This is a genomic window from Yoonia sp. JB2-21 (assembly GCF_055693545.1).
Window position 1 is genome coordinate 1 of record NZ_JBVFUC010000005.1, and the last position, 56,746, is coordinate 56,746.

Sequence of the window (56,746 nt, forward strand, 5' to 3'; positions counted from 1 at the left end):
GATGGTGCGGACAATCAGAACTGGGTCAAGGTGATGGATGCCTACGGGCAAGCCGATGATCGCCGCGATACGTTCAGCCAGTCCGGCTACATCTCGGCCAAGTTCTTTGTCGAGGCGCTGCTGGAGCTGGACGCCGGCAGTATCGACCGCGCAACGGTCAGCGACGCAATCCGCGCGATCAATGGGGCTCAATCCGATCTGCTGTGCGCGCCTTACTACGTCGGCGATGCAGACCGGCATATGCCAAACCACTCGGGCCGCATGGTGTCCTATACGGGCGGCGCTTTTGAAGTTGTGCGCGACTGCTATGACATCGAAAGCAGCTACTTAGAGCCGATCCGCGCGCAAGAAGCTGCACTCGGCATCTCTCAGTAACCTCCCTGATCGGTGGGCAGGCCAGTCCTGCCCGCCGGTTTTTTCCAAAGGATCAAAACGATGGTTTACGGGCTTTTTCTTGTCTCAGGTCTTGCAGTTGGATCGCTTTATGCGCTTGGCGGTATTGGCCTTGTGATCCTGCGCAACTCGACCGGCGTGTTGAATTTCGCCTACGGAGCCATCGCCGCCTTCAGTGCCATGTTCGCATGGCAGATTGCGGATTGGGGGCTGCCCGGCGTGATCTCTTGGATCGCCGCCGTTGCCACGGGCATCGCCCTGTCTGTCGCCTATGGCCGTCTGATCGCCCCGTCACTGGCGTGGCGCGAACCTGCGGTCAAAGCCATCGCGACCCTTGGCTATATGCTGATCCTGCTGGGCCTGATCGGCTTCATCTGGGAGGACGCGTTGCGCAAGATAGAACTGCCCAGCGACAAAGCCGCTATCAGTATTCTGGGCGTGCGGGTCACGATGACCCGGATCATCGCCTTCACCGTTAGCATCGCCGCGGTCATCATCATGGTGCAATATCTGCGCCGGTCCCACACGGGCCTGAACATGCGCGCGCTCGCCGACAATCGGGACCATGCTGCATTACTGGGCATTCCGATTGTCAAAACAGAAACGCTGGCTTGGGGCATTTCAGGCGCTTTGGCTGGGTTCACAGGCCTGATCTTTGGCAGCCTTGTGCGGCTGGAACCCACAGTCATCACCTTCATGGTCATCCCGGCCACGGCTGCGGCCATCTGCGGACGCTTGAATTCTCTGCCGATGACGCTGGCGGGTGGGCTGTTCATCGGTGTCGCTGAGTCCATGCTGACGCTCTACAAACCCGCTGCGCCGCTGCGCACAATGGCCCCCTTCGTCATTGCAGCGCTTGTGATCCTGTGGATGCAGCGCGGTCAGAAACTCACCTTTGCGAAGGAGGTCTGAGATGTCGAAATCACTCGTCCCCCCATTGTTCTTTCTCGCGCTTTGCCTGTTGGGGTTGCCGCTGGTGCTGTCAGCGCTCTGGGTCAAGGTTGTGACCTCCTCTGCGATCTTTGCCTTGGCGGCTGCCGGTATCTCCGTCCTGTTTGCCCAGCTTGGGCTGATCAACCTTGCACAAATCGCCCTTGTCGGCGTGGGCGGCTGGATCGCGCTACGCCTGAACTACGGCACTGAACTGCCTGTCACGCTGATCGTCGCAATCGCGGGCGTCGCAACAGCGATCATCGGCGCGATCCTCGCATTGCCGGCCTTGCGTATGCGCGGGCTTTATCTGGCGCTTGTCACGTTGATGGCCGCGGGGGCGTTTCAAATTCTGTTCAACGCGTTCCAGTTCCCGAACGGCGGGGAAGGGTTCTGGGGTGTTGCCCGGCAATCAGCTGCAGACATTCGCCCACCCATGATGGTGCAATCAGACGCGGGCTATCTGCGCTACACCATCGTCATCGTCGCGCTATGTTTTGGCCTTGTCGCACTGCACCGCATCACCGCGCCGGGGCGGGCTTGGGCGATGATCCGGCAGTCCGAGGCCAACGCGATGGCCGCAGGAGTAAATGTGACTTTCTACAAAATCTGGGCCTTCGCGCTATCCGGCCTTTTGGCAGGTGTCGCGGGCGCATTGCTCAGCAACGCGCTTGGCCAACTGGACGCGCGGTCGTTCCTTGCCTCTGAGGGCATATTGCTGTTCGCCCTGGCGGTTGTCGGCGGGGCCTATTCATGGGTTGGCGCAGTGATCGCGGGCATTCTTTATAAACTGCTGCCTGCACTGCTGAATGACTTCGGGGTGAGCGCGGACATCGCCTTGATCGTCTTTGGCGCAGCGCTGCTGCACGCCATCATGACAGCCCCGCGCGGGATCGCCGGGCAACTTTTGGGCGCTTTGCAAAGGAAACCGGCATGATCAATATCGAAAACCTGACCGTGAAATACGGCGGCGTGGTCGCGCTTGATCACCTGACACTAAGTGTGGCGGATGACGTTGTGGGGCTGATCGGGCCGAACGGTGCGGGCAAGACCACCATGACCAATGCGTTCTCGGGCTTTGCACCGATTGCAGAAGGCAACATCGTTGTGGACGGCGTGAACCTCTTGGCAATGGCACCGCACAAACGGGCGTGTTGGGGACTCGCCAGGTCCTTTCAAAAGGTGCAGATCGCGGGTGATTTGACGGTTGCCGATCACCTCAAGGCGGTGTGCGATGCCAAGGGGATCGCGAAAAAGGACCGGGCCGCACAGATTAACAAAGCGCTTGATTTCGTCGGGATCACCGATTGCGCAGATGTGCTGGGTGAGGATTTGAACCCCTACCAGAAACGGATGACCGAGATTGCGAAATGTCTCATTGGAAACCCCAAGATCGTGTTGCTTGATGAGCCGGGCGGAGGGTTGTCCGAAAGCGAAATGCAGGATTTGCGGCGCATTATCACGCAGGTGAAGTCACGCTTTGGTGCACAGATCATCATGGTTGATCATGATGTCGACCTGATCCGCGACGTCTGCACCTCCACCGCCGTCCTTGATTTCGGCAAGCTGATCGCCTTTGGGCCAACACGGGACGTGCTGCAGGATGAGGCTGTGAAAACAGCTTACCTTGGCCGGTAAAAGGGGTGAAAGACATGCTGAAAGTGAGCAATATCACAATCAAATCAAGTTCGCGGACGGTGGTCAGAGACGTATCTCTCGAAGTCGGCAAAGGCGAGATCGTCGCGCTGCTTGGCCCGAACGGGGCCGGAAAATCCGAACTGGTGCTGGGGATCGCAGGCGTTATGCCGCTGGCTTCGGGCGCTGTCGCGATCAATGAATCCTTTATCAACGGGGCAGGGGTGCAGGCGATCCGCGCAGCGGGCGTCGCCGCCGTGCCGGAAGGGCATCAGGTGCTGGGCGGCCTGAGTGTCATCGACAATCTGCGCGCCGCCGGGCCGACCCTGACCGCGTCAGAGCGGGAGGCCGAAGTTGAAAGCGCGTTCGACATTTTCCCAGAACTGTGCGCGATCAAGGATCAAGCGGCGGGGTCATTGTCTGGCGGCCAACAGCAGATGGTCGCCATTGGGCAGGCCTTGGTGTCGCGCCCACAGTTCTTGCTGATTGACGAAATGTCGCTTGGCCTTGCGCCGGTGATTATCGACCGGCTGATCGGGGTCGTGCAGGATCTGCGTAGCAAAGGCATGGGCATCCTCCTCATTGAGCAATTCACCCAACTGGCCCTGGACATTGCCGACCGCTGCTATGTGCTTTCACAAGGGCAGATCAGATTCGAAGGCAGTCCCGCGCAGTTGAAGAACGACCGCCAAATTTTGGAGCGGGCCTACTTGGGCGCTTAAAGCCCCGCGATCTTGGTTAGGAATTTGCGCAGCTCAGCCTGCTCACTTTGTGTGAATTCCGACATCATTTCTGCATCGAACCGTGCGGCCTCATGGTAGAGGTCTTGAAAAACCCGCTTGCCAGAGGCGGTCAGGCCCAAAACCTCATGACGGCGATCATCGGGGGATTGGGCGCGTTTAAGATGCTTTTTGGTTTCCAACGCATGCACCGCACGGCTGACCTTGGTTTTGTGAATGCGGGCGCGGGTGCAAATCTCTTTCGCGGTCATCTCGCCGTAGCGGCCCAGGTGAAAAACCACGCGCCATTCGGCGCGCAACATGCCGTATTTGGATTTGTAATACCCCTCAAACCGGCGGCTGGCCGTGTCGGCTGCCTGATTCAAAAGATAGGGGATGAAATCGACCAGATCGAATGCGTTTTTAGTGTCCATAAAGGAAAATTAGCCCTTGTTAGTTACAAAAGCAACTACTATTAATGTCGTTAGTTACGAAAAGGACTATCTGATGAACAAAGATATTTCACCGTCCCAATTGCGCTCTGCCGCAACCCCAGTTGGCACCGCCCCGGGCTATATGCCCGGCTTTGGCAATGATTTCGAAACCGAGGCGCTGCCGGGTGCTTTGCCCCAAGGCATGAACTCGCCCCAAAAAGTGAACTACGGCCTTTATGGCGAACAACTGTCGGGCACTGCCTTCACAGCCCCAAGTCATCAGAACGAGCGGACATGGTGCTATCGCATCTGTCCATCGGTCAAGCACACGCATCGCTTTGAAAAGATCGACCTGCCACATTGGAAATCGGCCCCGCATGTTGACCCTGATGTGGTCTCGCTGGGTCAATACCGCTGGGATCCCGTGCCCCATAGCAGCGAAAGCCTGACATGGCTGACGGGTATGCGCACGATGACGACGGCAGGGGATGTGAACACGCAAGTTGGGATGGCGTCGCACATCTATCTGGTTACAGACAGTATGGTGGATTCCTACTTCTACTCCGCCGATTCAGAACTGTTGGTCGTGCCACAGGAAGGGCGCTTGCGGTTCTGCACCGAACTTGGCGTGATCGACATTGAGCCCCAGGAAATCGCCATCATTCCACGTGGCCTTGTCTACCGCGTCGAAGTGCTCGAAGGCCCGGCCCGCGGTTTTGTCTGCGAAAACTACGGTCAGAAATTCGAACTGCCCGGACGCGGCCCCATCGGGGCGAACTGCATGGCCAATCCGCGTGATTTCAAAACGCCGGTGGCGGCCTTTGAGGACCGCGAGGTCCCCTCGACCGTCACCATCAAATGGGCGGGCCAGTTCCACGAAACCCACATCGGGCATTCGCCCTTGGACGTGGTCGCGTGGCACGGCAACTATGCGCCCTGTAAATACGACCTGCGGACCTACTGCCCGGTTGGCGCGATCCTGTTTGACCACCCGGACCCCTCCATTTTCACAGTCCTTACGGCGCCGTCTGGGGTTGAGGGCACGGCAAACATCGACTTCGTGCTCTTCCGGGACCGCTGGATGGTGGCCGAGGATACCTTCCGCCCACCGTGGTATCATAAGAACGTCATGTCCGAACTGATGGGCAACATTTACGGGATCTATGATGCCAAGCCCAAAGGGTTCATCCCGGGCGGCATGTCGCTTCACAACATGATGTTGCCCCACGGTCCGGACAAGAGCGCGTTTGAGGGGGCATCCAACGCCGACCTCAAGGCCGAGAAGCTGGAAAACACCATGTCCTTCATGTTCGAAACACGCTTCCCGCAGCACCTTACCGCCTTTGCGGCGCATGAGGCCCCTTTGCAGGACGACTACATCGACTGCTGGGCGGATATCGAAAAGAAGTTCGACGGAACGCCGGGGAAGAAATGAAACTATATTCCTACTGGCGCTCGACCACATCCTATCGGGTGCGGGCCGCGCTGAACCTCAAAGGGCTGGCTTATGAGATTGTCCCGGTCGATCTGGTCGCTGGCGATCAGCGCGACGCAAGCTACGCGGCTTTGAACCCCGGTCTTGGGGTGCCGACGCTGGTGCTGGATGACGGCACGGTGCTGACGCAGTCGCTTGCGATCCTTGACTATCTGGATGCCATCGCCACCCCCCGGCTGCTGCCCGAAGACCCCGTCGCGCGGGCCAAAGTCATGGCAGCTGCCCACGCCATCGCGCTTGATGTCCATCCCGTCAACAACCTGCGCGTCGTGCAGCATTTTCGGGGCAACCACGGGGCCAGCGCAGAGGATGCGCAAGCGTGGATGCAGCACTGGATGCACGCAGGATTTACAGCGACCGAGGCGATGGTGTCCGACACCAGCCCCTTCGCTTTCGGCGACACTCCCGATCTTGCCGACATCTGCATCGCCGCGCAGCTTTTCAACGCCCACCGCTGGGGCGTCGACCTGACGGCCTACCCAAAACTGCAACGGATCGAGGCCGCATGCCTCGCCGTTCCAGAAATCGCCGCCGCCCATCCTGATCAACAACCAGATGCGAAAGTCACCACATGAGCCTGATGAAATCATGGGTCGCAAGCGCCAACAGCGCCGACACACCCTTTCCTTTGAACAACCTTCCATACGGCGTCTTTTCTGTCGGGGCAGATGACCCTCGTTGCGGGGTGGCAATCGGGGACATGATCCTTGATCTGGCCGCGACCGAGGCGGCGGGGCTGCTGGATCTCTCCGATGATCTGCTGTTCGACGTGCCATTCTGGAACGACGTGATGGAGCAGGGGCCAGACCTCTGGGACGCCCTGCGCACGCGACTGACCGAACTGCTGGGCGAGGGCGCCTCTGAAGAACCTCTCCTTACCCCGCACCTTGTCGCGCAGGCGGATGCGCAGATGCACTTGTCGTTTCTCGTGGCCGAATACACGGACTTCTACGCAGGCAAGCACCACGCCATGAACGTGGGCACCATGTTCCGGGGGCCCGAAAACGCATTGCCCCCCAACTGGTTGCACATCCCGATTGGCTATAACGGACGGGCCTCGTCCGTGGTGATTTCAGGCACAGACGTCATGCGCCCCAACGGTCAGACCAAAGCGCCCGATGCGGATATGCCAAGCTTTGGCCCCTGCAAGCGCCTGGACATCGAACTGGAAATGGGGGCGGTCGTCGGCACCTCAACGCAACTTGGACAACCCATCACCGTGGCCGAGGCGGACGCGATGATCTTTGGCTATGTGCTTCTGAACGACTGGTCCGCGCGCGATATTCAGGCTTGGGAATACCAGCCGCTCGGGCCATTTCAGGCCAAGGCCTTTGCGACCTCCATCAGCCCGTGGATCGTGACGACTGCAGCACTTGAACCGTTCCGCACATCAACGCCTGCACGCGAAAAGGACCTGTTGCCCTACTTGCAGGAACCATCCCCGATGCTATTCGACATCGACTTGTCGGTGACAATGGCCCCTGCGGGCAAAGCGCCCACAACCATTGCGCAGACGAACTACAACCAGATGTATTACTCGGCCGCGCAACAACTTGCGCACCACGCCTCATCGGGTTGTGCGGTGACTGCGGGCGACCTTCTTGGGTCCGGCACGATCTCTGGTCCCGAAAAATCCGAACGTGGCTCGCTCCTCGAACTGACATGGGGGGGCAAGGAACCCATGACGCTCGACTCCGGTGAGACGCGGACTTTCATCGAGGACGGGGACACGCTCACACTGCAAGGTGCCGCCAAAGGTGACGGGTATCAAATTGGCTTTGGCACCTGCACCGGCACAATCAAGCCTGCAATCAAGTACCCTTAATCCCTCGCTTTTTTCAAAATATTCCCGCCGGAGGCTCCGGTCGGCACAAAAAGGACGAACCTCACAATGGCAAAAGCATTCGCATCACAAGGCGACATGAGCGAAAAGAAAATCACCTTTGATGAGGTGGGGCGCGACCTTTACGCCTTCACCGCCGAAGGCGATCCAAACTCAGGCATTATCATCGGTGACGACTCTGTGATGATCGTTGAAGCCCAAGCCACCCCGCGTCTTGCTGAGAAAGTCATCGAGCGGGTCCGCAGTGTGACAGACAAGCCCATCAGCCACGTTGTCCTGACCCATTACCACGCCGTCCGCGTCCTTGGGGCCTCTGCCTATAACGCCGATCAGATCATCATGTCCGACGTCGCACGCGGCATGGTCGAAGAGCGCGGTCAGGAAGACTGGGACAGCGAATTCCAACGCTTCCCGCGCCTCTTTGAAGGGCACGAAAGTATCCCCGGCCTGACCTATCCAACGACAACATTCAGCGACTCCATGACCGTCTACCTTGGCAAGCGCCGGGTTGATATCAAACACATCGGGCGCGCGCATACGGCAGGGGACGCAGTGATCCATGTACCGGATGAGAACGTGATGTTCACCGGCGACATCGTCGAGGATCATTCTGCCTGCTATTGTGGCGACGGCTACTTCGGTGACTGGGGCGCGACGCTTGATAAAGTCGTGGCCTATGACGTCGATGCGATTGCGCCGGGGCGTGGTGACGCGCTGGTTGGCAAAGACGCTGTCGCGCGCGCCATCGAAAGCACACGCGATTTTGTTGACAGCACCTACGCGCCCGCCGCGAAGGTTGCAGCCCGGGGCGGCAGCCTGAAAGAAGCATGGGACGCGGTCCGCGCGGCCTGTGATCCCAAATTCGCGGACTACGCGATCTACGAGCATTGCCTGCCGTTCAACGTCGCCCGAGCCTATGACGAGGCGCGCGGCATCGCCCACCCACGCATCTGGACCGCACAGCGCGATCTGGACATGTGGGCCGCCCTGCAAGGGTAACTGTCTTTTAGGGGAGGAAACCCAATGGTCGCCGTCAGATACGAAACCGCGTTCAAGCTTTACCCTTATGAAAAAGTGCCCGCGCAATCCGGTCCGGTCCAGCGCCACCCGGTGGTCATCATTGGGGGCGGGCCTGTGGGGCTGGCCCTTGCACTTGATCTTGGCAAGAAGGGCTCGCCCGCGCTGGTGCTCGACGATCATGACGGGGCGGGGCTGGGCAGCAAGGCCATCTGCTTTGCCAAACGCACGCTCGATATCGCGAACCGGCTGGGGGCCAGCGGCCCCATGGTCGACAAAGGCGTCGTGTGGAATGTGGGCCGCGTATTTCACGGTGATGGGCAGTTGTTTGAATTTAACCTGCTCCCCGAAGACGGACACCGCAACCCGGCCTTCATCAACCTGCAACAACCTTATTTCGAACGCTTCCTTGTGGATGAAATCCGTGCTGCGCGAGCGGATGGTGCGCCCATCGAAATCCGCGGGCGCAATAAGGTGACAGGCGTCACTGTGCAGGGCGATTACGTAACCGTGGATGTGGACACGCCCGACGGCCCTTACCAGCTTGAGGCTGATTATCTGATAGCCTGCGACGGGGCCCGTTCACCCACCCGCGACATGCTTGGGCTGACGTTTGACGGGCGTGAGTTCGAGGACAACTTCCTGATTGCCGACGTCAAAATGAAGGCTGATTTCCCAACCGAGCGCTGGTTCTGGTTTGAACCACCGTTTGAAGGTGCTGGCCAATCGGCGCTGCTGCACAAGCAACCCGATGACATCTGGCGCATCGACTTCCAGCTGGGCTGGGACATCGACCGCGTCAAGGAAATGAACCCAGACCGTATCCGCGCGCGAGTTGATGCGATGCTGTCGAGCCAAACCGGCACCGTGCCTGACTACGAACTGGAATGGACGTCGATTTATACGTTCCAATGCCGGCGCATGGAAAGCTTCCGACATGGCCCTGTGTTCTTTGCAGGCGACAGCGCGCATCAGGTCTCGCCCTTCGGAGCGCGTGGGGCCAATTCGGGGGTGCAGGATGCCGACAACTTGGCGTGGAAGCTTGATCTTGTGCTCAAGGGGCATGCCGATGATGCTTTGCTTGATACTTATGCGGCCGAGCGCGAGTTCGGAGCGGACGAAAACATCCTGAATTCATCCCGTGCGACCGATTTCATGACACCAAAGTCCGACATCAGCAAAACCTTCCGCAATGCGGTCTTGACCTTAGCGAACACCCACGCATTCGCGCGCCCAATCGTGAACTCTGGCCGGTTGTCCATGCCATGCAGTTACGATGGGTTCGCAGGTTTTGGGCCAGATGAGTTGAGAGGTCCGCAGGTCACGCGACCGGGTTCACCAAGCGCCGATGCCCCTGTAGACAACGGCTTCCTGCTGGATCAACTGGAAGGGGCATTCACGATCCTCGCGCTCGGCGGGGTGGCCCCGGCACCTGTCAAAGCATGCGGGATGACGACCAAAGTTGTGCATATCGCTGACCCAAGCGACGCCCTTTCAGCGCGCTATCTGGGTGATGCAGACCAAGCCGTCTATCTGATCCGCCCGGACCAGCATGTGGTGGCGCGGTGGGCAAGCTATGACAGCACTGCGATCACTGACACGATCGCGGCGGCGATTGGAAAGGCCTGAGTTATGTCCCTTATTCTGACACCCAACATTCCTGATCCTGACGGGTTCTACGATGAGCTGTTACAGGCCCATACCGGACTGACTGAGGCACAAAGCGCGGATTACAACGCCCGCCTGATCCTTGTACTGACCAATCACATCGGTGACAGGAGCATCCTGCGCGAGGCCTTTGAAAAGGCAAAAATACAACGTGGGACCAAGACTTCGGCCTCATAGCGACAGGATCGTCGCTAGCAATGAAGCTGGAGTTGAAATGCCAAAACAGTTCGGTGCCGTGTTAGGAGGCAATCTAAAGGTCACCAGCACCAATGCTGCTTCTGACGCTTTCTGCTATCAACTCAAGATCATCCTTACGCGATCGTCTAAATCCGCGAGGAGCGCTTCGGCGGACCAGCCTGCTCTGCTTCGGTGGACAAGGCCCTGGCGCATATCGTGCAAAAGGCAGCCGCGTTGCAGAGCAGGGAAATCAGCAGGCAAATCACCTGTCGCAATCGCGGCTTTGAACTTTCTGGCAAGCCGCTCATCCGTATCTTTGATGGCCTTTTCCATGCGCTCTTCAACGCCTTCAACCTCGCCCACGGTTGTTGCGACACAAGACGCCAGGAAGCAGCCCTTGGGGCCCCCTTCAGCTTGAGTGGAATATGTGACGACAGCGGTCAGAAAATCTCTCACTGCCTTTTCAAGGTCTGGCTCAGCCTCAAATGACACCACTGGGGCGCAGCCATCAACATCTGCGTAGAAGTCGATTGTTTTCAAGTAGAGTTCCCGCTTGTCGCCAAACGTTGAATATAGGCTCGGCCCGCTGATCCCCATCCCAGCGGTCAAATCCTTCATGGATGCGCCGTCGTAGCCCTTTGCCCAGAAGACATTCATCGCCGCCTCAAGGGCGGTTTTTTCATCGAAGGTTCTAGGGCGGCCCATTTTTTTGGATTGTTCATTATAAAAGTCCTTGACTGGCTGTTGTACTTATATATGTATTGATCGTTAGGAAAGTCAAGGAGAGACAAATGCCGACGAACAGACCCATGCCCGGAACGCAATTCCCATCGATCACAGTTGATAAATTGGGCGGTGGCACACTGACCCTTGGAAAGGCATCCGCAGGATACGATTGGCAGATGATTGTCGTTTACCGCGGTAAACACTGCCCGATCTGCACCAGGTATCTGAAAGAAGTGAATGACATTGTCACACCTCTCAAAGAGCTGGGCATCGAAGTTATCGCTGTTTCTGCTGATAGTGAAGCGCGTGCGGAAGAGCAGATAGCGCAAGTAAGCCCTGACTATCCCATTGGCTATGGTTTGAGCGTTCCGCAAATGCAGGAGATGGGCCTGTACATCTCCAGCCCGCGTCACGGCATGAATATCGAAAACCCATTCGCCGAACCCGGCCTTTATTTGGTCAATGAAGACGGCGAATTGCGGATGGTCGATATCGCCAATGTGCCGTTTCTCCGGCCGCAGTTGGCCTCGTTGGTGGGTGGACTGAAATTCATGCGCGGCATGACTGAAGCCTTCCCAGCAAACGGAACGTTCGCCTGATCCAGCAGGATCATCCGGCGCGATAGGAGCAAAACCATGACCGTGAACTTATCACAAAATACTTTGAAGATTGGCCTAATCCTTGGACTTCTGTCCGTGGTCGGACCCATGACCATTGACATGTACCTGCCTGCATTGCCCGCAATCGAGGGCGATTTGGACACCAGTATCGGGGCGGTCCAGGGGACGTTGACCGCATATCTGATCGGTTTTGGTCTGGCGCAATTGTTCTATGGACCAGTCTCGGATCAATTGGGGCGAAAGGTGCCGCTTTATGTTGGGCTTACCTTGTTCATCATCGGTTCGCTTTTGTGCTTCGTCGCCCCATCTATCGAGGCTTTGACCGCCGCCCGTGTGGTTCAGGGACTTGGTGGGGCCGTCGTGATGGTGATCCCGCGGGCCGTCATTCGCGACATTGATACCGGCGTAGTCGCTGCGCGGTTGATGGGAACAATCATGATGGTGATTTCCGTGTCACCCATGATTGCGCCCTTGATCGGCAGCGGCATCATGTTCTTTGGCGGCTGGCGCACGATCTTTCTTCTCTTGGCGGCCTTGGCCGTCGCGAGCCTCGCGTTGACCAAAGTCGGCTTGCCGGAAACGCTGCCTGTTCATGATCGCAAGCGGTTTGATCTGCGCAGCTTTTGGGCAAGTGTCCGTACTTTGATTGCCGATCCGTTCTATATGGGCCTCACCTTTATCGGTGCATTTGGCATGGCGTGTTTCTTCGTCTTTTTTGCAAGCGTCTCCTTCGTCTACACGGGCGAGTTCGGCCTCACGCCGCTGCAGTTCAGTCTGGCCTTTGCCTTCAATGGTCTCAGCTTTTTTCTGGCGACACGGTTTGTTGGGAAAATGGCCGAACGCTTCGGTATGCCCGGCATGATCAAGTACGCGACTGCCGGATTTGCATTCACCACTGTTTTGCTGGCGATCCTGACGGCTATGGGCTTTGGCAGCCTGCCTGTGATCATGGGGCTGCTCTTTGTCGCCTTTGGGTTGCTGGGCTTCATCGTACCACCGACGATGGTCATGGCACTTGATCATCATGGAAGCATCGCCGGAACGGCATCGTCTTTGGCCGGAACCCTGCAAGTTGTGACCGCTGGGGCAATGATAGCCATGAGCGAACCGTTTTTTGACGGAACGGCACTCCCGATGGTTGGCGTTATCGCAGCCTGCGCAGTGATTGCCTTTGTCCTGTCTCGCTTGGTTCTCGCGAACGCTGCAACCGAACAACCCACTTGACCCTCCCAAACCCCGAAAGGTTTTTCCCATGACAATGACAACAGACCACCCCAATGCCGCCGCGGTTAAGGCCACGCTTGATAAACTAATCACAGGTGTCTCCGGCCATTCCTTTGAGGTCCTCAACCAGATCTATCACGCCGACATGCAGACCTATCTTCTGCCCGGCGGCGAAGCGCTGATGCGCAACGACAAAAACGGCTTTATGGCCCATGTCGAAGAGGCAATGGGACAAATGAAAGACGCCGATCCCTGGGCGTTCTACCATTTGGTTGAGGCCGACGATACCCATGGCCACATTATCATCAGCCGCAAGAACGCTGTTACCGGCGAAAAAGAACTGGTCACGCTCAGCATTGATTTTGTGCTTGAGGATGGCCGTTGGCAGATCACCCGCGAAGTCATCATGACACGCGGCGAAGCTGCGTAAAACTCACTTACCTCCACTCCAAAACAAGGAAACAAAACTATGAAACTTATCTCGTCTTTCGCCCTCGCCGCAGCACTCACGCTGTCAGCGGTCTCAGCCTTCGCAGATGGCCACCAAGCACATGTCGAAGCAGATCTGCACGCCTTTAACGACCGCTTCAACGAATTGGTCGTTGCGGGAGATGCCGCTGCCCTAACAGCGCTTTATGCCGAAGACGGCCTTTGGATCGCACCGGGTGAACGCCCGGTCCCTGGCAAAGAGGGCGCTGCCGCTACATTCGGGTTCATGACCTCGCAAAAGGGTGAAAACGTACATTCGATCGATCACTTGTTCATTTCCGACGATGGCACGATGGCTGTGATGGTTGGTGATGCAAAAATCCTGGTGGAAGCCGCGGGTCTGGATTTCACTGGCACCTATCAGTTCGTGCTCCGCCATGACGGCAGCGACTGGAAGATCATCAGCGACATGTACACCATCCCCGAACCTGATAGCGAGTAACGCGTTGCCAACTGGGCGGCGGGACTTCTTCCGATCCGCCGCCTGGTTGGGTCGGACGCCATCAGCTTGTTCCGCTCACCATTGAATCCGCGCTCAAAGTGGTCGTTGGCAGGCCACTGGCGAGATCATCATAACCAAAACTCGAGCGTCAAACGCCTAACAGTTCGCTGCGCTGAGAATTCCCGCCTGGTATCGCTTTGCCCTCGTAGGTTGCCAAGGTTACGTCATATACTCATAGGTGTCATCAATCCGTCAGCCCATACGATAACATGGCCTTGATCGTGTTGGCCCGATCAACAACCGCATTCGTTTGCAAATACTCCATCGCTCTGAGCGCCGCCTCATGTGCCTCTATCGACGATCCGCCTACACAATTCTCTACGACCCGACAGAAGTAGTCGGACTGATGCCCATCCACGAATGTGTAGTGGACACAAACATCTGTCAGTCCACCGCACAGGAGAAGCGTGTCGATCCTCAGGCCGCGCAATAGAATCTCAAAGTCAGTCCCGAAGAATGCCGAGTAGCGTCGTTTCGGAATGATGTAGTCGCCTTTGCGAAACCCCATTTCTTCTTTCGCAACTTCAGTGCGCGGGTCGCCCTCAAGGCAATGAACATCCTCGTTTCCGTCCAATTCACGACCAAAGTCGATCAGATCAGGACGATGGACCTCTTGGATGAAAATGACGGGGATATCACTCTTGTGGGCGGCATCGACCAGATCACGTGCAGCAATCATCCGTTTTTTGTAACCCGGCATGTTGGCGATGGAACGCTCTTTGCTATCATCGGTAAACGTACTTTTTTGGATATCAATCATGATAAGGGCAGGACGACCTTCAATTAGGTTTCTTGCTGTTTTGGTCTTTGTCGTCATTTTCAGGTTCCCTTCGCGAATTCCTTGAGGACGGCCATCGCGTCATTTTCCCGGCCATCGGGGACAAAGAGATGATCGTGGAAATATCCGGAAACGGGATTTACACCCATGTCATGTTTCGCCAGCGCGGTGGTAATCCGGGCCAGAAATCCGACAGCCTCGAGCGATGAATGGATGTTTAATGTGATCATGCGACACGGGAATTCATAGGCCAGATCATTGGCCTCTGCCTGCATCTTCAGCATGATAAGAGTCGTGCCTTCAGCTTCTTGAAACATCAGTCTAGGCTGGATGCCCGCAGGTATAGCGCCCTCAGGTACGGTCACAAATACAAATAGACCATCCACAAGTTCCGCCGACATGCTCCTGAGGAGGACGTCCAAATTCGTCTCACCTGTCATTTTATTCTCCGTGTGTTTAATGCGCGTCAAGGCATACAAGAAACATCCCGACCAACAAACACGCGACCCCGATGATTGTGGCCAGACTGACGTCTTGTTTGTACAAGATGACACTGACCAGAACCGAGCCCACTGAGCCGATACCTGTCCAGACAGGGTATGCGACCCCCAAGGACAACGTGCGCATCGACCAATAAAGGGCACCAAGACTGGCGGCCATAAAGGCTGCCGTCACAATGAGCAAACTCACTGCGAAATTATTGGAAAGGGACTTGAGGCCAGCAGCCCATACCACCTCCAAAGTCCCTGCGATCAGTAGATAAATCCATGCCATTTTGACCACCATCATTCCGGCTCGTCCCGGCTCGCCCATATGTACTCAGGTCGTCCTGAGAGGGCACTCGCGTTGACTTACTGTGTTGTTCAGTTGACCGCAACGGTTTTTGGGCCAACAAAAAATGAAGCGCCGACACAGATCGGTCGGCGCTTCGCTGCTGTGCAGCTTTGTTTCTTGACGCGTGCTCTTATTCGGCGGGTGCGCCAACGCCTCCTATTGCCTTGTCACGACGTGCATCATTGAACATCGCCTTGGCGAGCGACACGCACATGAGCACCATGACAAAGGTAAAGGGCAAGGCACCAATGATCATCGCACTCTTGATGGCCTCAAGGCCACCACCGCCCGCAATAAGCAATGTGCCAATCACCAGCGTCAGCAAAACGCCCCAGATGATCCGGTGTTTCACGCCGGTTTCCTGAGACCCGCCGGACATGATCGTGTTCATGACCAAAATACCAGAGTCCGCCGAGGTGACGAGGAAGGTCATGATCAGAACCACACACATGATTGAGATAGCAGCGAGGAAGCCACCGGAGATCATTTCTCCCAAAGTGACAAACAGCTTGGCCGTCAGGGATGCGCCGATGATGGCACCTTCGGCAGAGCCGTTGAGTTCCAGATCAATCGCGGTTCCGCCCAGTATTGTCATCCAGGCGAAACAGACTAGAGAGGGCGCAATCACCGCACCCAGGATGAACTCACGAACCGAACGCCCCTTGGAAATCCGCGCAAGGAACAGACCCACAAAGGGTGAGAATGCGATCCACCACGCCCAGTAGAACGTTGTCCATCCCGCCTGCCAGTTGAACAGGCGACCTTGTGTCCCCGCCTCGTAGACAGCGGCGACGGTGGCTTCATCAAGAGCGGCTGCCGCTTCAGGCAGGCCATCCTTGAACCCCTGCAAGGACCCCCAGGCATTCGTGGCACCGCTATAAAGATCCGCAGCCAATGGGGCGGCGGCTTCAGGCAGGTTCGCGGTGAAGGCCGCTTCGCTGAGCGGACCATAAGCGCCAAAACCAACCGGAATGAAATTGATCAGATAGTCGACCAGTGCCGTCGCATAAGTCGTCATGGCGAAGATAAACGATCCGAACAGCACGAAGGTCAGGAGCAGGACAAGTGATAGAACCAGATTGAGGTTGGAGAGGTATTTCACACCCCGTCCAACGCCTGACACAGCCGAAATGATCGACATCGTCATGATGACAATCAAAGCCGCGATCAATCCCACAGTTGAGGGAGCAGGCGCTTCTGCGTTGCCATTCATGATCCACTCAATACCGGAGATGGAGTAAACCCCTTCGACAAACTGGCTGATGCCAAATCCGATTGTGACTGACACACCAAGGATTGTCGCGATAACGCCCAGAACATCGACGATGTGGCCGATGAAACCGTTGGCGAAGCGACCAAGGATCGGGGTCAGCGCCGAACGGATTGTCAGCGGCATATCACGCGTGTAGGCGTAATAGGCCAGGCTCAGACCAGTCACAACATAGATGGCCCAGGCGTGAAACCCGTAGTGCATGAACGTGTAGCGGAAGCCGGACTTCAAAGCGGCCTCGGAATTGCCCTCAACATTGCCGGCAACGGTCTCTGGGTTTGACCCCCACAGGCCAAGTGGCTCTGCTGTAGCATAGACCATGAGACCGACACCAAGGCCTGCGCCAAACATCATTGAGAACCACGAGAAATTCGAGAATTCCGGCTTTTCACCTTCTGGTCCCAAGACCTTTTTCCCGGTGCTCGGGATAGCCGCAATGATAAAGAGGAAGATCGCAAAGGCCCCCACGGCAAGGATGTAAAAGGTGTTAAAACCATTCAGCAATCCCCATTGCCATTCGCTCAGTTTGCCGCTTGCTGACAGCGGCCAAATCAACGCCCACAACACCAGCGCGACCATCGAGACCTTGCTGATGAGTGCGATCGGTAGACTATATCCCTCGTAGAAACCGGACGGTTGCGTCTCGATCTCCAGATCCGTAAACGGTTCTCTTATAGACATGTTTTCCTCTTTCCGTTGGATGTTCGACAGAAGTTACAGTTCTGCGCCTGCTTTCATCTCCTGCCATTTGAGAAGCGCTGTTGCGCCAGTTTTTGCGATGAATTGGGGGGAAGCCTGGAGGGGTCCGGTGCCGCCAGTGCGCGGTTCAGACGGTCCGATTTGGTTCCGGTGGCAAGTTCCGCTGCCAACAGACCAGATAACGTCCCCCTTGTCGTGCCCAGCCCATTTTGGCAGCAGGCAGAGAACAATCCGCAATCCAGTTCCCGCACCACGCTGACGTTATTGCGGCTCAGGCAAAGCCGTCCGCCCCAGCGATGCTGCATTTTGACATTTTTCAGCATGGGAAACCGCGCCCTGAATGCGCGATCGTGGTCGCGGGCAACTGATTTGATCCGCTGCGCGTTCACTTCCATGCTCGGATCGAAGGTGAAACGATTTCGGATGATAAGTCTCGCGCCGTGGGGATCGCTGATCCGCCGCACGGTTGTTCCCATAGGATCAGCGGGCGTTATCCCCCAGACAGATCTGCCACCCAACCTCGCACATTCATCCGCACCAAGGGGTTCTGTCATCGACGCATATGTGAAGACATGCATCAGCTGATTCTTGAGGAAGCCAAAACTGTTCAGATGACCGTTCACGGCAAGAATAATCTTTGGCGCGCTGACTGATCCTTGTGGGGTCGATGCGGTCCAATCGCCATTTCGGGCCAGCTTAACAACCGGGCTGTTCTCAAAGATCTGAACCCTGTTAGACGACAAACCACGCGCAACGCCGCGCACAAAGGCGGCGGGTTGTATCATCGCAGTTCCGCCGGTAAACAGCCCGCTGCGATAGTAGCCTGTTCCCGTCAGATCCTTCATCGCTGCGTCATCAAGCATCTCATAGGGCTCGCCCATCGTCACCAGATGCGCTGCATAATCACGGTTGTGTGCGTCGCCTTTTGCAGTTGCAGCGCCATTGATTTTGCCGCAGCGTCTAAAGACATCCTCAGGCAAATCAAATTCAGCCGCCATCTGGGACGCAAACGCAATTGCGTGCCGGTTGTCAGCAGTCAATGCGATGTCTTTATCCAGCGCCCCACCATAGTCGGAAGATGACAAGTCATGTGGCAGGTCGATCATGAAACCGGAGTTGCGGCCAGCGGGGCCTTCGGCAAGCCGTCGCGCCTCAAGCACCACAATTCGATCTGTTGGGCACAGCTGCGACAACCGTCTTGCCGCAGCCAAACCAGCAAAGCCCGCGCCGATGACAACCCAATCCGCCGAGATGGAGTCTTCCAAACGCATTGCCGGGGAAGGGGGGCAGCAGGCCGTTCCAGGCTGCCGGCCCAGGGTCTACGGGAAGTTTGCTGACTTCGACCCGGCTCATCTCAGAGATCCTGGTTCAACGCGTCGGCTGCCGGGATTTCGCGCTCCCGTCGGGCGATGTAGTCCAGCAAAGCCTCATCAACGCCGGAATCCAGCTTGGGTTCCTCGTACTCGTTCAACAAATCACGGACCCGTTGCAAGGCACGTTCGTTGATCTCAACCGAACCATCGGCCTGCCATTGCTCAATTGAGTTATTGTCGAACATCTCAGGCATGAAGAAGGCGTTCTGGAAGTTTTCAAGCGTATGCGGGTGGCCCAGATAATGACCACCTGGCCCCACGTCGCGCACGGCCTGCAGCGCTTCGTCAAAGTCATCCCACCGGATCCCCGACACCATGCGATGACCCATGGCGCATTGCTCAGCATCCACCACGAATTTTGCCATTGAACAATGCATACCTGCCTCATTCCATCCAGCAGAGTGCCAGATGTAGTTGGCGCCCGACATCAGGACCGCCATCATCGTGCTGGCGCTCTCATAGCCCGCCTGCGCGTCGAATGTCTTTGCGCCGCCAAGAGTGTTTGAGGTCCGCCATGGCACATCATAATATCGCGCCATCTGACCAATCATCATGTTCATCAGGCTGATTTCGGGTGTGCCTGCCATAGGAGCACCAGATTTCATCGAAACGGTCGACAGATAGTGGCCATATATGGCAGGCGTTCCTTTCTGGACGACCTGTGTATAGGCGAGCGCACTCAGAGCTTCGGCATTAAGCTGTGCCACTGACGGTGCTACGCCCGCAGGCGTGTTTGCGCCGCCCAATACGAACGGCGAGCAAAGGACTGGTTGGTTATACTTGGCAAAGGCGCGCATCGCACCCAGCATCGTCTCATCCCAGACCAGTGGCGAGTTGCCGTTGCAGTTTCCTGTGACGACTGGGTGGGTCATCATGAACTCTTTGCCAAAGAGAATGGCGCACATCTCCATGACGTCCTCAGCGTTCTTGGGGCTTGTGGTCATGCCCATGAACGTCTTGTCAGAATGTTTCATCGACGAATAGGTGATCCGCAGATGGCGCTGACTGATCGGGTGATCGTAGGGTTCGACGATGTGATGCGCCGAGGAATGGATCGCAGGCAGCATGTGGGACAGCTTGTGGAAGTTCGCCAGATCCTCCAGGGTCGGATTGCGACGTACATCGTCCAGATCACGCAGATAGGGTGCGCCTGTCATGGGCACAAAGATCGAATGGTCGTTGCCGAAGGGTAGATTATTGGCCGGATTGCGCGCGTGGTAGGTAAAGCTCGCCGGGATCAAGGCAATGAGTTCGCGAACAAGCCCGCGATCTAAGTGCACCGTCTCGCCGCGCACGTCAGCACCGGCGCGCTTCCAGTCCTCCAGCGCAATTGGGTCGCGGAACACAACACCCACGTCTTCGAGGATGCTCATCGACGCCGCATCAATCTTTTCGATCTGCTCGGCGTTCATCGGTTCCATGAGGGGAATTCCGCGTTTGAGCGCGGGCAACATTTTGACATCGCGCTTCTGACGGACAGCTTGGCGGGCACCACGCCCACGGCGGGTCTTTCCAACGGCTTCAACAGTCATTCGACGTTATCTCCTTCGGAAGGGTCGGTCAGGTCGATCCAGATTGTTTTGAGTTCTGTGAACTGGTCATGGGCGTGGACGCCATTGTCGCGTCCGCCAAAACCAGATTGTTTGTACCCACCAAAGGGCGTGGAGATATCCCCCTCGCCATAGCAGTTCACCGTGACGGTGCCTGCGCGAATGGTTCGGGCCGCGCGGATCGCTTGACGCGTATTGGCAGTAAAGACGCTGGCGGCGAGGCCATAGTTAGTCTGGTTGGCTATCTCGATGGCCTCGTCGTTACTGGCCGCTTCGATCACGACAAGAACTGGACCGAAGATCTCATCATGCGCCTTCTTGTCACCCTTTTTCACGTCGTAGATCACGGGTGACACGAAAGGACCGTCACCCTTGTCTTTCTTCTCGAGGTAGCTGCGCACCTTTTTGCAGTGGCCCGCGTCGATCAGCGCCCCGATATGCATGGTCGGATCAAGCGGATCGCCGGTTTTCCAATCACGCATCCGGGCCTCGATCCGCTTTATCAATGGTGCCTTGACCGCCTTGTGCACGATCAGGCGTGATGTTGCAGAACAGTTCTGCCCGGCGTTCCAGAAGGCTGCGTTGACCACATGTTCGGCCACGTGATCGAGGTTTTCAGCATCATCGAACACCACTGCGGGGTTCTTGCCGCCACATTCCAGAACAACTTTCTTGAGGTTACTGTCGGCGGCATAGCGCAGGAAGCGTTTCCCGGTCTCGGTTGAGCCAGTAAAGCTGACCATGTCGACGTCCATATGCAGTCCCAAAGGCTCGCCCACATCAGGGCCATTGCCCGGCAAGACCTGCAAGACGCCGCGTGGCACGCCCGCCTCGTGGGCAAGCTCGGCCACGCGCAGGGCGGTTAGTGACGTTTGCTCAGCCGGTTTCACGATGACCGAACAGCCCGCCGCAAGGGCTGGCCCGATCTTCCATGCCAGCATCATCAGCGGGAAATTCCATGGCAGAACAGCGCCAACCACGCCGATGGGCTCGCGTACAATCATAGAAATCGCATCATCGCCCGTTGGCCCGACCTGATCGTAGATCTTGTCGATCGCCTCAGCATGCCATTTTATGCAATGGATGGTTTCCGGCACATCAATCGTTTCGCAATCGAGGATCGGTTTGCCGCTATCAAGGCTTTCCATCACGGCCAGTTCACGCCGATTGCGCGTGATCAGTTTGCACAGGCGGATCAAGATATCCTTGCGCCCAGACGGGTGCATCTTGGACCAATGTCCCTGATCAAAGGCCTCGCGTGCCTTGCCCACGGCAAAGTCCACATCCTCGGCGTTGCAGCCCGAAATCTCGACCAGATCTTCGCTAGTGGCAGGGTTTGTTGTGGCGAACTTTGCACCCTTGCCCGCCCGAAATTTGCCGTCGATAAAGGCCGTGCGTGGCAAGTCCAGCGATTTGACTATGGCCTGATATTCGTCCAGTGTCAGCAGATCGCTCATATCGCTACTCCGGTGATGTAGGTAATGGTGGTGTTCATGGTGCGGATGACCTCGGCCAACTGGCGTTTGTCATCCTTATTGAGCGGTTGCAGCGGCTTGCGGGGCGGGCCCGCATCAATACCGCGAAGGGTCAGCCCGTATTTGATGCACTGCACAAATTTGCCGCCCTGTTCCAACACGCGCATCAGGGGCAGCATGGCCGACATTATGGCACGGCCCTTGGTAAAATCCCCTTCGACGGCGCAGGCCTTATAAAGTGCAATATGCGCCTCCGGGGCAAAGTTTGACCCGGCGCAGACCCAAGATCGGGCACCCCAGGCAAAAAACTCAAGCGCCTGATCGTCCATGCCGCACGACAGGCGGATGTGCGGATAATCCCGCGCCAGCATATGCAGGCGGTTGATGTCGCCGCTGCTTTCCTTGATGGTGCAGAAGTTGGGTGAACGGCCCAGACGATCCAACGTTTCCTCGTCCATGTTCACCGACATCCGACCGGGATAGTTGTAGAGCATCACAGGCAAGTTGGCGGCACGGTCCACGGCCAGCGCGTGCAAGGCGATCTCTCGCCCCGTGGGGTATGCATAGGGCGGAGTCGCCACTAAAAGCGCATCCGCGCCCGCGGTTTTTGCCGCCTCGGCGTAACGGATGCTGTCTTCGGTGCGGATCGCACCAGTGCCGACAATCATTGGCACCCTGCCGCCAATCAACTTGGCACAGCGGTTCATCATCCAGATGCGCTCGTCTTCGGTTTGCGCATAATATTCGCCGGTAGAGCCAGCGACGATGATGCCGTGAACACCGGCTGCGACCAGGTGCTCAACCGTCTGCTCCAATACTGCTTCGTTGCAGGTGAAGTCATCATTATAGGGAGTGATGATCGGGGTGTAGATACCTTCAAAGCGCACTGCGACGGTCTTTCATAGAAATTACATCCAAGGGGAGGGGGTCGGGGCGCACGAATTTCTCAAGCTGATCGCGCGACAAATCCCAGTGCTGGAGCGTCAGATCAATCACAAGCGCTGACTCTTGCGCCTCGATGGCCGCAATCATGGCCTCATGCTGCTCGATCGCTTTCTTGATCCGGTCTTCATCCGCAGGTGATTCTGGATTGAAAAAAGTCTGGCTGAGCCGGGTGTGGTCAACCAACATCCGTTTCAATCCAGCAAACAGATATGGGTTTTGGGCCATCTCTCCGATGAGTTCGTGGAAACTGTGGTTCAGGAGACCGGCATTCGTGGCATCACCTGCTTTTGCTGCCTGCGCAAAATCAAGCTGGACCTGCTTGAGTTGGGCGACCTGGCGGCTGGATCTGTTTTCGGCCGCTTGTCTTGCAATAGAGCAGTAAATTAGAGGAGCCGTCTGAAAGAACACCCGCATGGTTGCCAAATCCATGGACTCGACCTTGGCACCACGGTTCTCTTCAAGTCGGACAAAGCCACCGCCCGCAAGACGATGAAGAACCTCGCGCAGCGGTGTCCGCGATATCCCGTATTCTTCTGCCAAACTGACTTCATCCAAGTCGGATCCAGGAGGAATGTCTTGTGACAGAATACGCGCCCTCAAGTCTTCAGCGCAGAAAGCCTTTTTGTGTTTCGGCATTATTTTTCTCCTATACATAATGTATACAAAGCACTTACAATCGGGGTCAACGGCAAAATAAGTTTTCAATCGTGGACCGAAACCGACAAGAAAAACTGAGTGTGCAGGAAACGGAGAGTTTCGTTTTCCTTCTTTTGGATGGGTTTACGCATCTCTCCCTGTCTGCAAGCATTGAGGTCTTGCGTGTCGCGAACCTGCTCAGCGAGCGCGAGCTCTACAGCTGGTCACTGATGGCAACCGGTGGTGAGAAGCAGCAAAGTTCAAATGGATTGACGACTCTTGTCGATGCCGACCTGCACAATCTGAAGCGTGGAACCCGATTGTATGTTGTCTCTGGCGTCGATGCTGAAGCGCGGGCCACAAAGCAGATTACGAGCTATCTGCGGCTACAGCACCGTCACGGGGTTGAGATTGGTGCATTATGTTCTGGAGCGTATATTCTGGCGAAAGCAGGTTTGCTGTCCGGAAGAACCTGCGCCGTACATTGGGAATACCATCCGATGTTTCGTGAAAAATTCGCAGATGTCAGCCTAACAGATGACGCGTTTCAAGCGCAATGTCGGCCTCATACGGCATCCGGCGGAACTGCCGGCGCAGAACTCATGCTAAAATTCGTGGAGCAATCACATGGCCAGGAGCTTTCAAGGCTCATCGCTGATCAGTTGGTTCTGGCTGGCGTAAGATCTGAGGGTGAGGCGCAAAGAATGCCCAATCACATCAGGTTCGGGACCCGAAACCCGATCTTGCTGCAGACACTTGACTACATGACAGCAAACATTGAAGAGCCTCTTTCGACACCAGAAATCGCCAGCTTCATTGGTGTGTCCGTGCGCCAAATCGAACGGGTTTTTCGGAAATATGTCGGACACTCGCCGGGACGACATTACAAGCGCATGCGCCTCGATCACGCAAAGAGACTGCTGAGGACTACTGATCTGTCGATCATGCAAATTGCACTGGCCTCCGGCTTTGCATCCTCATCTCATTTCTCAAAGGTCTACCGCGCTGAGTTTGGCGAGACGCCGTATCTAAACTCGTTGCCAAGGCGGCGCAGTTCTAATTGAGCGATCAAACGTCCAATGCAGCATTTGTCTAATCCCCTTTGTCGAAGCCTTGGTACGGATCTGGATGGGACTCGCTCTATCGGATGCATTAGGACACAAGATACCTTGCCGTCTGATGCCGCGCCTTAACAACAGATACATCATTCACTAGAAGCCTGTCGTCATCACACGCCGTAGTTCCAATGCCGGTTGGTTCTCTTATTCATGATTCATGGGAGCCGCTCTTGCGGCATCGAAGGGCGACATTTTGCACACTTCTGCCCATGTTTTCAGTAGTTTTAGCTATTTTTCTATTTGTTGGGAAATGCTTCATAAAAACAACTGTTTATGAACTGTCCGTTGGACTTTTTTTGACAGGTTGTACAGCCGTCATTGAGGAATCTGCGACAGGATTGTTGACAAGTGGTTGATGCTTAGTGATAGTAATTACTATCTTATTTGGAGGGCATCATGAAAACTTCATATTTGTTCGGAATTGGCGCCGTTGCTGCCCTTGTCGTTGGATCAGTTGCGTGGAACGCGCTGCAAGGGAACGCAACTTCCGCTCCAGCACGGCCTAGTCTGGACCAGATAGCGTTTGCAGAGTCTGCAACGCCCTCTGATGCTGAGCTCGCGACGGTCTATGACCGATCCTGCCGCGCTTGTCATGCGTTGGACGGGGGCGGGGCGCCGCTGACAGGCCATGCAGCAGATTGGCGCGCCCGCGCCGAAGAGCGCGGTGGACTGCCCGCACTGACCGTTTCTGCCATGGAAGGTTACGAAAACATGCCCGGTATGGGCCTGTGCAATGACTGCTCAGAGGGTCAGATCGTTGACCTTATCGAATTCATGATCGGGGAGGAACTCTGATGCGTATGTCACGGCGTACTGTTTTGAAGACGAGCGCTGCCGTTGGCGTCGCGGCTGCGATCCCCGGTGTACCGTATGTGAGATGGTCTACGCATGATCGTGAACGCACGGAGTATCAAGAGTCGGCCCAGAGCCTGAATGATCCAGCCAAATGGCACAATTGGTCAGGCGTTGAAAGCGCCACGCCGGAGGCGATCACAGTGCCGGAGGACGAAGCCGAATTGGCGGACCTGCTCCGCAATGGTGGCGGCAAGATCCGGCCAGTCGGAACCGGTCATTCCTTCACGGGACTGGTGCCAACAGATGGCAAGATCGTCGACCTGGCCAAATTTGCGGGACTCATTGAGACAGATCCGGAGCAAATGACCGCACGCATATGGGCAGGAACGCGCCTCCGCCGAGGCGCGGGTTTACTTGCAGAAAAGGGGCTTGGATTGCACAACCTGCCCGACATTGATGTGCAAACCTTTGCGGGATCCTTTTCGACAGCAACGCATGGGACCGGCGCAAACCTTCCAGCGATTCATGACCATGTGATCGGGATGCGTCTTGTCACGCCTTCCGGCGATGTGCGCGACCTGACCGCGGCAAATGACCCCGACCTCTTTGCTGCGGCCAAAGTGTCGCTTGGCGCGTTGGGGGTTATTACCCAATACACGCTCCAGCTCCGGGAAAACTACAATCTCAACCGAAAACTCTATATCCGACCGATGGCGGACATTTTTGACGACGCCGAGGAAAAGTTCAGCGCACATAGACATTACGAGTTTTTCTACGGACCATCATCACCGTTGGGCTTGGAAGTTGTTCATGACGAGTATCAAGGTGAACCCTACGGTCTGACCGAGACCGAGGACAGCAACGAGTTGCTCGATGCGTTGGAAGGCATTCGCAACCATTTGGGTTGGTTCCCCTGGCTCCGCCGGCAGACTGTGAATGCGCTCTTCCCACAAGGTGAAATGGAAGATGTGGGCGACCAATACTGGCGGATGCTGACATCCTCACGGCCGTTCAAATTCAATGAAATGGAATATCACCTGCCCGCCGAGGACGGGATCAAAGCGGCGCGGGAGATTGCTGTGATCCTCGACAGCAACCCCAACAATTTCTATCCGATGGAAGTCCGCAAGATCGCGGAAGACGACGCGTGGCTTAGTCCATTCAACGGTGGGCCACGTGTTTCGATCGCTGTCCACGCCGCCCATACGGAAAGCTACGCGCATTTCTTCAAGGACATCGAACCTGTCTTTCAAAAATATGGTGGCCGTCCTCATTGGGGCAAATTGCACTCGCTCACCGCGACTGACCTCAAAGCGCTTTACCCTCGGTTTGATGACTTCATTGCGCTCAGGCAAGAGCTTGATCCAACCGGGCGGATGCTAAACCCCCATCTTTCAGCGCTTTTCGAAGACCAGACCTCCTGAGGATCTGACACAGGTTCACTTGCGCACAACGCGTTCCGGCCAGGGCAGGGGGCCTGCTCTTTCGACAAATTCACGAACAGTGGGGCACACCATGTTTTTCGCCATCCTCATGCTGACGCTGCCAGCCGCACTCATCTTTCTTGCACAAAGGATTCCTGCATTAGACCGCCTCGGTGTCGTCATGCTCACCTTTGGTTTGGGATTTCTGATTGCGATCTTTGCTGGCGACAAGCTTGCGGAGGTCCGAGACATTCAAGGAACCCTGTCAGAGGTTAGCGTGGCGCTTGGCCTGCCGTTGATCATCTTTTCGACAAATGTGTTGATGGCACTGCGGCGATCCAAGGGCGCCCTGCTGGCCATGGGATTTGCGATGCTATCGGTCTGCGTTGCCAGTTTTCTGGGGGCGCTTGTCTTTGCCGGCAGCGTGTCAGAGATCTGGCAAGTCTCGGGGATGGCGGTCGGTGCCTATACTGGCAGTGGTGTGAATCTGAGCGCGGTAAAGGCGGCAATCGACGGCAGTGAAGACATTTTTCTCAAGATGATAACCTATGATCTTGTTTTTTCGGCAATCTACATGCTGGTTATTCTCAGCGTCGGCCAGCGTCTGGCCGGTTTGGTATTGAGACCATATGCGCCAGTCGCAGCCACTGGCGCTGAAGCAACCAAAGAGTTTGAACACTTGACCGACGAAAGTGCCAAGAGTTTTGATCGGCTGATCAAGCGCAAGAATATTCCCGGTACGTTGTTGGTCCTTATTGCCTCCGGGGTTGCGGTTGGCATTGCCGTCGCTTTGGCCGGTTTTGCGCCGCGGGCTTATGAATCCCTGTTCATCATCCTTGGCCTCACCAGTCTGGGTATTGTTGGGTCCTTCATCGGGCCGCTGCATCGCGTTTCGACGAGCTTCCATCTGGGGATGTATCTTATCTTGGTGTTTTGCCTGACAACAGCAACGATGCTCGATACGTCCATTTTTACCGATATGGATTGGGCGCTCGGAGGTTACTTCGCAGCAATCTTGATTGCTGCAATGATCCTCCAGATCGTCCTATGTCGTCTCTTCGATATTGATCGCGACACCTATCTTATCGCGTCGGGTGCCTCGATTATGTCGGTACCCTTCATTCCGGTGATCGCTGGCGCGCTGAAAAATCGTGACCTCCTTATCCCAGGTATGGCCATTGCTGTGCTTGGGTATGCCCTAGGAAACTATCTGGGCGTTGTAGTGGCCTTGGCGACGCGATCCATGATCGGACAATGATACGCAATTTTTGGTATTCTGGTTTCATGCTTTTGAAAACCTGCGCGCTTGGATTCATCATCGTGCCACAAGCAGCATGGGTGGCCGCCCGTGCGGCACGGCTACCCGAAGCGTCTGGAGAACGGACCGGCGCATTTGGAAGTGGGCCAGCCTTAAACGTATTGATACTCGGTGACAGTTCGGCAGCAGGCGTCGGCGTGGAACATCAATCTGACGCCTTGGGCGGACGACTGGCCGCAGAACTGGCAAAACGTTTCACTGTCAGGTGGGATATCGTCGCAAAGTCAGGCGGCACCGTGCGGAGCACAACCAAAATCCTGCGCTCAATACCCCCGCGGAAGATTGACTTCGTGCTCATTGCTTTGGGTGTGAACGACAGCAAGAACGGCGTCTCACTCAGAAATTGGAAAGACGGTTATCGCAAACTGTTGGCTGAGATTTCCGTGAAGTTTGATGCTCCGCAGATCTGTGTCTCAGGTTTGCCACCTGTTCGGCATTTCCCGATCCTTCCCCGACCGCTCCGCACCGTTCTGGGGGATCGGGCCGAACTGTTCGATGTGCATCTTCGCCAAATTGTATCGACGCGCGCGAACACACACTATCTTCCGATTGATTTCACACTTGATACGACCAAGATGGCACGTGACGGCTTTCATCCCGGCCCCGAGATTTATGCACAATGGGCGAGGCTGGCATCCGATCTTTTCGAAACCAGCCTGCGGGATCAGTGACCTTGAAAGTCATGCGCGGACTTGTCTCGCAACTCTTTGCGCAAAACCTTTCCGATATTTGATTTCGGCAGGTCGGGAACAATCCGAATTTCGCTCGGAACCTTGTAGGGCGTGAGGTGGGTTCGGCAATGTGCCTGGATTTGCTCTGCGGAGACGTTTGATGTCTGCAATACAACGTAGAGACAGACCGACTCGCCGGTTTTCTCGTGAGGGATGCCCACCGCCGCGCATTCGGCGATTTCCGGCATCAAGGTTGCAGCGTTTTCGACTTCAGCGGGATACACATTAAACCCTGACACGATCACGATATCCTTTTTCCTGTCGACGATCCTCAAAATGCCGTTTTCGTCTTGTGTCGCGATATCGCCTGTACGCAACCACCTATCCGAAGTCAGCGTCTCTGCCGTGATTTCAGGTTTGTTCCAATACCCTTGCATCACCTGTGGGCCCCGAACCCAGAGCTCGCCCGCTTCGCCCGGCGCAGCGACCGCGTCATCCTCATCACGCAGGCTGATCTCTGTTCCGGGGATCGGCTTGCCGATTGACCCGATCACTTCCTGGCCGGGCAAGTTCGCAGCCACCAAGGGCGATGTTTCCGACAAACCGTAGCCCTCAGTCGCTGTGCATCCCGTGGTCTGACGCCAACGATCCGCCACATCTTGCGTCATTGCTGCCCCGCCTGTGATCGTGAGAGACAACGCATCGAAATTGAGGTCCCGAAAACCCTTGTCGTTCATCAAGGCCACCATGAGTGTATTGATGCAGACCATCCCAGAAAATCGCGTGGTTTTTAGCGTCTTTATAAAACCGGGAATATCACGCGGATTGGGGATCAGCACGCTTTCACCACCCAATGCCGTCAACAAGCCATTATGCACAAAGAATGCCAGAATGTGATAAAGCGGGAGAGGGGCAATCCAGCACTCAGACCCTTCATTGATACAACCGTCCAGATGTTCCAAGGTTTGTGTGATGTTTGCCATGAGATTGGTATTGGTGAGGATTGCAGCCTTCGGCAAACCCGTCGTCCCCCCTGTATATTGCAGCAACAGGGTGTCGTCGGGTGCCCCGGGATGAACGATTGCCAGATTGCGACGCCCGACCGCCATGGCAGCACGAAAAGAAATGGCGCTGTCGATCTGATAGTCTGGCACCATCTTTTTGACATGACGCACGACCGCGTTGATCAATACTCTCTTTGCGGGCGGGTGAAGATCTGCCAGTTCGGTCACAACGACCGTGTCGATAGGTTCCTCCCTCAGCGCCTCGGCCGCCACATGAGCGACATTGGCGAGGGTCACGAGCGCTTTCGGCTTGCTGTCTCTTAGGATGTGTACAAGCTCGGTTTTTGTATAAAGCGGGTTGAGGTTCACAACGGTTAAACCAGCCTGCAATGCGCCCAGCATTGCGACAGGGTACTGAAGGACATTCGGCAATTGGATCGCGATGCGATCCCCCGGCTTCAATCCCCGTGATTGCAGAAAACCGCAAAAGGCGCGGGCAGCATTATCAGTCTCACGATAGCTGAAGCTCACGCCCATACAGCTAAACGCGGTATGGTCTGGCCACTTCTGCACAGCACGTAGAAACAGCTCATAGAGCGATGCGCATCCTGTGACATCGGTAGATGCGTACTGGATTGGTGGGTGTGTATGTGCGTTCATTGAAAATTCCTCCCTCTTTTCAATTCGAATGGCGTCACGCGCTCATAGGCAACGGTTCCATCCAACCTGCAAATTTGTGATCCTTGATGGTTGCTATCGGTCCAAACTGGAGCATGACCGCCTCGCTCTGTGTCGGCCTGAACAATACAAAATCATCCGGTTTGAGTGTCATGTCTGAAGGGCCCACAAGAAGCTCTTGGTTCGAAGAACGACCAATCAAGGAGTCGTGTTTCAATCCGACGGGGTCCACAGGGACCGCCTTCCAGTATCCGCCGTGAACAAAGACGGAGTTGCGCTTTTGGCGTGCCAACAGGTTCCGAATTGGATCAATCCATTCGAGCACCGGCATTTGGACGCCCTGCAGCACCTTGAGAGCTGGTGTGGCGATAAAGGCAGCCGGCGCAAAATGACTCAGATGGGGCAGATCAAAGTCCGTCGGCTTGACCAATACGGAGCCAGCAGAAATGTCATTTACAATGTGTGCATCTTTGTAGAAGGGCAGGGTAGGGCTGCCCGCCCCATTCCTGAAGATCCGCTCAGATACGTCGTGTCCCAAGACAGCGCGAATGATATCAAGCGCATCTTCAAATCGCTTTTTGGTCTTGGCTTCTGCGCGACGTTGAAGGCCAAAGGCCGTCGGGGCCTTGCCGACATGGGCGTCATACCCCATCACGCCGGTTAGATTGAGCTGCGGACAGGTCGCAATTTGATCAAGTGCCGCGACAAGTCCGGCTTTGTTGGCAAAACCACCGCGATGCAAGCCGATGTCAAGTTCAAGGCAGATGTTCAGAACGGTCTTTGTTTCTTGTGCGAGTTGGCCGAATTGCGCGAGGCGGTCGGACGTATCGATCAGCCAGTGCACCTGCGCGGGTTCCTCACCTTGGGTAAGGAACGCCTTCGCTGCGGCAACCGGGAATGGTTTTCCCAAAAGATGTTCGAGTTGGGGCATTGTCGATGCCAGCGTTTGCAGCATCGGCAAGTTGAACGTCATGACCTGTTTCGTGTCTGCGCGATCAAGCGCGCGCAGGATAAGATCGGGTATCGGCAGGGATTTCACGACAAGGCGAAATGCCATATCCGCCGGAAGCATCGAGAGAAGGCGGTCAAGGTTGCGATCAAACAGATCAAGATCAACAATCATCGTGGGTTGGGTTACACCCTCGGACTTCAAGGCGTGGCGCACCATTTCGAAATAAGGGTGCCGTCCTGGACGGTTCTCGCAGCCTTTTTGCATTTCGACTTCAAAGTCCGCGTTAAGTCGACTGCTTTTCGTCGTGTTGGCATTCCCGCGCTTGATTGGTTTTGGTTTGGTTTCGATCATTGGCATGCGACATGTTCGTTGTTGAGCGACGCCTTGATGAGCGTCATCGTTTGGTCCCAAGCGCGCGTGGCAGCCGGGACAAACGGGACAAGGTTGACCATCGGATGGACGAGGTCGTCAAAAACCCTCACTTGGGTCGTAACGCCGGCGTCCTGCAGCTTTTGGGCATAGGCAAGTCCTTCATCTCTGAGAGGATCAAACCCTGCGATCAGGACCACCGCCGGGCACAACCCGTCGGTGTTACCTACAAGAGGCGAAGCTTTGGGGTTTTCGGCGTCTTGCGCTGATTTGACGTAATTATCGATGTACCAGTCCATCGTCGGCTTTTCGAGAAAATAGCCGACATCAAAGAGCTCGTAGGAACGCGTATCGGTCCGCATTTCCATCCAGGGAACCCAAAGCACCTGCAAGGCTGGCGGAATGGGTGAATCGCGCCGTTGTTGCGCAAGAACCGCTGTAACATTTGCACCGGCGCTGTCGCCCCCGATGATGATACGCCGTGGATCGATGCCAAAGGTCTGTGCGTGGTCCGCAATATGGTCATAGGCGGCCAGACAGTCTTCGATACCGACAGGGAACGGGTTTTCCGGGGCAAGGCGGTAATCAATGGCAAACACCGTGCAACCAAGCTCCTTCGCAAGCCTGTGAGCGACGGGGCGGTGCGACATCAAGGACCCGCCCGAATGGCCGCCACCATGAAAGAAAAGGAAAGCAGGCGCAGGACTTGTTTGACCAACGCGCTGATGAACCTCGCAGTTGATCGCCCCATGTGGGCCATCGATTTGAATGGTCCGGATGCCAATTGACGGGTCAAGCGGTTTTGAAAGCCAGGTTGCCTGAATATCGAAGGTGCGGCGAAGGGTATGAAGTTCGGGCACTTTACCAGGTGGGTCAGCAAACCATCTCAGCATCAGCTGAATAAGCGGATCGAGTTTTTGGCCGTCGATGGAAATCGCAGGCCCGGCCAATCGCTTTATGAGCGGTTCGGGCAGACGGCAGACACAACGCGCACCAAACCCCATCAATTGATCAAGAACCGTAGCTCGGTTTGGGTTGCTAAATTTGTGATCGACCATGACGCTCGTCCTTTTTTCAGGGGTAGCTGAAGGACCGACATCCCGCTTAGGCGCACGCCGCCCAAGCCGTTCTCGGTAATGGGTTACTTCTTGATCTTGCTATTGACGAAAGCGCGAAACAGTTTTCCGTATGGTGGCCGCACCATCTTGAGGACATCGAAAGGCGATTGTTGAAAGACACCCTTCTGATGGCTGAATGTTTTGAAACCATCCTTACCATGATAATGGCCCATCCCGGACGAACCGACCCCGCCAAATGGAAGGTCATCCTGAGCGATATGCATGATCGTGTCGTTGATCGTCACGCCGCCCGATGTCGTTTGAGCGAGTACTTTCTTTCGATCGGCCCAGTTCTTGCCGAAGAAATAAAGCGCAAGTGGCCGATCACGTTCGTTCACATAGGCAATTGCGCCATCCAGGGTGTCGTAACTCACGATCGGAAGCAACGGTCCGAAGATCTCTGACTGCATGACCTCCATATCACTCGTCGCGCCCAAGATGAGCGTCGGGGCAATCATATGTTGATGCGTTGTCCCACCGCCCGAGGCGGTCCCAAGAGGCATAAACTTAGCGCCTTTTTTGCCAGCGTCGCCCATCATGGCCTTTATGCGTTTGTAATGGCGTTCACCCAAAAGCGCGGTGTAGTGCCCTGATTTACCAAGGCCCTCTGGGAACATGTCCCGGATCGCATTGGCAGCGGCGTCGGCGAATTCATCCTCTTTGCCCTTGGGCAAAAGAACATAGTCCGGGGCAATGCAAATCTGGCCAGCATTAAAAATCTTACCATGAAGTATCCGCGTCGCAGCAGTCTTGATGTCGGCGTCAGGTGCCACAACCACTGGCGACTTCCCCCTAACTCCAGCGTCACTGGTACGAGATTGTCGGCGGCTGCGCGCATCACATGCCGCCCGACAGCAGTCGAGCCGGTGAAGATGATATGATCGAACGGTAAGCCGGAGAATGCTGCGCCAACGTCGGCTTCGCCTGTGATGATGGCAAATTCGTCCGGCTTAAATGCCTTAGCGACTGCGTCCTGCATCAAGTCAGAGGTGCGGGGGTAAACTCTGACGGCTTGGCAAGGGCGCGATTGCCGGCCGCAAAGACACCCGCAAGGGGAGAGAACACCATTGAAACTGGAAAATTCCACGGGGCCATGATGCCAACAACGCCTTTTGGCTGGTACTGCACATAAGACCGCGCGCCCGTCAGGTTTAAGGGGAATTCTGTGTGGCGACGTTCGGGCCGCATCCAGGACTTAACGTGCTTGCGTGCATGTCGAAGTACATTCACGGAGGCACCAATGTCGGCGAAAGCCGACAGGTCGGCGGAACGGTAGCCGAAGTCTCGGCTAATAGCCTCCTCAAAGGCGGCACGCTTATCGACGAGGAGCGACACTGCACGGCTTAGACGATCAATTCGTTCCTCCGCAGAAACGTCCGGGCGCGCCAAAAAGGCCGCCCGTTGACCGGTGAGAAGACGATCCATTTCAGAACCTTGCGCGGTTTGTGAGTCGAGCATCTTTGCCACCTCCAATTTAGGATAGTAAATACTATCAAAATAGATCGGTCAAGCAAAATGGCGCATCAGTCGTGCTTCGTCCTATTTTTCAAGGTGAAACAGAAAGATATCAGCGGTATCAGCGATCAATACGTTAGCATCGAGGTCAGGGTTCTCAGCGATCATCTCGATCAAGCCATTCCCAATCTCAACCAGAAGCCTTGCGCGCAAATGGGCCGCGCGCTCGCCAAGGCGCTCGGATAGCTCGGGCAGAATAGCCAGGATCGACTGCGTCGCATCGTTATGTGACGATAGACGAATTTCAGCCAATTGTGGCGTGGCATAAAGTGTCTTGAGAATGCCGACGCCGCCGGGATGCTCCTGCGTGACCACTACCTGTTGGCGCAAGACGTCGATCATCAATTCACGGGAAATGCCCTCTTCCCTCACTTTGGAGCCAATCCGAACAAGTTCTGAATTCTGCAACTTCATGAGTCTGAGAGCCAGCTCGGACAAAATCGCGTATTTATTCGGAAAATAACGATAGAGTGCTGGCGGTGTCATACCAGCTGCGGCGCAAATCTTGTTGGTTGTCAGCTTTTCAAAACCTTCATCCTCCAAGAGTTCCGCAGCGGTTCTGAGGATCAGGTCAAAGGTTTTGTTCGCTCGCTTCTGAGAGGGTTCTTTTTTGGTTTTCAGGTCTTCTTCTTGCATTGCTCGTGATCCTGTGACGTTAGGTCAGACCAGTTTGGTCGCCGGTCTCATTTGACAGACTGCATTTCTTAAGAATAGTATATACTATCTTTTTGGGAGGCGCCATCCATGTCCGATGCTTTTGAAATATCACACTCCGCACAGATTGCGCACCTTAAGTTTACGCGTGCGGACAAGTCTAATGCGATGGCTCATGCGTTCTGGAGCGACTTTCATCCCGCAATTGCCAAGCTGAATCGAGACGGTCAAACCCGTGTGCTCGTGATCTCTGGGGAGGGGAGGCATTTTTGCTCAGGTATGGATGTCTCGATGTTCATGGGGGACACGCCAAAAACCGTGACACCGGACGATCGAGAAGCCTTTGTTGAGGTTGTTCGGACGATGCAGGTGGCCATCTCTGCGCTTGAAGAGGCGCGGTTTCCCGTCATCGCCGCCATTCAAGGGGCTTGCCTGGGAGCTGGCTTCGATCTTGCGGCTGCCTGTGATCTTCGGTTTGCCAGTCGGGATGCAAAATTCCGTATCGAGGAAACAAATATCGGTATGATGGCTGATCTCGGCGTTTTGCAGCGAATGCCGAGACTTGTGCCAGAAGGCATTGTACGGGAAATGGCCTATCTTGGGAAATCTTTGCCTGCGGAAGAGGCCCATCGCTTCGGTTTGGTTAACGGGCTGGCAGAGGATGCGGCTGGCGCTGTAGATCTTGCGATGGCAGCCGCCAAGCAGATCACGTTGAAGGCGCCGCTTGCGATTGCAGGAAGCAAAACATCGATTACCTACGCCCGATCGCACAGCACGCAAGAGAGCCTCGCACACACTTGCCTTTTGCAGTCAGCGCTTTGGAAGCCGGAGGACATCATGACTGCGTTTGGTGCCCGCACCCAAAAGAAAGACGCAGAATTTCAACCTCTCAAGGCGTTGGTCCAATTTCCTTAGGCCCGGCCCGATTGCAACCACAGAATCAAAGCGGAGGATTTCCTCAATGTTTGACGCCAATGCCGATCAACCTTACCCCCACCTGTTTGCGCCGCTCGATCTGGGTTTTCGCACGCTCAAGAACCGTGTGCTGATGGGGTCTATGCATCTTGGCCTTGAGGAGCAGGACGGTGGATTTCAAAAAATGGCCCGCTTTTATGCTGAGCGTGCGCGCGGAGGTGTTGGGCTGATCGTAACAGGCGGGATTGGGCCCAATCCGGAAGGGGCGGTCATTCAAGGTGGTGCAATCCTGAATGATGAATCAGAAGTCCCTCATCATCGCCTCATTACCGATGCCGTTCACGCTGAAGGTGGTGCCATCGCGATGCAGATTCTGCATACCGGTCGCTATGCGTACAACCCCAACCAGGTTGCGCCGTCCCCGGTCAAAGCACCAATCAATCCATTTACCCCTAAGGAACTTGACGAAGCCGGTATTGAAAAACAGATCTCTGATTTTGTGCGCTGTGCCGAACTTGCGCAGAAGGCGGGGTATGACGGCGTAGAAGTAATGGGGTCCGAAGGATATCTCATCAATCAGTTTATTGCCGAACGTGTGAATCAGCGCACCGACAGTTGGGGCGGTGCGTTCGAAAACCGCATTCGCTTCCCAGTTGAGATCGTTAAGCGCATGCGCGCAGCGGTCGGATCGAAATTCATCATCATTTTTCGGCTGTCGATGTTGGATCTGGTTGAAGGCGGCAGCACTGCAAAAGAGGTCGTGGAGCTCGGCCTGGCAATCGAAAGGGCGGGTGCCACGATCATCAATACGGGCATCGGCTGGCATGAAGCGCGGATTCCCACCATTGCCACGTCAGTGCCAAGAGCCGCATTTACCTGGGTCACAGCGCAAGTCCGCAAGCATCTCAGCATTCCGATTGTCACCTCCAATCGTATTAACACGCCAGATGTGGCCGAAGACGTCCTGCGACGTGGAGATGCGGACATGGTCTCGATGGCGCGCCCGTTTCTCGCGGACGCAGACTTCGTCAGAAAGGCCCAGAATAATCAAGCCGATGAGATCAACACGTGTATCGGGTGCAATCAGGCATGCCTTGATTTTGTATTCCGGGGGAAAGTCACCAGTTGTTTGGTCAATCCGAGAGCGTGTCACGAAGATGAATTCGATGTTCAGCTCGCGACCAGACCCAAACAAATCGCAGTTGTCGGGGCAGGTATGGCCGGATTGGCTTGCGCCACTGCCGCTGCCGAACGCGGGCATAAGGTTACGCTCTTTGAAAAGGCGTCCGAAATCGGCGGACAGTTTAATCTCGCAAAGCGCATCCCTGGGAAAGAAGAGTTTTACGAAACACTGAGATACTTTCAGGGCCTCCTTGACAGAACCGGTGTTGTCCTCAAGTTGGGCTACGCGCCAAGCAAGGCAGATCTCTCCGCCTTTGATGAGATCGTCTTTGCGACGGGCGTTCAGCCGCGGACACCAGAAATTGAAGGGATCGATCACCCAAAGGTGCTGTCCTATGTTGATGTCATCAACGGTGCCGAAGTCGGATCGAAGGTTGCGATTATCGGCGCCGGCGGCATTGGCTTTGATGTCGCTGAACTGCTTGCGCATGCCGGGCCCTTGACAAGTCAGAACGCCGACGCATTCCTGCGTGAATGGGGGATTGATGTCTCACGCGAAGCGCGGGGCGGCATAGAAGGCCAAGTGCCTGACTTTGAGCCGTCGGAGCGAGAGATTTGGTTGTTACAGCGCAAGGCCAAAAACCAGGTGCAGGTCTTGGTCCGACAACAGGCTGGATCCATCGTGCAAATCTATCCAAGCGTGATGTGAAAATGCTGGCGGATTGTTCTTATGATCGCATTGATGACGCTGGGCTACATCTGACGATCGCGGGCGAAGCGCACATACTTGACGTCGATCATGTGATCATCTGCGCGGGACAGCGAAGCGAGCGGTCTTTCGCAGATCAAATCGAAAATTGCCCGGTCCACGTGATCGGCGGTGCGGACGTCGCGGCTGAACTTGATGCGCGGCAGGCCATTGAACAGGGCATGCGCACGGCTTTGGCTCTTTAAACCAAGAAATACCTCCCTGAACTGACCCGGCTGTCCCGCCGGGCCTTTTTTTGTTATACTTGAGGATATCTGGCAGGTGAAATTTCGGGGGTGCAAGGGTCATTTTCTGGCGATATTGCACAGGGGTCATACCTGTCCATCGCCGAAATGACCTATGGAAAGAGCTTACTTCGCTGAAGCCGCACTTTTCTGCAATCTCCATGAGATCCAATCGCGCCTCTTGAAGCAAAACACAGGCGCTTTGTGTTCGCAGTTCATCTTTGATTTGTTGAACAGATGTGCCTTGACTGCTGAGGCGACGATGCAGAGTCGATACAGATGTGTTAAGTTCTGTGGAAATTGCAGTTGTTGTCAGTGGCGAACTTCCTGCGTGCCGAGCCAGAATATGGCGGACAGCGGCAGCAGTGTCACCGGGCTCTAATTGCAAACGCAGCAGGCTCAGCGGGTAGTTGGCAATCAGGTCCGTGATTGTGTTTTCGGCTTGAGACGACACGCGTTCCAGATCTTTTACACGATATGTGACTGCAGCGCACTTGGACTCAAACACAATATGTTCAGCCGTCACCAAAGGAGAAATAACTGCATGCACGTCGCGCAATCCGACAAGCTCGAGCCGGACAATGGGCAGTTCGGTGTTTGCCAGCCATGATGCGAACCGACACCAGATCAACATTCCAAAATTTGCAAGATATCCAACATCATCACACGTGTTCGGGTCCGGCGGAAGTTGAAAACGGATAAGCCGATCTCCCTCATGCACCACCGGTGATCTCTCAATACCCTTTATGATACTGAGAAAACGGATCGCGCGGGTCAGCCCTTGACGGACCGATCCACCTGACAGCGCACATTGGCACAACACTCGAAAAGACCCGTTGGGAACATTTCTCGTTCCCGGCAATCCGAAGAACTCGTCCTGAAAATATGCGATGGCAGCGCGATAGTGAGATCCAAATTCACGCTTACATGGTGGGTAAGATGATGAGCGCTCCGGCCTTACCGCGCCTCGTGCAAGTGCCCCAAAAACAGAGGAAGGAGACGCTTGTCTATCGCGGACAGCGATTTCTAAAGTGTCGAAAAACCACCGCGTGGTGGGATCCGTTTTCCTAGTTGATCCGACATTTGGTTGCGACAAACGGCTCCTCCTCTGTGTCGCAGATGGCATCTCATGGTTAACAAGGCAGTCTGACACTACAGGTTCATAAAACGATAGTAAATGTTATTGAAAACGATGTCTATGGCGATCACGCTCCTGCGATAGTCCAGGGGAGGGAAGTTATGAGACGGATCGCACAGACCGCATTTTTCATGGCAACGATTACGTTTGGCGGAAACGCTTTTGCGGCAGGTTTCGAGTTGGGAGAGCGCACGCTTGACCCGTTGTTTGAGGAGGGTGGTTATGCCGAAATTTCCACCTTTTCGGTGGATGTGTCGGTGTCAGGAACGGCTGCGGGATTTCCAACTGGAGATGTGGGTGACGATTTCTTCACAGGTAGTCTCGCTCTCAAAAATGATCTATCAAGTGAGTTGTCGTATGCGCTGATCATCGACCAACCTTTTGCCCGCGACCTGACATATGGGGTGGGACCTTTTGCGGGCACGGAAGCCCATTTGTCGAGTTTGGCCGTAACAGGTTATCTGCGCTACAAGTTCGAAAACCGTGTCAGCGTTCATGCCGGCCTCCGCGCACAAAGGCTCGACGGGGTCTTGTCGGACCCGACTACACGCATCCGGTTTTCAGATGATTGGGGATTTGGATATTCGCTGGGTGTTGCTTACAAGATTCCTGAGATCGCTTTAAGAGCCTCTCTCACATATGATTCCGCAATCAAAACTGAACACAACACGCGCTTCAACGGTGTCAGCGTTCCGGGGCTGACAAACACTTCGATTGAGACCCCACAATCGGTCAACCTGAAGTTTCAAACTGGCGTGCGGGAAGATGCTCTGGTCTTCGGTGGAATACGTTGGACCGATTGGGACCAGGTCACGCTCGATCCAGGAAACGGAGGTGGACCAGACCAATTTGGTTTCCGTGACGGCCTGACCTACACGATTGGTGTTGCACATGTCTTGAATGATCGCTGGACAGGGTTTGCAGTTGCCGAATTCGAAAGAAAGACCAATCTTCCGGCATCCAGTCCGATTGACGTCGACGACAACAGCCGTGCACTGACGCTCGGCGCCCAATATGTCGCTGGAAATGCGACGATCACAGGATCAATCACATACGTTGATCTTTATGATCGCAATGGGAGCATCGGTGGTGCGCCGGTGAGCTTCTCGGACAACAATGCAGTCGCACTTGGCCTCAAGGTCGGGTGGTCATTCTAGCCGTGCTTGGTTCGAAACAGCTGGCGATGTCACATCTAAGACCGTCAGCGTTTTCGGCCGAGTGGAAGAATAGTCGCCTCCCAAGCCGCGTAGAGCATTGTCTTGGCCTCTTCCATTGCGAAATCGCCCAGATCGTCCTCAAGGCTGACGGCAGTTGTGACAGCCGCGCCGCCGAAATTGATGAGGATCAAGAGCGCGACTTTCGCTTGCTCATGAACCTCTGGCCGGAACAAATGGCGTGATGCTTCGAAGATGAAGTCGCGATTGCGAACACTATCATTGTCATCGATGTCGCGGAGCTCTTTGTCAGCATGATATCCGGCCCAGATATCGCGTACGACAGGATCTTGTTTTTGAAGTCTATAATATTGATCGAGGAGTTCCGTGACCGTGCCGGCCAATTGAACCAAGGAACGTGGCTTGTCTGTCAGGATGTCTTCATTGCGGCGGGCGTTCTCTTGAAGAATTTGTTCCGCCAGGGCGGCTATGATGGCACGTTTGTTGGGGAAATACTGATAGATTGAGGCCATCGAAATACCTGCGGTTTCTGCAATCTGGTTCATCTTTAATGCTGCGGCCCCACGATGTGCGATGAGTGCCCGCGCGGCTTCAAGAATTTGAGAAACACGCATTTGGCTGCGCGCTTGCACGGGGTTGCGGATGACTTCAATTTGACTGTCTGGCATCTTTACACCCGATACATGACTAAATGTCAGATAAACATATCCGATTTTTCTCAAAATATAGCGAAAAATGACTTGCCGCAAGCTGGAAATTCGCAAACTTGCTGAAAATACCTGACGTAAAATCAGTTTTCACTTGACGTTTTCAGCATGCGCACCCAAAAGCTGACACATCGTCACATTTTGAAAGTGGAGATCTGAAATGCACACGAAGGCACTGAATAGCCTGGCGAAATCTATCATCGGCTTGATGGTCTTGGCTTTGTACTTGAGCACCAACTCTACCGCCTTTGCCCAAGATCGCCCGGTTCTGGTAAAAACAGCAATTGTTGAACCAGCCCCGAACGGCACCGATCGTAGTTTCTTTGGGAAGGTTGCAGCTCGACAATCAGTGGATCTGGGTTTCCAGGTAGCAGGACGGATCATGACTTTCACCGCGCCTGAGGGGGAGTTGGTCCGCGAGGGCGAGGTTATCGCCGAACTGGACCAGACACCGTTTCAGATCGAAGCAGATCGCGCTCTTTTGGCCAAACAGCAGGCCGACCGAACGGTCGCACGGTACGAGAAGTTGGCGGGCGCGACAATCAGCGAAGCCCAAGTCCTTGATGCGCAAACCAATGCAAGAATTGCAGCCGTGGCATTGGAAAGTGCGGAATATGCACTGGGCCAATCAACGTTGCGCGCGCCATTTGATGCGTTAATCGCGACCCGCGCTGTTGGAAACTACTCAACTGTTGCGGCCGGTACACAAGTTGTGCGGCTTCTGGACCTTTCGGAATTGAGAGTTGAAATTCGCGTGCCCGAAACACTTGTACAAGTCCTCGGTGACGATCCGGATGTCGAGCTTTCGGCCAGGTTTCCGGGAAGTGAAGACAGCTATCCTTTGGCGTTCAAGGAAGCGAATGCCGAGACGTCCGAGGTTGGACAAACCTTCCAGGTAACGCTTGCGATGCAGGCGCCCATCGACCGGCTCCTTTTGCCGGGAGCGTCCGTGACCGTTGATGCGCGCTTCAAAGATCTGTCCGCAGGGATTGCAATTGCGCCATCTTCGATTGGCATGGATGCATCGGGGCAAACCTTTGTCATGCAATTGATAGCTGATGGGGATGAGGCGTTCGTCAAACGCGTTCCAGTGAGCCTGTCTGTTTCTCCATCCGGAGAGATTGAAGTTCTGTCCGGTGTCGGAGCGGGTGCGGAGATCGTCACCAGTGGCGTCAACGTGCTGACCGACGGGCAAGCTGTTCGGCGTTTTGTCCACGATTTTGATTGAGGGTCTGACAATGGATATCGCACGCATTAGCATCGAAAAGCCCATCCTTACCTGGATACTGATTCTCACATTTCTTTTTGGCGGCATCGGAGCCTTTACGTCTCTGGGACGACTTGAAGATCCGGCATTTACGATCAAGGTAGCGGTGGTTGCGACCCAGTACCCCGGCGCCTCGGCCGAGGAGGTGGCGACGCAAGTGTCAGAGCCGCTCGAAAGCGCCATTCAGAAAATGGGCGAGGTTGGCAAGATCACCTCGCGCAACACCCCAGGGCTTTCGCTGATCGAGGTCGAAATTTCTGACAACATCACTGGCTCGGAACTTCCACCAATCTGGACGAAGCTACGTGCCCAGGTTGCGGATGCGGCCCCAACGCTGCCACAAGGCGCAAGTCAGCCATATGTTGATGATGCGTTCGGAGATGTCTTCGGAATGTATTACGCCGTGACGACCGAGGGTTTCAGTGACCGTGAAAAACATGATCTTGCGCGTTATTTGCGCCGGGAACTTTTAGCGGTGGATGGTGTCTCAGATGTGGCTTTGGCTGGCTTGCCGGAAGAAGCAGTCTTTGTGGAACCTGATCTGGCAATAGCCGCGAACCAGAACATCCCGATAAATGCATTTCTTGGCACTATCGGTTCATCAAGTTCCATGGCAGATGCTGGAAAACAGGGGCAGACGAGACTGCAAATTCCCGAAGGGGCAGGCGGTGTTGCCGATATTGCGGGCCTATCTGTTGGGGTCAGCGGAACTGTTGTTACCATCAGCGACCTGGCGCAGGTCACGCGGCAACGTGTGGATGACCCAAACCTTATGGTGCGCTTCGATGGTCAGGATGCATTCACAATCGGTATTGCGGGTTTGCCATCTGAAAATATCGTCGCAGTCGGTCAACAGGTCGAAGATCGCCTGACTGAAATGTTTGAAGAGTTGCCAATTGGTGTGTCGCTGCATCCGATCTACGAACAGCACAAGGTCGTCGACGAAGCATCAAACGCCTTTCTGGTGAACCTGGCTATGTCGGTCGCGATTGTTGTGGTCGTGCTCGCTGTCTTTATGGGATGGCGCGCTGCGCTAACGGTTGGGGTTACCTTGTTTCTGACGGTTTTGGGCACCCTCGTCTTTATGTACGCCTTTTCAATCGAGATGGAACGTATTTCCTTGGGCGCGCTGATCATTGCCATGGGTATGCTGGTCGACAATGCGATCGTTGTTGCCGAAGGGATGCAAACCGCCATGCTGCGCGGCAAGTCGTCGCGAGAGGCCGCAACCGAGGCCGCAGCAAAAACACAAGTGCCTTTGTTGGGGGCGACGGTGATCGGCATCCTAGCGTTCGCGCCGATCGGATTGAGTCCGGACTCGACGGGTGAATTCATGTTCTCTCTCTTCGCAGTCATCGGCATTTCGCTTCTATTGTCCTGGCTCCTTGCTCTGACGGTGACGCCGCTTATGGGCCACTACACCTTCCAGCAAGGCAGGGACAATTCAGAAGATGCTTATGATGGCGCGTTATTCAAAGGCTACGGCGCGATGCTGCGCAAGGCCTTGCAGTTTCGCTTACCTGTAACAATAGCCTTGGTTTTGATCACCGCGATCTGCCTGAGCGGTTTCGGGTACATCAAGGAACAGTTTTTTCCATTCTCGAATACACCACTGTTTTTTGTTCACTATAAGCACCAACAAGGTACAAGTTTCGACGAAACGAGCCGTGACATTGCGCAGCTTGAGGCATGGTTGGCCGAACAGGACCGCGTGGTTTCGGCGACAAGTTTCGTGGGGGACGGGGCGACACGATTCATGTTGACCTATCCAACTCAAAAACCTGATGCGAGCTACGGCCACATCATCGTACGGATGGAGGCGGCCGAAGACATTCCCGCGACCATGGCGTTGATGACCAACTACGCAGACACAATTCTTCCTGGCGCAGAATTCACAGTCAAGCAATTGGCCTTCGGACCAGGGGAGGGCGATCCGATCCAGCTGCGAATTTCAGGACCAGATCCGAAAATGCTGCGGGCTTTGGGTCAAGAGGCCATCGCTGTAATGCGCGAAAGGTCTGACAAGTTTGCAGGTTTGCGCACAAATTGGCGCGAGCAGGAAGCCGTGATTGTTCCGGTCTATGCCGAGGAACGAGCGAAGGCCCTGGGGGTCACACGCACTGACATTGCAGAAACCATGCGCTTTGCAACCGATGGCATCCTTGCCGGTGTCTATCCTGAAGGAGAGCGGCAGGTGCCAATTTATCTTCGCGCACCACAAGACAGTGGGATCGGTCTGACGGATCACTTGGTTTCATCCACTGGTAGCGGAGAGTTGGTACCAATGGATCAGGTGATAGATGGGTTAGATGCCCAGGTTCAGAATTCGCTCTTTCATCGGCGTGATCGTATTCCGACACTCACAGTGTCCGGTAGTATCAAACCTGACGTGCAGGCTTCCGAAGTTTTGGCGGACATCCGGCAAGACGTCGAAGCCATTGCGTTACCCGATGGATATCGAATGGCGTGGGGTGGCGAATATGAGGACACGATCAAGGCCAATACGGGGCTTGCCAATCAGTTACCCTTTGCGGTGATTACCATGATCGTGATCTCGGTGCTCCTCTTCAACGCTTTGCGTCAGCCGTTAATTGTCTGGTTGCTGGTGCCCATGGCGGCGAATGGCGCGGTCATCGGTCTGCTTGTGACCGGGTTACCGTTCAGCTTCACGGCGTTGTTGGGTTTGCTTAGCCTCTCGGGAATGCTGATCAAGAATGGAATTGTCTTGGTGGAGGAGATTGATCTGATGCGCGCAGAGGGCCTGCCACTGGAAGTTGCTATTGTCACGGCATCGACATCGCGCTTGCGGCCTGTGCTCTTGGCGGCGGCGACGACCATTCTTGGCATGCTTCCCTTGTTGGCGGACGCCTTCTTCGTCTCGATGTCAGTGACGATCATGGCCGGGCTTGCCTTTGCCACCGTCCTCACCTTGATCGCCGCACCAGTGTTTTATCGCATACTGTTTTCGAAAGAGAGCAGTCGTCATCCGCAAACGCAATTGGCCGATCCTAAAATGCAAAGCAAGAACGGAATGCAGTCAGATACTTTGATCTTACCGCCGTCACTTTGAGGGCGTGGGCGGTACTGTCAGGTACCGCCCAGATCATCGCTGACTGGGTGCCAGGACAGCTCTGACATTCTTATCAATGTCCTGTTTCAGTTCGTTTGTTGCTACGCCAGCACGGGCGCGGAAGACCAAACCTTGCCGCAGGTCGAACAAAAGCTTCGCCTGATCTTCGGATGGAAAGTCACTCGGCAGGGTGCCGCGCAAAATTTCAGTGTCAAACCGTGCCTTGATTCTTGCGTCCGTCGTCTCAATGGAATCGCGCAGCAGATCAGCCGCGCCGTCAATATGTCCTGCGCTTGTCGAAACGCAGGAGGCCAGAAAACACCCGCGTGCCCCGCTTTCATGATGTGTAGAGTAGTCAATCGCTGCCTCAAAGAAGGCGCGTATGGCGTCTTTGATGTCTGGTTCGGTCTCTAAGGCAACCAGTGGCGCACAGGCATCGTTTTGCGCGTATCGGTCGACGGCTTCGAGATACAGCGCATGTTTGTCCCCGAACTCGGCGTAGAGGCTGGGGCTATTGATCCCCATCGCATCGGTCAGCAGCTTCATCGATGCGCCTTCATAGCCTTGCTTCCAGAACACGTTGATAGCCTTCAGCAACGCCGCATCGCGATCGAACTGTTTTGGCCTGCCAACTTGTTTTGTGACGTTCATTACAAAATCCTTGACTTACTGTTTCCGATGTATTTTATAACGATCATCACAAAACGCAAGGAGATTAAGAATGACCTCAGAAAAACTCCCCGCTGGATCGCAGTTTCCAGACTTGGTTGTCCCGCAGCTTGGTGGTGGTTCAATTGTACTAGGCAAGCCGCAAAACGGCCTCGACTGGCAAATAGTCGTTGTCTATCGCGGTAAGCATTGCCCGATGTGTACGACCTACCTCAAAGAGCTCGCCGCTCTGCGCGAAGAGTACCGCGCACTTGGCGTTGATATCGTTGCGGTCTCTGCGGATCCCGAAGTGAAAGCCAAAGATCAGATGGCGCTGGTCGAGCCCAACTACTCCGTTGGCTACGATCTGAGCGTCGATCAGATGCGTGCCCTGTGTCTCTATGTCTCGACCCCGCGCTCCGCAGAAGAAATCGACCGCCCCTTCGCAGAGCCAGGCATCTTCGTGATCAATGATGCGGGCAAGGTGCAAGTCACGGATATTTCCAACGCGCCTTTTGCGCGGCCAGATCTGAAGACCCTGCTGGGCGGGCTTCGGTTTATTCGCAACCCCGAAAACAACTATCCCATCCGCGGCACACTAGCCGCCTAAACCTTCTCACGAAAGGAAAGACTTATGGCACTTGATAACGCACGCGAAGCAGAGGTCCGTCAGGCCATCGATGACCTGATCCACACCGCAACCACCTATGATGTGGATGTGCTGGACCGTATCTATCACGACGACTTGCATGTCGTGATGATCGATACCGATCACAACATGAACACTGCCAACAAAGATGCCTTCAAGGGGCTTTTCACCTCTAAGCGCGATGCCGGTGATCCGCCGATGAACACTTGGGCCAAATACCATTCCATTAACGTGGATGGCGATAACGCCCATGTTCTGTTGTCGCGCAAGAACGACCTCAGCGGCGTCAACATGGAACTCCTGCTGAGTATTGATCTCGTTCACGAAGACAACCGCTGGCAGGTCACCCGTGAAGTGATCTTCCTGCGTCCCGAAGACGTCTAACACCCCATGTCCGTCGTCAGGGTTTTTGGGACCAAAGGCGGCCTAAACTAAGCGAGAGTTTGGCTCATCTTGTTGTTTTGATTATGCGGCGTGCTGACGGTGATGCAAGCGTCGCGCTTCGAGTGTCTTTTGTTTGATCCTTTGGCGTTGTTTCAGAATGGCGTTGTTTCAGAATGGCGTTGTCCCGTCCGAAGTAGACGTCGGCGGGTGTGACGTTGTTGATGCTCTCGTGATAGCGCTGGTGATTGTAATGGTCGACGAAGGCTTCGATCTGAGCTTCAAGGTCACCCGGCAGGAAGTAGTTTTCCAACAAGATGCGGTTCTTGAGGGTTTGATGCCACCGCTCGATCTTGCCTTGGGTTTGCGGATGATATGGCGCACCGCGGGAGTGCTTCATGCCTTTGTCATGTAGCCACTCAGCCAGATCGCCCGAGACGTAGCTTGAGCCGTTGTCGCTGAGTAGCCGCGGTTTGTGGATGACGTGCACCTGATCGCAGCCGGATGAGGGTGAGCGAACACCACAGCATGTGTTCTTCCAAGAACACTGTCATCGATTTATCCATCTCCATGAAGCCAAAAAAGTGAATAGTATCTCGATAGAATTCGGAGCTTACCGCCACGTTTCCGGGGACCGCCCGCGCGACGGCAGGCCAAAGTTGCCGGATCAAATTAAGACATCGCCCTGCAGGCGCAGATATTCACTGTAAACCGCCCAGTTCTTAAGAAAATATTTGGCCTTCGGAAACTTGTGACGAAAACTCGCATTGTGCCCGAACGGCATCGACCAGTTTCACATTGTCACACAAATGCCGCTAAGATGGACGCGCGATCCGTGCAACATGGTTCCAGAGCTTCCGCTCCTTGAGAGCGGCAAAGGCGACCCTGAGTGGCATCGATACCATCCGAACCGTCAAATGCAACCACATCCATAACAAACAACCGGGCGTGCGGGGCAAGGCTAGCTCTGCCCTCAGGCTTTTCAAAAAAATGTATGACCGATTTCACGCACCCATAATAACAAACCCCACGACAATTAATGCAAAAGTCCCGGATCATTTCGGCAGAACAGTCCGCCAAGACAGAAAACGATCTATGCAATACAGCTTGTGTGCATTTTATCTTTATCGTTCACAATAAAATGCTTGACGATGCGCCCAACATACTTACTTATCGTTCGTTAGAAAAGTCAAGGAAGCATCCAGTGCACTTCAACAGGCCGACCCCCGAGGACCCGTATTCCGTCAAACCCCTCCAAAAACTCGCCGGTTGTGGTTTGACTCCTGGCAGAGCCGGTGAGGGATATTTCTGGCAGGTGATCATGGTGTATGGCGGCAAACATTGCCATATCTGGGCGCGCTGTAAGCGCTCGGCAAATGAGATCTTGCGTATCTTGAAAGACGTTGGGATCGAGGTTTTTGCTGTCTTCGCATGCAGCAAAGAACGGGCGCAGGTTCAGACCGCCGACGCACCCTTTACCGAAATTACCCTGTTCGTAAAGAGCGAAGAACGTGCGTTAGAGATGGATGATATAGCCAACATCCCAAGCAACTGCCTTCAATGACCAGTAGCCTGAAATTCATGCGTGGTATAACTAAAACCTTCCCCGCCAACGCCTCCTTCACCTGATCGCTTACCCTGAGTGTCCACACCTGTAGCCACGGAGTTTATACTATGACGACGCTTTTTGACCCAATTGCCATCGGTCCGCGCAAGGCCCGCAACCGGATCTTCATGTCCCCGATGAGCCGCTATCGCACGCCACCGGGCGGGCGCGTACTGCCCATGACTGTTGAGTATTACGGCCAGCGGGCAGAGGCGGGGTTGATCGTGGCAGAGGCTACTCAGGTGAACAACTGGTCCGGGCACATAGGCTGCCCCGGACTGTACACGGCTGACCAAGCCGCCGCATGGCGCAAGGTTACGGACGCCGTGCATGACAAAGGCGGGCTGATCTTTGCCCAGCTTTGGCATGCGGGTCGTGCGGCCCACGGCAGCCACATGCCTGACGGGCGGCAGGTGTCTGGTCCATCCGCCATTGCCAGCACAACACCAGTGATGACGATTACCGGTTTCGAGGCCCCGCCAACACCTCGCGCTTTAACGCTAGACGAAATTGCCGAGTTGCGAGCCGACTACAAGGCGGCGGCACAGCATGCAATGGATGCAGGCTTTGATGGTGTCGAGATCCATGCTGCAGGTGGGTATCTGGTGGATACTTTTCTGCAAGAGGTATCCAACCAACGGGACGACGCCTATGGCGGATCAATCGAAAACCGGTTCAGGTTCCTACGCGAGTTGGTTGAGGATATGAACGGCATCTGGGGTTGGAACCGTGTGGCAGTCAAACTGTCCCCTACAAGCACCTACAATGATGTGGGTACAGGTGATGTGGCGGGCACATTTGCCCATGTGATCGCGCAGCTTGATACCTACGGCTTAGCCTTTCTTGAGGTCAGCGAAGAATCCCCCATGGGACCATCAACCGCAGCAGAGGCGGCGGTCATCAACGAATTACGTCGAAACTGGACAGGCCTCTATGTCGCCAACGGCAACTACGACAAAGCCAAGGGCAACGCGGCCTTAGATGCTGGACGCGCCGACGCGATCACCTTCGGTCGACTATTCATCGCCAACCCCGATCTTCCCGACCGCTTTGCCAAAGACGCAACCTTGGCCGAGGGCGACATGGCGGCGTTCTATGGCGGCGATGCCCGCGGCTACACCGATTATCCTAAGCTTTGATGCCCGAAATGGTCAATCCAAGCATCTGGTAGATTGGATTTCGGATAGATTAATCTGGTTCGAATGTCCGGATTTTGCACATGGATTCGCAGGGCGTAAGGCGGTTCTGTCGCAATTATTGTTATTGAGAAAAGACGGTTATCATGAAGATATAGTTATCCAGCGGGTGCGGTAAATTGCTTGAATAGTGAGGCTCCTGTTTGATCGAGCTGGCCTTGCTGTCACTTAGCAGTTAATTGTAAGATTGCGGCGTTTTTCGATGGTTTGAGCTGTTAATTTGAGACTAGGAATGTGCCCGTCCGTTGAACCCGACCTGTTGAAGGATCGCGAGGTCTGTTACGCTGCTTGTGCAGCGTAACGCCAGGGGAGTATCTCGTCGAAGCGTGTGATCTTGTGGTCGGCGATTTGGGCGAGGACCCATGTGAGCGGCGTTGTTGCATGGATTACGCCTCCACTGATATCACAGCAGTCTGTTCCTTTCAGGAAGCTATAAATGCCGTACAAGTTCAACGCTGATCGTCGTGACAAGATCCCGAAGCAAAAGCACCGGGTGACCAACTGGTCTACGTATAACGAAGGCCTGCGACAGCGCGGTGATCTGACGGTTTGGGTCAGCGAAGACGCGCTTGATCTGTGGTCGGCGCCACGCCGAACAACGCGAGGCGGGCAGTCACGCCACTCTGATTTGGCGATTGAAACTTGCCTAACGCTGAGGATGGTTTTCCACCAACCGCTGCGGCAGACCCAAGGTTTGATGCGCAGTATCGCGGGTTTGTTGGGGGTCGAGATCGCGGTGCCGGATTTCTCGACGCTCTCGCGCCAGGGCAACGGTTTGGCTTTGTCTGAAAGGCAAAAATCAGGCAGCCGCGCTCCGATCCATCTGGTGATGGACACCACTGGCCTAGAGATCTTCGGCGAGGTCGAGTGGCTTGAGCAAAAGCATAAAACCAAGCACAAACGGCGATCTTGGCGCAAGCTGCACCTCGGTCTTGATCTTGTCATTGGCGAGATCGTCTGCGCGGATCTAACCATGGATGATGTTGGTGACCCAACCGCGTTGCCAGATCTGTTGGATCAAATCGACGGCCAAGTTGATCAGTTTATGGCAGACGGGGCCTATGATGGCGAACCGACCTATGCGCTGCTTGCAGCCAGGTTCGGACCTCCGATCGCGGTCGCGATCCCCCCTCCCAGAAATGCCATCCAGAGTTCCAATGCGGCCGAAAATCCGACGGCACGGGACTGTCATATCGCTGAGATCGCAGTCCGCGGGCGGATGGCCTGGCAGAAAACCACTGGTTACAATCAACGCAGCCGGGGCGAAACCCTCATGGGTCGCTGGAAGGCTGTTAACGGCCCGAAATTAAAAGCGCGCGCCTTCGAAAATCAAAGAACAGAAGCCAAGATTGGCGTCCGCGTTCTCAACCGGATGACCGAACTGGGACGCCCACTTTTCGAACGCACCGCCTGAATTCTATCTCGGGCAGGGCGCGTTACGAGCTCCGGTTTATCCATGCAACAACGCCCAGAATAATCCTCCATCAACACCGCTTGTGACCGCTGCTTCGACAGCATGGCCAGCGTCAGGAACAAATAGCACGTATTGTTCTGGCTGAAGCAATGTTTCGTATCCGCGATGTGCACTTTCTTTCGATATTGGCGTCGGGTAGCCGGCTGGAGTGTTTTCATTTTGAGATATCGCTATCTCGAGCACAGGAAAACCGTCGCTTCCGGTAAAGGCAGCGCACAACACTATCTCCCCGTTAGCTGACGCATTGGGTTCTACCGAAACGCGCCAATCCATGAAGGTCCAGTATTGAAGGCTCAGCACACGCAGACGTGGCTGTTGTCAGAGTTAGAAATACTGCGAGTTTTGGCATGAATTTTGGTCCATATTTGATTGAGCCGTGCAGTAGCTGGCACCTTGATTTTTTGCATACAGCAAGTTTGCCGAAAAAGCTGCCGTTCATCTTGTGAATAGAAGATGGAACTATGGGCTCGCTGTTAGGTGTCGCCGCCCAGAGCGCGAACGACAGCCGCTGATCAGCCAATGCGTGCTCTTCGCAGGACCAGCTGCGATTTCAGTGGCTTGGCCAAAGGATCATATGGCCGGTGTTGGTCGGCCTGCCGCACCGACATTGCCGCATCAGCATTAGGCGGCTCTGAACCCACTTTGCAAAATACTGCATCGAGCGTGAATGACCGGAATGGAACAGCATCTTTTCAGCTGACTGTTGTTCACCGACGCTTGCCACAGTTCTTGTTAGAAACAGAAGTTTGTTGCACTGCGACTCTCAGGAAAGTGATCGATTTTGCGCCCAATTTATCATCTGGTCCAATATTGACACCAATGACGTTCCATCCTCTGACAGCGCGTAAACGACTTTAACCGGGACCTGAGCAATGACCTGACGCGTGATCAATCCGTCGTCTGCCAATTCGCGCAGAGCGCGGGTCAGCATGCGGTCGGAAACTTTGGGTATGATTCGCTTTAACTCGGAAAAGCGCTTCGAGCCGTCTAAGAGGTTGAACAACACGTAGGGCTTCCATTTGCCCCCGATCAGCGCAACCGTGCTCTCGACCGGACACCGCGTCGAAAGGGGGTAGGGATCTTAAAGTTCACGTCTTTCGCCATGCGCTATCATTCATGTTTGTAACGATCATATGTGCATGTAGAGCGTTTGCGCATCGGTTGCTATGAACTTGTGAAATGGAAAACGTTTTTGCGCAAAGGCTTGGCACCAAATGAACTCAAAAGTGAAGTTAATCTATGCTTATGACCCTCTATGTGGCTGGTGTTATGGACTAATCCCAGCCCTTCGCCACTTTGTCGCGCGGTATCCTGAAGTCCAGGTCGAGGTTTTGCCTGGAGGTCTTTTTATCGGGACCCCACCCAGACCCTATGCCTCGTTGATTCCACATATCCGTCAGGCAGAGGTTCATTTGGAGCAGGTGACAGGTCGCAAGCCAAGCGAGGCATTCCACAGATTCATTGCCCAAAAGAAGACTGTAGATGCGTCGTCTGAAAGACCCGGACAGGCCGTCCTACAAGTGAATAAGCTGTCTGCCGACCATGCGCTTGAGTTTGCGCACAGGTTGCAAGAAGTGCATTACGAGGAGGGTGCGGATCTCAATGAGCCAGAGGTATATGACGACATTACAGAGCAACTTGGATTGCCGAAACTGGATACTCAGAAGATTGTGAATGCAACCTTGAAAGACCCCATGATAGCGAAGGCTTATGCCCGCTGTAACAGCCTACAGCCACGAGGGTATCCCACCGTGTTTGTGGCGTCACCTGAGGACAAGGTTCTTGGCTCTATCCCGTCGACATATGAACCAGATGCATTCCTCAACGAGTTTCGAAGACTAGCGACCGAATGAATATGTGAACTAAACGACCTACCGGCTTGCGCCGGTGGGATTTGCGATGTGCTGTTCGAGGTACTGAAGTACGATGTCCTCTGTGATGGCACCGTTGGTTGTTGAAAAATACCCACGGCCCCAAAAGCGCCGACCCCAATAACGCTTCTTGAGCGCTGGGAATTCGCGTTGCACCTTGTGGGATGACCTCCCCTTCATCAGCCGCACCAAGTCGCTGATGGCCAGTTTAGGCGGCACCGACACGAACATGTGGACATGATCAGATGACAGCACGCCACGGATGATGTCGACGCCCTTTTCGCGGAAGACCTGTCGGCAGATGTCGCGGACACGCAACCGAATGTCTGCCTGCAGCACCTTGTAACGGTACTTTGTCGACCAGACGATGTGGTAGCGGTGATAGAAAACGCAGTGGCTGCCAGTATCGTAATGCATGTTGTTACCTTCTGAAAAATGAGCCTTCGACCCGGCTGCGGCTCATTTTTCAGAAGGTAACAACATATGATCTTTGATTCACGCTAAAGCGGGACCGACTGGAAGTCGGTGGGTTTGCTCCAGTGAGTGGATACTAAATGGATGCAGTCGTAGGTCCCAACACGGCCAGCGGCAGCTCCGTCCCGCGACTTGATCTTTGCCGTCTCAATCCTCGCCGCGCTGTTCATCAATGACCGGTTTTCCCGCCGCCGCGCAGCGTCATGAACCGAGCAGATGCAGCGATTTTCCTACTGCGCGCGCGCAGCATGATTCGAAGACTTCCGGTTTATCCATGCTACAACGCCCAACAAATGCGTCTTGTGATCCTGCCGCAGGCCTTTGGATACGTCCGCGCACCAACCGTGCGGTTTCTGGTTCAATTGATCAAGGCGACGGCCGTAACCTCGATCATCGGATTTGAAGAACTGGTGCGTGTGTCAAACGCGATCAACAACGCAACATTCGCGCCGTTGAAGGTTTATGGTTTTGTCGCACTGATCTTCTTTGCATTGTGCTTCCCTCTGACGTGGTATGCGCGCGTTCTGGAAAAGCGGGCAGAAGCAGCCAAGTAACGGCAAGCGATGCAATTCGTGCGCGCTGGGTTTGTTATCACCTTCCTTGCGCCATCTGAGTTCATGCATCGCGCGGTGAAAGGTCAGTTTGAGGTGCGGCACGGTTGACCAGTTTGAACGGCTGCTTTGGTAAAAAATGCTGCACTGACATACAGTCATCGCCGCGGTTGCGAGCAATAGCTGCGATTGCACAAGTCCGTTTTGTCCTGTGTGGATGGCGTCTGCTTTGCAAGGAAAAAATGCTCTGATTGCGCGGTGGGTCAGTACAGGCCTGTGTCCGGCCTTTGATCGCGGCGTCGATGTTTGCCGCTGGCCTTGATGGGTTCCGCAAACCTGTTCCCAATCGGCGGCGCGAACCTGTGAGTTCAGGACAAAGCACGGGATTTCAGCTTTTCGGATGACCGCACGTACCATCATGGCATTCGACTTGCAATTCTGGTGTCTTCGCCTCCGTTTATGCTGCTTGGCGGTAGGACGTGCCTTTGGTAAGGATCGCCCAGATGACACGCGCGGCTTTGTTCGCCATCGCAATCGTTGCGAGGCGGACAGGCTTTCGTTCAAGAAGTTGCATGATCCAGGGATGCACGCGTTCTCGGTACCCGCGAGCACGCTGCACTTGAGAGGTCATGCCGTGTCCGTCATCAGGGTTTTTGGGACCAAGAGCGGCCTAACTTAAGAGAGAGTTTGGCTCATCTGGTTAGTTTGATCATGCGGCGCGCTGGCGGTGATGCAAGCGTCGCGCTTCGAGTGTCTTTCGTTTGATCCTTTCCCTTTGTTTTAGAATGACTTTGTCGCGTCCAAAGTAGACGTCAGCGGGTGTGACGTTGTTGATGCTCTCGTGGTAACGTTGGTGATTATAGTGATCGACGAATGCTTCGATTTGGGCTTCGAGGTCACCGGGCGGGAAATAGTTTTCCAGCAAAATGCGGTTCTTCAAAGTTTGATGCCAGCGCTCGATCTTGCCTTGGGTTTGCGGATGATACGGCGCGCCACGAGAATGCTTCATGCCTTTGTCTTGCAACCATTCTGCCAGATCCCCTGAGACATAACTGGATCCGTTGTCGCTGAGCAGACGAGGCTTGTGAACGACATGAACTTGATCACAGCCAGATGCCTTCAACGCCAAACCTGCTGGATCGGGACTTCACAGCCAATGTGCCTAACCAGAAATGGGCGGGCGATATCAGCTATGTTTGGACCCGGGAGGGTTGGCTGTATCTAGCTGTGATCCTGGACCTGCATTCTCGGCGTGTGATTGGTTGGGAGGTGAGCAACCGCATGAAGCGTGATCTGGCGATCCGAGCGTTGAACATGGCCATTGCATTCCATGCGCCACCAAGAGGCTGCGCTCATCACCCAGATCGGGGTAGCCAATATTGTTCTCACGACTATCAGAAGATCCTGCGCCAACATGGCTTCAAGGTGTCCATGAGCGGCAAGGGTAATTGTTACGATAACGCTGCCATAGAACCGTTCTTCAAAACCATCTAGGCTGAACTGATCTGGCGGCATCCTTGGGAGACGCGGAGGAAGGCTGACATGGCCATCTTCAAGTACATCAACGGCTTCTACAATCCGCGTCGTCGCCACTCAGCATTGGGCTGGAAAAGCCCCGTCGCATTCGAAAGAAAAGTGGCTTAAACGAGCACTTGGGGCGGCACTAAAGCGTGACAGGTCCAGCGCTGTGTAAACAAAGAAGGGGTCTAGAAAACTAGTGACTATGCAAATCGGCCATCCGAACAGTAACACTGCTCGGTCTAAATTTTCATGTTCAACTCAGCAAGGTGATAGCCCAAACTTTGCTTTATGTCGTTAATAGCAAATTGTTGAATGCAAGAAGACTCACTCCAGAGCTTTCAACAAACTCGGCAACCTGGCCCCCTGCAACATCATGTGATCGCGCATCAGAGTGTTAGCGAGGGTCCCGTTTTTGGCAAAGATGGCATCACGAATGTCACGATGTTCTGTGAGCGATTTTTCCAAACGCCCAACAACTTCATAAGGCATCAGACGGTATACATTGATCCGCGACTGAATCTGATCCAATTGATCGACAAGCCACGCATTGCCGCTGGCCCTGTGAATGGCTTCGTGGAACGCGAGGTTGGCTTGGGCGTAGGCCGGAATGTCTTCGGCTTCGGTGGCGGTGCGTCTTCCCCGGCATCGCAACGTGGTTGCCAGAAGCGGTCATGGGCCCGGCACTTTAACCCCCTCATTCAAAGGAAATTCACATGTCCTACACATCCCACTACCGCCGCGTTGGCCTGATCGTTCCCAGTTCCAACGTGACCATGGAAACCGAAATCCCCGCACTTCTGAAAGCGCGCGAAACGATCTTGCCAGATCGCTTTACCTTCCACTCCTCCCGGATGCGGATGAAAAGCGTTGTGAAAGAAGAGCTAGAGGCGATGGACGCAGACAGCGTACGCTGCGCGACCGAGCTGTCGGATGCCGCGGT

General features: G+C 55.0%; 53 protein-coding genes and 7 pseudogenes (1 of these 60 cut by a window edge). 35 read left to right on the plus strand and 25 right to left on the minus strand.

The genetic code is table 11. From position 1 onward, the window contains the following. From ACZ1G5_RS19175 to ACZ1G5_RS19195, 5 genes are all read left to right on the plus strand, one after another. On the plus strand, nt 1-375 hold a 375-nt coding region (locus ACZ1G5_RS19175), incomplete at its 5' end, for an ABC transporter substrate-binding protein (RefSeq protein ID WP_472734499.1). A 60-nt stretch (nt 376-435) separates the two neighbouring features. Next, nucleotides 436-1,305, plus strand: a complete 870-nt coding sequence (locus tag ACZ1G5_RS19180) for a branched-chain amino acid ABC transporter permease (protein ID WP_472734500.1) — start codon at nt 436-438, stop codon at nt 1,303-1,305. A 1-nt stretch (nt 1,306) separates the two neighbouring features. Beyond that, nucleotides 1,307-2,260, plus strand: a complete 954-nt coding sequence (locus ACZ1G5_RS19185; RefSeq protein ID WP_472734501.1) for a branched-chain amino acid ABC transporter permease — start codon at nt 1,307-1,309, stop codon at nt 2,258-2,260. Beyond that, nucleotides 2,257-2,961 carry an ABC transporter ATP-binding protein gene (locus ACZ1G5_RS19190; RefSeq protein WP_472734502.1) on the plus strand — a complete coding sequence of 235 codons (705 nt, stop codon included), beginning with the start codon at nt 2,257-2,259 and terminating at the stop codon, nt 2,959-2,961. Before ACZ1G5_RS19185 ends, ACZ1G5_RS19190 begins: the two co-directional genes overlap by 4 nt. 14 nt (nt 2,962-2,975) lie before the next feature. Beyond that, nucleotides 2,976-3,680, plus strand: a complete 705-nt coding sequence (locus ACZ1G5_RS19195) for an ABC transporter ATP-binding protein (RefSeq protein WP_472734503.1) — start codon at nt 2,976-2,978, stop codon at nt 3,678-3,680. On the opposite strand, the gene ACZ1G5_RS19200 is transcribed toward ACZ1G5_RS19195, so the two are convergent. Then, on the minus strand, nt 3,677-4,111 hold the full coding sequence (locus ACZ1G5_RS19200; RefSeq protein ID WP_472734504.1) for a MarR family winged helix-turn-helix transcriptional regulator: 435 nt from the start codon (nt 4,109-4,111) through the stop codon (nt 3,677-3,679). The two genes, ACZ1G5_RS19195 and ACZ1G5_RS19200, sit on opposite strands and share 4 nt — an antisense overlap. 73 nt (nt 4,112-4,184) lie before the next feature. Here ACZ1G5_RS19200 and hmgA point away from each other — a divergent pair, with 73 nt between their 5' ends. The 6 genes from hmgA (at nt 4,185) to ACZ1G5_RS19230 (ending at nt 10,311) form a co-directional block, all read left to right on the plus strand. Then, a complete protein-coding gene (hmgA, locus tag ACZ1G5_RS19205; RefSeq protein WP_472734505.1) occupies nt 4,185-5,546 on the plus strand; it encodes a homogentisate 1,2-dioxygenase in 1,362 nt (453 codons plus the stop codon). Beyond that, entirely contained in the window at nt 5,543-6,181 is a 639-nt protein-coding gene (maiA, locus tag ACZ1G5_RS19210) for a maleylacetoacetate isomerase (protein ID WP_472734506.1), read from the plus strand. The genes hmgA and maiA overlap by 4 nt, the downstream gene beginning before the upstream one ends. Next, nucleotides 6,178-7,431, plus strand: a complete 1,254-nt coding sequence (fahA, locus tag ACZ1G5_RS19215; protein WP_472734507.1) for a fumarylacetoacetase — start codon at nt 6,178-6,180, stop codon at nt 7,429-7,431. Before maiA ends, fahA begins: the two co-directional genes overlap by 4 nt. Before the next feature lie 66 nt (nt 7,432-7,497). Beyond that, nucleotides 7,498-8,448 (plus strand): MBL fold metallo-hydrolase, encoded by a 951-nt coding sequence (locus ACZ1G5_RS19220; RefSeq protein WP_472734508.1) that lies wholly within the window; start codon nt 7,498-7,500, stop codon nt 8,446-8,448. Nucleotides 8,449-8,472: 24 nt separating this feature from the next. Further along, a complete protein-coding gene (locus ACZ1G5_RS19225) occupies nt 8,473-10,095 on the plus strand; it encodes an FAD-dependent oxidoreductase (RefSeq protein ID WP_472734509.1) in 1,623 nt (540 codons plus the stop codon). A gap of 3 nt (nt 10,096-10,098) precedes the next feature. After that, the gene (locus tag ACZ1G5_RS19230) at nt 10,099-10,311 is read left to right on the plus strand and encodes a DUF2783 domain-containing protein (protein ID WP_472734510.1); all 213 of its coding nucleotides are present in this window, start codon (nt 10,099-10,101) and stop codon (nt 10,309-10,311) included. A 117-nt stretch (nt 10,312-10,428) separates the two neighbouring features. On the opposite strand, the gene ACZ1G5_RS19235 is transcribed toward ACZ1G5_RS19230, so the two are convergent. Further along, nucleotides 10,429-11,016, minus strand: a complete 588-nt coding sequence (locus ACZ1G5_RS19235; protein ID WP_472734511.1) for a TetR/AcrR family transcriptional regulator — start codon at nt 11,014-11,016, stop codon at nt 10,429-10,431. Nucleotides 11,017-11,102: 86 nt separating this feature from the next. Here ACZ1G5_RS19235 and ACZ1G5_RS19240 point away from each other — a divergent pair, with 86 nt between their 5' ends. The 4 genes from ACZ1G5_RS19240 to ACZ1G5_RS19255 are packed head-to-tail and all read left to right on the plus strand — an operon-like array spanning nt 11,103 to nt 13,812. Next, nucleotides 11,103-11,636 carry a peroxiredoxin-like family protein gene (locus ACZ1G5_RS19240; RefSeq protein WP_472734512.1) on the plus strand — a complete coding sequence of 178 codons (534 nt, stop codon included), beginning with the start codon at nt 11,103-11,105 and terminating at the stop codon, nt 11,634-11,636. Between the two features lie 36 nt (nt 11,637-11,672). Beyond that, the gene (locus ACZ1G5_RS19245) at nt 11,673-12,881 is read left to right on the plus strand and encodes a multidrug effflux MFS transporter (protein ID WP_472734513.1); all 1,209 of its coding nucleotides are present in this window, start codon (nt 11,673-11,675) and stop codon (nt 12,879-12,881) included. A 28-nt stretch (nt 12,882-12,909) separates the two neighbouring features. Next, nucleotides 12,910-13,311, plus strand: coding sequence for a hypothetical protein (locus ACZ1G5_RS19250; RefSeq protein WP_472734514.1), 402 nt, complete (start codon nt 12,910-12,912; stop codon nt 13,309-13,311). Between the two features lie 39 nt (nt 13,312-13,350). Beyond that, nucleotides 13,351-13,812 carry a YybH family protein gene (locus tag ACZ1G5_RS19255; RefSeq protein ID WP_472734515.1) on the plus strand — a complete coding sequence of 154 codons (462 nt, stop codon included), beginning with the start codon at nt 13,351-13,353 and terminating at the stop codon, nt 13,810-13,812. Nucleotides 13,813-14,056: 244 nt separating this feature from the next. Here ACZ1G5_RS19255 and ACZ1G5_RS19260 read toward each other — a convergent pair whose 3' ends face one another. The 9 genes from ACZ1G5_RS19260 to ACZ1G5_RS19300 all read right to left on the minus strand — a co-directional run bounded on the left by ACZ1G5_RS19260 (nt 14,057) and on the right by ACZ1G5_RS19300 (nt 23,501). Next, nucleotides 14,057-14,689 carry a cysteine hydrolase family protein gene (locus tag ACZ1G5_RS19260; protein ID WP_472734516.1) on the minus strand — a complete coding sequence of 211 codons (633 nt, stop codon included), beginning with the start codon at nt 14,687-14,689 and terminating at the stop codon, nt 14,057-14,059. A gap of 2 nt (nt 14,690-14,691) precedes the next feature. Then, a complete protein-coding gene (locus ACZ1G5_RS19265) occupies nt 14,692-15,090 on the minus strand; it encodes an ACT domain-containing protein (protein ID WP_472734517.1) in 399 nt (132 codons plus the stop codon). 16 nt (nt 15,091-15,106) lie between these two features. Continuing rightward, complete coding sequence (locus ACZ1G5_RS19270; RefSeq protein WP_472734518.1) at nt 15,107-15,439, minus strand: DMT family transporter; 333 nt, start codon at nt 15,437-15,439, stop codon at nt 15,107-15,109. 175 nt (nt 15,440-15,614) lie between these two features. Then, a complete protein-coding gene (locus tag ACZ1G5_RS19275; protein ID WP_472734519.1) occupies nt 15,615-17,435 on the minus strand; it encodes a BCCT family transporter in 1,821 nt (606 codons plus the stop codon). 53 nt (nt 17,436-17,488) lie between these two features. After that, complete coding sequence (locus ACZ1G5_RS19280) at nt 17,489-18,724, minus strand: NAD(P)/FAD-dependent oxidoreductase (protein ID WP_472734520.1); 1,236 nt, start codon at nt 18,722-18,724, stop codon at nt 17,489-17,491. Between the two features lie 83 nt (nt 18,725-18,807). Then, on the minus strand, nt 18,808-20,358 hold the full coding sequence (locus ACZ1G5_RS19285; RefSeq protein ID WP_472734521.1) for a trimethylamine methyltransferase family protein: 1,551 nt from the start codon (nt 20,356-20,358) through the stop codon (nt 18,808-18,810). After that, entirely contained in the window at nt 20,355-21,833 is a 1,479-nt protein-coding gene (locus tag ACZ1G5_RS19290; RefSeq protein WP_472734522.1) for an aldehyde dehydrogenase, read from the minus strand. Before ACZ1G5_RS19290 ends, ACZ1G5_RS19285 begins: the two co-directional genes overlap by 4 nt. After that, the gene (locus ACZ1G5_RS19295; protein ID WP_472734523.1) at nt 21,830-22,738 is read right to left on the minus strand and encodes a dihydrodipicolinate synthase family protein; all 909 of its coding nucleotides are present in this window, start codon (nt 22,736-22,738) and stop codon (nt 21,830-21,832) included. The genes ACZ1G5_RS19290 and ACZ1G5_RS19295 overlap by 4 nt, the downstream gene beginning before the upstream one ends. Beyond that, nucleotides 22,728-23,501 carry a GntR family transcriptional regulator gene (locus ACZ1G5_RS19300; protein WP_472734524.1) on the minus strand — a complete coding sequence of 258 codons (774 nt, stop codon included), beginning with the start codon at nt 23,499-23,501 and terminating at the stop codon, nt 22,728-22,730. The genes ACZ1G5_RS19295 and ACZ1G5_RS19300 overlap by 11 nt, the downstream gene beginning before the upstream one ends. Before the next feature lie 32 nt (nt 23,502-23,533). Here ACZ1G5_RS19300 and ACZ1G5_RS19305 point away from each other — a divergent pair, with 32 nt between their 5' ends. The 5 genes from ACZ1G5_RS19305 to ACZ1G5_RS19325 all read left to right on the plus strand — a co-directional run bounded on the left by ACZ1G5_RS19305 (nt 23,534) and on the right by ACZ1G5_RS19325 (nt 28,758). Next, the gene (locus ACZ1G5_RS19305; protein ID WP_472734605.1) at nt 23,534-24,496 is read left to right on the plus strand and encodes a GlxA family transcriptional regulator; all 963 of its coding nucleotides are present in this window, start codon (nt 23,534-23,536) and stop codon (nt 24,494-24,496) included. A 450-nt stretch (nt 24,497-24,946) separates the two neighbouring features. After that, nucleotides 24,947-25,345: a c-type cytochrome gene (locus ACZ1G5_RS19310; protein ID WP_472734525.1), complete on the plus strand. Its 399-nt coding sequence runs from the start codon at nt 24,947-24,949 to the stop codon at nt 25,343-25,345. Between the two features lie 5 nt (nt 25,346-25,350). Continuing rightward, nucleotides 25,351-26,769 (plus strand): D-arabinono-1,4-lactone oxidase, encoded by a 1,419-nt coding sequence (locus tag ACZ1G5_RS19315; RefSeq protein WP_472734526.1) that lies wholly within the window; start codon nt 25,351-25,353, stop codon nt 26,767-26,769. 91 nt (nt 26,770-26,860) lie between these two features. Then, nucleotides 26,861-28,027, plus strand: a complete 1,167-nt coding sequence (locus tag ACZ1G5_RS19320; protein ID WP_472734527.1) for a DUF819 family protein — start codon at nt 26,861-26,863, stop codon at nt 28,025-28,027. 26 nt (nt 28,028-28,053) lie between these two features. Beyond that, nucleotides 28,054-28,758 carry an SGNH/GDSL hydrolase family protein gene (locus tag ACZ1G5_RS19325; protein WP_472734528.1) on the plus strand — a complete coding sequence of 235 codons (705 nt, stop codon included), beginning with the start codon at nt 28,054-28,056 and terminating at the stop codon, nt 28,756-28,758. On the opposite strand, the gene ACZ1G5_RS19330 is transcribed toward ACZ1G5_RS19325, so the two are convergent. The 6 genes and pseudogenes from ACZ1G5_RS19330 to ACZ1G5_RS19355 form a co-directional block, all read right to left on the minus strand. Then, a complete protein-coding gene (locus ACZ1G5_RS19330) occupies nt 28,752-30,422 on the minus strand; it encodes an AMP-binding protein (protein WP_472734529.1) in 1,671 nt (556 codons plus the stop codon). The genes ACZ1G5_RS19325 and ACZ1G5_RS19330 overlap by 7 nt on opposite strands. Nucleotides 30,423-30,456: 34 nt before the next feature. Then, nucleotides 30,457-31,743, minus strand: coding sequence for an alanine racemase (locus tag ACZ1G5_RS19335; protein ID WP_472734530.1), 1,287 nt, complete (start codon nt 31,741-31,743; stop codon nt 30,457-30,459). Beyond that, a complete protein-coding gene (locus tag ACZ1G5_RS19340; protein WP_472734531.1) occupies nt 31,740-32,819 on the minus strand; it encodes an alpha/beta hydrolase in 1,080 nt (359 codons plus the stop codon). Before ACZ1G5_RS19340 ends, ACZ1G5_RS19335 begins: the two co-directional genes overlap by 4 nt. A gap of 83 nt (nt 32,820-32,902) precedes the next feature. Continuing rightward, nucleotides 32,903-33,858 (minus strand): annotated as a pseudogene (locus ACZ1G5_RS19345) (aldehyde dehydrogenase family protein). Further along, nucleotides 33,858-34,337: an aldehyde dehydrogenase family protein gene (locus tag ACZ1G5_RS19350; protein WP_472734532.1), complete on the minus strand. Its 480-nt coding sequence runs from the start codon at nt 34,335-34,337 to the stop codon at nt 33,858-33,860. The pseudogene ACZ1G5_RS19345 and the gene ACZ1G5_RS19350 overlap by 1 nt, the downstream one beginning before the upstream one ends. Nucleotides 34,338-34,418: 81 nt before the next feature. Continuing rightward, nucleotides 34,419-35,030, minus strand: coding sequence for a TetR/AcrR family transcriptional regulator (locus ACZ1G5_RS19355; protein ID WP_342074998.1), 612 nt, complete (start codon nt 35,028-35,030; stop codon nt 34,419-34,421). A 108-nt stretch (nt 35,031-35,138) separates the two neighbouring features. Here ACZ1G5_RS19355 and ACZ1G5_RS19360 point away from each other — a divergent pair, with 108 nt between their 5' ends. Together ACZ1G5_RS19360 and ACZ1G5_RS19365 are read left to right on the plus strand one after the other, a co-directional pair. Further along, complete coding sequence (locus ACZ1G5_RS19360; protein WP_472734533.1) at nt 35,139-35,963, plus strand: enoyl-CoA hydratase-related protein; 825 nt, start codon at nt 35,139-35,141, stop codon at nt 35,961-35,963. Nucleotides 35,964-36,009: 46 nt separating this feature from the next. Further along, nucleotides 36,010-38,039: pseudogene (locus tag ACZ1G5_RS19365) on the plus strand (FAD-dependent oxidoreductase). Between the two features lie 118 nt (nt 38,040-38,157). On the opposite strand, the pseudogene ACZ1G5_RS19370 reads toward ACZ1G5_RS19365, so the two are convergent. After that, a pseudogene (locus tag ACZ1G5_RS19370) lies at nt 38,158-39,204 on the minus strand (helix-turn-helix domain-containing protein); the annotation flags it as partial. A 113-nt stretch (nt 39,205-39,317) separates the two neighbouring features. Between ACZ1G5_RS19370 and ACZ1G5_RS19375 the strand changes: the two are divergent. After that, a complete protein-coding gene (locus ACZ1G5_RS19375) occupies nt 39,318-40,373 on the plus strand; it encodes an OmpP1/FadL family transporter (RefSeq protein ID WP_472734534.1) in 1,056 nt (351 codons plus the stop codon). Between the two features lie 44 nt (nt 40,374-40,417). On the opposite strand, the gene ACZ1G5_RS19380 is transcribed toward ACZ1G5_RS19375, so the two are convergent. Next, nucleotides 40,418-41,059: a TetR/AcrR family transcriptional regulator gene (locus ACZ1G5_RS19380; RefSeq protein WP_472734535.1), complete on the minus strand. Its 642-nt coding sequence runs from the start codon at nt 41,057-41,059 to the stop codon at nt 40,418-40,420. 199 nt (nt 41,060-41,258) lie between these two features. On the opposite strand from ACZ1G5_RS19380, the gene ACZ1G5_RS19385 reads away from it, so the two are divergent. Beyond that, complete coding sequence (locus ACZ1G5_RS19385) at nt 41,259-42,326, plus strand: efflux RND transporter periplasmic adaptor subunit (RefSeq protein WP_472734536.1); 1,068 nt, start codon at nt 41,259-41,261, stop codon at nt 42,324-42,326. A gap of 10 nt (nt 42,327-42,336) precedes the next feature. Then, the gene (locus ACZ1G5_RS19390) at nt 42,337-45,435 is read left to right on the plus strand and encodes an efflux RND transporter permease subunit (protein ID WP_472734537.1); all 3,099 of its coding nucleotides are present in this window, start codon (nt 42,337-42,339) and stop codon (nt 45,433-45,435) included. Nucleotides 45,436-45,468: 33 nt separating this feature from the next. Here ACZ1G5_RS19390 and ACZ1G5_RS19395 read toward each other — a convergent pair whose 3' ends face one another. After that, nucleotides 45,469-46,086 (minus strand): TetR/AcrR family transcriptional regulator, encoded by a 618-nt coding sequence (locus tag ACZ1G5_RS19395; protein ID WP_472734538.1) that lies wholly within the window; start codon nt 46,084-46,086, stop codon nt 45,469-45,471. Between the two features lie 70 nt (nt 46,087-46,156). On the opposite strand from ACZ1G5_RS19395, the gene ACZ1G5_RS19400 reads away from it, so the two are divergent. Both ACZ1G5_RS19400 and ACZ1G5_RS19405 read left to right on the plus strand, forming a co-directional pair. After that, complete coding sequence (locus tag ACZ1G5_RS19400) at nt 46,157-46,693, plus strand: redoxin domain-containing protein (RefSeq protein WP_472734539.1); 537 nt, start codon at nt 46,157-46,159, stop codon at nt 46,691-46,693. A gap of 24 nt (nt 46,694-46,717) precedes the next feature. Then, nucleotides 46,718-47,116 carry a nuclear transport factor 2 family protein gene (locus ACZ1G5_RS19405; RefSeq protein WP_472734540.1) on the plus strand — a complete coding sequence of 133 codons (399 nt, stop codon included), beginning with the start codon at nt 46,718-46,720 and terminating at the stop codon, nt 47,114-47,116. 81 nt (nt 47,117-47,197) lie between these two features. On the opposite strand, the pseudogene ACZ1G5_RS19410 reads toward ACZ1G5_RS19405, so the two are convergent. Next, nucleotides 47,198-47,621: pseudogene (locus ACZ1G5_RS19410) on the minus strand (integrase core domain-containing protein); the annotation flags it as partial. Between the two features lie 341 nt (nt 47,622-47,962). On the opposite strand from ACZ1G5_RS19410, the pseudogene ACZ1G5_RS19415 reads away from it, so the two are divergent. From ACZ1G5_RS19415 to ACZ1G5_RS19430, 4 genes and pseudogenes are all read left to right on the plus strand, one after another. After that, nucleotides 47,963-48,097, plus strand: a pseudogene (locus tag ACZ1G5_RS19415) (IS6 family transposase); the annotation flags it as partial. A 55-nt stretch (nt 48,098-48,152) separates the two neighbouring features. Further along, entirely contained in the window at nt 48,153-48,677 is a 525-nt protein-coding gene (locus tag ACZ1G5_RS19420) for a hypothetical protein (RefSeq protein ID WP_472734541.1), read from the plus strand. A 110-nt stretch (nt 48,678-48,787) separates the two neighbouring features. After that, entirely contained in the window at nt 48,788-49,858 is a 1,071-nt protein-coding gene (locus ACZ1G5_RS19425) for an alkene reductase (RefSeq protein ID WP_472734542.1), read from the plus strand. 493 nt (nt 49,859-50,351) lie between these two features. Continuing rightward, nucleotides 50,352-51,329, plus strand: a complete 978-nt coding sequence (locus ACZ1G5_RS19430; protein WP_472734543.1) for an IS5 family transposase — start codon at nt 50,352-50,354, stop codon at nt 51,327-51,329. Nucleotides 51,330-52,152: 823 nt separating this feature from the next. On the opposite strand, the gene ACZ1G5_RS19435 is transcribed toward ACZ1G5_RS19430, so the two are convergent. Continuing rightward, nucleotides 52,153-52,422 carry a winged helix-turn-helix transcriptional regulator gene (locus ACZ1G5_RS19435; protein ID WP_472734606.1) on the minus strand — a complete coding sequence of 90 codons (270 nt, stop codon included), beginning with the start codon at nt 52,420-52,422 and terminating at the stop codon, nt 52,153-52,155. Nucleotides 52,423-52,615: 193 nt separating this feature from the next. Here ACZ1G5_RS19435 and ACZ1G5_RS19440 point away from each other — a divergent pair, with 193 nt between their 5' ends. Further along, entirely contained in the window at nt 52,616-53,242 is a 627-nt protein-coding gene (locus tag ACZ1G5_RS19440; RefSeq protein ID WP_472734544.1) for a DsbA family protein, read from the plus strand. An 18-nt stretch (nt 53,243-53,260) separates the two neighbouring features. Here the strand turns inward: ACZ1G5_RS19440 and tnpA are convergent, their stop codons facing one another. After that, on the minus strand, nt 53,261-53,677 hold the full coding sequence (gene tnpA / locus ACZ1G5_RS19445; protein WP_472734545.1) for an IS200/IS605 family transposase: 417 nt from the start codon (nt 53,675-53,677) through the stop codon (nt 53,261-53,263). A gap of 305 nt (nt 53,678-53,982) precedes the next feature. Here tnpA and ACZ1G5_RS19450 point away from each other — a divergent pair, with 305 nt between their 5' ends. After that, the gene (locus ACZ1G5_RS19450; RefSeq protein WP_472734546.1) at nt 53,983-54,288 is read left to right on the plus strand and encodes a hypothetical protein; all 306 of its coding nucleotides are present in this window, start codon (nt 53,983-53,985) and stop codon (nt 54,286-54,288) included. A gap of 706 nt (nt 54,289-54,994) precedes the next feature. On the opposite strand, the pseudogene ACZ1G5_RS19455 reads toward ACZ1G5_RS19450, so the two are convergent. Continuing rightward, nucleotides 54,995-55,426 (minus strand): annotated as a pseudogene (locus ACZ1G5_RS19455) (integrase core domain-containing protein); the annotation flags it as partial. Here ACZ1G5_RS19455 and ACZ1G5_RS19460 point away from each other — a divergent pair. Then, nucleotides 55,408-55,929, plus strand: a pseudogene (locus tag ACZ1G5_RS19460) (IS3 family transposase); the annotation flags it as partial. The pseudogenes ACZ1G5_RS19455 and ACZ1G5_RS19460 overlap by 19 nt on opposite strands. 201 nt (nt 55,930-56,130) lie before the next feature. Here ACZ1G5_RS19460 and ACZ1G5_RS19465 read toward each other — a convergent pair. Next, nucleotides 56,131-56,457 (minus strand): GntR family transcriptional regulator, encoded by a 327-nt coding sequence (locus ACZ1G5_RS19465; protein WP_472734547.1) that lies wholly within the window; start codon nt 56,455-56,457, stop codon nt 56,131-56,133. A 62-nt stretch (nt 56,458-56,519) separates the two neighbouring features. On the opposite strand from ACZ1G5_RS19465, the gene ACZ1G5_RS19470 reads away from it, so the two are divergent. Further along, a protein-coding gene (locus tag ACZ1G5_RS19470) for a maleate cis-trans isomerase family protein (RefSeq protein ID WP_472734548.1) crosses the window boundary here: on the plus strand, nt 56,520-56,746 show its 5' end (the start). Its footprint extends 559 nt past the window's final position; only the first 227 of its 786 coding nucleotides appear in the window; the start codon lies at nt 56,520-56,522; its stop codon lies beyond the right edge, outside the window.

Coding starts and splice junctions, on each gene's coding strand:
- ACZ1G5_RS19180 (WP_472734500.1), top strand. CDS start 436: ATGGTTTACGGGCTTTTTCTTGTCTCAGGTCTTGCAGTTGGATCGCTT.
- ACZ1G5_RS19185 (WP_472734501.1), top strand. CDS start 1,307: ATGTCGAAATCACTCGTCCCCCCATTGTTCTTTCTCGCGCTTTGCCTG.
- ACZ1G5_RS19190 (WP_472734502.1), top strand. CDS start 2,257: ATGATCAATATCGAAAACCTGACCGTGAAATACGGCGGCGTGGTCGCG.
- ACZ1G5_RS19195 (WP_472734503.1), top strand. CDS start 2,976: ATGCTGAAAGTGAGCAATATCACAATCAAATCAAGTTCGCGGACGGTG.
- ACZ1G5_RS19200 (WP_472734504.1), bottom strand. CDS start 4,111: ATGGACACTAAAAACGCATTCGATCTGGTCGATTTCATCCCCTATCTT.
- hmgA (WP_472734505.1), top strand. CDS start 4,185: ATGAACAAAGATATTTCACCGTCCCAATTGCGCTCTGCCGCAACCCCA.
- maiA (WP_472734506.1), top strand. CDS start 5,543: ATGAAACTATATTCCTACTGGCGCTCGACCACATCCTATCGGGTGCGG.
- fahA (WP_472734507.1), top strand. CDS start 6,178: ATGAGCCTGATGAAATCATGGGTCGCAAGCGCCAACAGCGCCGACACA.
- ACZ1G5_RS19220 (WP_472734508.1), top strand. CDS start 7,498: ATGGCAAAAGCATTCGCATCACAAGGCGACATGAGCGAAAAGAAAATC.
- ACZ1G5_RS19225 (WP_472734509.1), top strand. CDS start 8,473: ATGGTCGCCGTCAGATACGAAACCGCGTTCAAGCTTTACCCTTATGAA.
- ACZ1G5_RS19230 (WP_472734510.1), top strand. CDS start 10,099: ATGTCCCTTATTCTGACACCCAACATTCCTGATCCTGACGGGTTCTAC.
- ACZ1G5_RS19235 (WP_472734511.1), bottom strand. CDS start 11,016: ATGGGCCGCCCTAGAACCTTCGATGAAAAAACCGCCCTTGAGGCGGCG.
- ACZ1G5_RS19240 (WP_472734512.1), top strand. CDS start 11,103: ATGCCGACGAACAGACCCATGCCCGGAACGCAATTCCCATCGATCACA.
- ACZ1G5_RS19245 (WP_472734513.1), top strand. CDS start 11,673: ATGACCGTGAACTTATCACAAAATACTTTGAAGATTGGCCTAATCCTT.
- ACZ1G5_RS19250 (WP_472734514.1), top strand. CDS start 12,910: ATGACAATGACAACAGACCACCCCAATGCCGCCGCGGTTAAGGCCACG.
- ACZ1G5_RS19255 (WP_472734515.1), top strand. CDS start 13,351: ATGAAACTTATCTCGTCTTTCGCCCTCGCCGCAGCACTCACGCTGTCA.
- ACZ1G5_RS19260 (WP_472734516.1), bottom strand. CDS start 14,689: ATGACGACAAAGACCAAAACAGCAAGAAACCTAATTGAAGGTCGTCCT.
- ACZ1G5_RS19265 (WP_472734517.1), bottom strand. CDS start 15,090: ATGACAGGTGAGACGAATTTGGACGTCCTCCTCAGGAGCATGTCGGCG.
- ACZ1G5_RS19270 (WP_472734518.1), bottom strand. CDS start 15,439: ATGATGGTGGTCAAAATGGCATGGATTTATCTACTGATCGCAGGGACT.
- ACZ1G5_RS19275 (WP_472734519.1), bottom strand. CDS start 17,435: ATGTCTATAAGAGAACCGTTTACGGATCTGGAGATCGAGACGCAACCG.
- ACZ1G5_RS19280 (WP_472734520.1), bottom strand. CDS start 18,724: ATGCGTTTGGAAGACTCCATCTCGGCGGATTGGGTTGTCATCGGCGCG.
- ACZ1G5_RS19285 (WP_472734521.1), bottom strand. CDS start 20,358: ATGACTGTTGAAGCCGTTGGAAAGACCCGCCGTGGGCGTGGTGCCCGC.
- ACZ1G5_RS19290 (WP_472734522.1), bottom strand. CDS start 21,833: ATGAGCGATCTGCTGACACTGGACGAATATCAGGCCATAGTCAAATCG.
- ACZ1G5_RS19310 (WP_472734525.1), top strand. CDS start 24,947: ATGAAAACTTCATATTTGTTCGGAATTGGCGCCGTTGCTGCCCTTGTC.
- ACZ1G5_RS19315 (WP_472734526.1), top strand. CDS start 25,351: ATGTCACGGCGTACTGTTTTGAAGACGAGCGCTGCCGTTGGCGTCGCG.
- ACZ1G5_RS19320 (WP_472734527.1), top strand. CDS start 26,861: ATGTTTTTCGCCATCCTCATGCTGACGCTGCCAGCCGCACTCATCTTT.
- ACZ1G5_RS19325 (WP_472734528.1), top strand. CDS start 28,054: ATGCTTTTGAAAACCTGCGCGCTTGGATTCATCATCGTGCCACAAGCA.
- ACZ1G5_RS19330 (WP_472734529.1), bottom strand. CDS start 30,422: ATGAACGCACATACACACCCACCAATCCAGTACGCATCTACCGATGTC.
- ACZ1G5_RS19335 (WP_472734530.1), bottom strand. CDS start 31,743: ATGATCGAAACCAAACCAAAACCAATCAAGCGCGGGAATGCCAACACG.
- ACZ1G5_RS19340 (WP_472734531.1), bottom strand. CDS start 32,819: ATGGTCGATCACAAATTTAGCAACCCAAACCGAGCTACGGTTCTTGAT.
- ACZ1G5_RS19350 (WP_472734532.1), bottom strand. CDS start 34,337: ATGCTCGACTCACAAACCGCGCAAGGTTCTGAAATGGATCGTCTTCTC.
- ACZ1G5_RS19355 (WP_342074998.1), bottom strand. CDS start 35,030: ATGCAAGAAGAAGACCTGAAAACCAAAAAAGAACCCTCTCAGAAGCGA.
- ACZ1G5_RS19360 (WP_472734533.1), top strand. CDS start 35,139: ATGTCCGATGCTTTTGAAATATCACACTCCGCACAGATTGCGCACCTT.
- ACZ1G5_RS19375 (WP_472734534.1), top strand. CDS start 39,318: ATGAGACGGATCGCACAGACCGCATTTTTCATGGCAACGATTACGTTT.
- ACZ1G5_RS19380 (WP_472734535.1), bottom strand. CDS start 41,059: ATGCCAGACAGTCAAATTGAAGTCATCCGCAACCCCGTGCAAGCGCGC.
- ACZ1G5_RS19385 (WP_472734536.1), top strand. CDS start 41,259: ATGCACACGAAGGCACTGAATAGCCTGGCGAAATCTATCATCGGCTTG.
- ACZ1G5_RS19390 (WP_472734537.1), top strand. CDS start 42,337: ATGGATATCGCACGCATTAGCATCGAAAAGCCCATCCTTACCTGGATA.
- ACZ1G5_RS19395 (WP_472734538.1), bottom strand. CDS start 46,086: ATGAACGTCACAAAACAAGTTGGCAGGCCAAAACAGTTCGATCGCGAT.
- ACZ1G5_RS19400 (WP_472734539.1), top strand. CDS start 46,157: ATGACCTCAGAAAAACTCCCCGCTGGATCGCAGTTTCCAGACTTGGTT.
- ACZ1G5_RS19405 (WP_472734540.1), top strand. CDS start 46,718: ATGGCACTTGATAACGCACGCGAAGCAGAGGTCCGTCAGGCCATCGAT.
- ACZ1G5_RS19420 (WP_472734541.1), top strand. CDS start 48,153: ATGCAAAAGTCCCGGATCATTTCGGCAGAACAGTCCGCCAAGACAGAA.
- ACZ1G5_RS19425 (WP_472734542.1), top strand. CDS start 48,788: ATGACGACGCTTTTTGACCCAATTGCCATCGGTCCGCGCAAGGCCCGC.
- ACZ1G5_RS19430 (WP_472734543.1), top strand. CDS start 50,352: ATGCCGTACAAGTTCAACGCTGATCGTCGTGACAAGATCCCGAAGCAA.
- tnpA (WP_472734545.1), bottom strand. CDS start 53,677: ATGCATTACGATACTGGCAGCCACTGCGTTTTCTATCACCGCTACCAC.
- ACZ1G5_RS19450 (WP_472734546.1), top strand. CDS start 53,983: ATGATTCGAAGACTTCCGGTTTATCCATGCTACAACGCCCAACAAATG.